The organism is Rhizobium sp. WSM409, assembly GCF_057653825.1.
Genome location: NZ_JBYGKP010000002.1, coordinates 680,198 through 736,089 on the forward strand (window position 1 = coordinate 680,198; position 55,892 = coordinate 736,089).

General features: G+C 61.2%; 52 protein-coding genes and 5 pseudogenes (2 of these 57 running past the window's edge). 21 read left to right on the forward strand and 36 right to left on the reverse strand.

Translation table 11 applies throughout. The annotated features are described in order from the left end of the window. The 7 genes from AC25BC_RS26770 to argE all read right to left on the reverse strand — a co-directional run. Positions 1-1,935, reverse strand: the 5' portion of a protein-coding gene (locus tag AC25BC_RS26770) for an SARP family transcriptional regulator (protein ID WP_128439681.1). The gene continues 24 nt to the left of window position 1, outside the view; the window shows 1,935 of its 1,959 coding nt (coding positions 1-1,935); its start codon is at positions 1,933-1,935; the stop codon falls past the left edge of the window. 227 nt (positions 1,936-2,162) lie between these two features. Continuing rightward, positions 2,163-3,620, reverse strand: a complete 1,458-nt coding sequence (locus AC25BC_RS26775; protein ID WP_128439682.1) for an NAD-dependent succinate-semialdehyde dehydrogenase — start codon at positions 3,618-3,620, stop codon at positions 2,163-2,165. A gap of 15 nt (positions 3,621-3,635) precedes the next feature. Beyond that, on the reverse strand, positions 3,636-4,679 hold the full coding sequence (locus tag AC25BC_RS26780) for a tartrate dehydrogenase (RefSeq protein ID WP_128439683.1): 1,044 nt from the start codon (positions 4,677-4,679) through the stop codon (positions 3,636-3,638). A 9-nt stretch (positions 4,680-4,688) separates the two neighbouring features. Continuing rightward, a complete protein-coding gene (locus AC25BC_RS26785) occupies positions 4,689-6,152 on the reverse strand; it encodes an aldehyde dehydrogenase family protein (RefSeq protein ID WP_128439684.1) in 1,464 nt (487 codons plus the stop codon). Positions 6,153-6,281: 129 nt separating this feature from the next. After that, positions 6,282-6,635 carry a cupin domain-containing protein gene (locus tag AC25BC_RS26790; protein ID WP_003562889.1) on the reverse strand — a complete coding sequence of 118 codons (354 nt, stop codon included), beginning with the start codon at positions 6,633-6,635 and terminating at the stop codon, positions 6,282-6,284. Positions 6,636-6,660: 25 nt separating this feature from the next. Further along, positions 6,661-7,584 carry a 2-hydroxyacid dehydrogenase gene (locus AC25BC_RS26795; RefSeq protein WP_128439685.1) on the reverse strand — a complete coding sequence of 308 codons (924 nt, stop codon included), beginning with the start codon at positions 7,582-7,584 and terminating at the stop codon, positions 6,661-6,663. Between the two features lie 26 nt (positions 7,585-7,610). Further along, a complete protein-coding gene (gene argE / locus AC25BC_RS26800) occupies positions 7,611-8,732 on the reverse strand; it encodes an acetylornithine deacetylase (protein WP_128439686.1) in 1,122 nt (373 codons plus the stop codon). 330 nt (positions 8,733-9,062) lie between these two features. On the opposite strand from argE, the gene AC25BC_RS26805 reads away from it, so the two are divergent. After that, the gene (locus AC25BC_RS26805) at positions 9,063-9,965 is read left to right on the forward strand and encodes a GNAT family N-acetyltransferase (protein ID WP_128439687.1); all 903 of its coding nucleotides are present in this window, start codon (positions 9,063-9,065) and stop codon (positions 9,963-9,965) included. A gap of 45 nt (positions 9,966-10,010) precedes the next feature. Here AC25BC_RS26805 and AC25BC_RS26810 read toward each other — a convergent pair whose 3' ends face one another. From AC25BC_RS26810 to AC25BC_RS26820, 3 genes are all read right to left on the reverse strand, one after another. Then, positions 10,011-10,217 carry a hypothetical protein gene (locus AC25BC_RS26810; RefSeq protein WP_003562885.1) on the reverse strand — a complete coding sequence of 69 codons (207 nt, stop codon included), beginning with the start codon at positions 10,215-10,217 and terminating at the stop codon, positions 10,011-10,013. Between the two features lie 21 nt (positions 10,218-10,238). After that, entirely contained in the window at positions 10,239-10,943 is a 705-nt protein-coding gene (locus AC25BC_RS26815; RefSeq protein WP_128439688.1) for a 5-formyltetrahydrofolate cyclo-ligase, read from the reverse strand. A gap of 511 nt (positions 10,944-11,454) precedes the next feature. Beyond that, positions 11,455-11,766 carry a hypothetical protein gene (locus AC25BC_RS26820; RefSeq protein WP_017996382.1) on the reverse strand — a complete coding sequence of 104 codons (312 nt, stop codon included), beginning with the start codon at positions 11,764-11,766 and terminating at the stop codon, positions 11,455-11,457. Between the two features lie 259 nt (positions 11,767-12,025). On the opposite strand from AC25BC_RS26820, the gene AC25BC_RS26825 reads away from it, so the two are divergent. Genes AC25BC_RS26825 through AC25BC_RS26835 form a run of 3 tightly spaced genes read left to right on the forward strand, consistent with a single transcriptional unit; the run spans position 12,026 to position 14,432 of the window. Continuing rightward, positions 12,026-12,931: a LysR family transcriptional regulator gene (locus AC25BC_RS26825; RefSeq protein ID WP_003562882.1), complete on the forward strand. Its 906-nt coding sequence runs from the start codon at positions 12,026-12,028 to the stop codon at positions 12,929-12,931. A gap of 56 nt (positions 12,932-12,987) precedes the next feature. Continuing rightward, positions 12,988-14,118, forward strand: coding sequence for an HPP family protein (locus AC25BC_RS26830; RefSeq protein ID WP_041935730.1), 1,131 nt, complete (start codon positions 12,988-12,990; stop codon positions 14,116-14,118). A 35-nt stretch (positions 14,119-14,153) separates the two neighbouring features. Continuing rightward, entirely contained in the window at positions 14,154-14,432 is a 279-nt protein-coding gene (locus tag AC25BC_RS26835) for a DUF6522 family protein (RefSeq protein ID WP_017996380.1), read from the forward strand. 52 nt (positions 14,433-14,484) lie between these two features. Here the strand turns inward: AC25BC_RS26835 and AC25BC_RS26840 are convergent, their stop codons facing one another. The 4 genes from AC25BC_RS26840 to AC25BC_RS26855 all read right to left on the reverse strand — a co-directional run bounded on the left by AC25BC_RS26840 (position 14,485) and on the right by AC25BC_RS26855 (position 17,300). After that, on the reverse strand, positions 14,485-14,721 hold the full coding sequence (locus tag AC25BC_RS26840; protein WP_003562879.1) for a hypothetical protein: 237 nt from the start codon (positions 14,719-14,721) through the stop codon (positions 14,485-14,487). A 54-nt stretch (positions 14,722-14,775) separates the two neighbouring features. Next, positions 14,776-16,404, reverse strand: coding sequence for a chaperonin GroEL (gene groL, locus AC25BC_RS26845; protein ID WP_128439689.1), 1,629 nt, complete (start codon positions 16,402-16,404; stop codon positions 14,776-14,778). A 149-nt stretch (positions 16,405-16,553) separates the two neighbouring features. After that, a complete protein-coding gene (locus tag AC25BC_RS26850; RefSeq protein ID WP_003562876.1) occupies positions 16,554-16,868 on the reverse strand; it encodes a co-chaperone GroES in 315 nt (104 codons plus the stop codon). Between the two features lie 231 nt (positions 16,869-17,099). Continuing rightward, positions 17,100-17,300: a hypothetical protein gene (locus AC25BC_RS26855; RefSeq protein ID WP_128406107.1), complete on the reverse strand. Its 201-nt coding sequence runs from the start codon at positions 17,298-17,300 to the stop codon at positions 17,100-17,102. A gap of 28 nt (positions 17,301-17,328) precedes the next feature. On the opposite strand from AC25BC_RS26855, the gene AC25BC_RS26860 reads away from it, so the two are divergent. The 4 genes from AC25BC_RS26860 to AC25BC_RS26875 all read left to right on the forward strand — a co-directional run bounded on the left by AC25BC_RS26860 (position 17,329) and on the right by AC25BC_RS26875 (position 18,888). Continuing rightward, complete coding sequence (locus AC25BC_RS26860) at positions 17,329-17,619, forward strand: hypothetical protein (protein ID WP_003562874.1); 291 nt, start codon at positions 17,329-17,331, stop codon at positions 17,617-17,619. 109 nt (positions 17,620-17,728) lie between these two features. Further along, a complete protein-coding gene (locus tag AC25BC_RS26865) occupies positions 17,729-18,085 on the forward strand; it encodes a hypothetical protein (RefSeq protein WP_003562872.1) in 357 nt (118 codons plus the stop codon). 54 nt (positions 18,086-18,139) lie between these two features. Then, positions 18,140-18,466 carry a DUF2934 domain-containing protein gene (locus AC25BC_RS26870; RefSeq protein WP_026157601.1) on the forward strand — a complete coding sequence of 109 codons (327 nt, stop codon included), beginning with the start codon at positions 18,140-18,142 and terminating at the stop codon, positions 18,464-18,466. A gap of 5 nt (positions 18,467-18,471) precedes the next feature. Next, entirely contained in the window at positions 18,472-18,888 is a 417-nt protein-coding gene (locus tag AC25BC_RS26875; RefSeq protein ID WP_003562869.1) for an HD domain-containing protein, read from the forward strand. 99 nt (positions 18,889-18,987) lie between these two features. Here AC25BC_RS26875 and AC25BC_RS26880 read toward each other — a convergent pair whose 3' ends face one another. Next, positions 18,988-19,257, reverse strand: coding sequence for a hypothetical protein (locus AC25BC_RS26880; protein WP_003562868.1), 270 nt, complete (start codon positions 19,255-19,257; stop codon positions 18,988-18,990). A gap of 44 nt (positions 19,258-19,301) precedes the next feature. Beyond that, a complete protein-coding gene (locus tag AC25BC_RS26885) occupies positions 19,302-19,565 on the reverse strand; it encodes a hypothetical protein (RefSeq protein WP_003562866.1) in 264 nt (87 codons plus the stop codon). A gap of 216 nt (positions 19,566-19,781) precedes the next feature. Here AC25BC_RS26885 and AC25BC_RS26890 point away from each other — a divergent pair. Beyond that, positions 19,782-20,287 (forward strand): annotated as a pseudogene (locus AC25BC_RS26890) (HIT family protein). A 47-nt stretch (positions 20,288-20,334) separates the two neighbouring features. Here AC25BC_RS26890 and AC25BC_RS26895 read toward each other — a convergent pair. The 7 genes from AC25BC_RS26895 to AC25BC_RS26925 all read right to left on the reverse strand — a co-directional run bounded on the left by AC25BC_RS26895 (position 20,335) and on the right by AC25BC_RS26925 (position 28,444). Then, positions 20,335-22,185, reverse strand: coding sequence for a DUF2264 domain-containing protein (locus tag AC25BC_RS26895; protein WP_128439690.1), 1,851 nt, complete (start codon positions 22,183-22,185; stop codon positions 20,335-20,337). A gap of 76 nt (positions 22,186-22,261) precedes the next feature. Beyond that, positions 22,262-23,536: an ABC transporter substrate-binding protein gene (locus tag AC25BC_RS26900; RefSeq protein WP_128439691.1), complete on the reverse strand. Its 1,275-nt coding sequence runs from the start codon at positions 23,534-23,536 to the stop codon at positions 22,262-22,264. Positions 23,537-23,576: 40 nt separating this feature from the next. After that, entirely contained in the window at positions 23,577-24,302 is a 726-nt protein-coding gene (locus AC25BC_RS26905; protein ID WP_128439692.1) for a DUF624 domain-containing protein, read from the reverse strand. A 20-nt stretch (positions 24,303-24,322) separates the two neighbouring features. Next, positions 24,323-25,432 carry an ABC transporter ATP-binding protein gene (locus tag AC25BC_RS26910; protein ID WP_128439693.1) on the reverse strand — a complete coding sequence of 370 codons (1,110 nt, stop codon included), beginning with the start codon at positions 25,430-25,432 and terminating at the stop codon, positions 24,323-24,325. A 15-nt stretch (positions 25,433-25,447) separates the two neighbouring features. Further along, on the reverse strand, positions 25,448-26,620 hold the full coding sequence (locus tag AC25BC_RS26915; RefSeq protein WP_128439694.1) for a glycoside hydrolase family 88 protein: 1,173 nt from the start codon (positions 26,618-26,620) through the stop codon (positions 25,448-25,450). A 4-nt stretch (positions 26,621-26,624) separates the two neighbouring features. Next, positions 26,625-27,461: a carbohydrate ABC transporter permease gene (locus tag AC25BC_RS26920; protein WP_003562853.1), complete on the reverse strand. Its 837-nt coding sequence runs from the start codon at positions 27,459-27,461 to the stop codon at positions 26,625-26,627. After that, entirely contained in the window at positions 27,458-28,444 is a 987-nt protein-coding gene (locus AC25BC_RS26925) for a carbohydrate ABC transporter permease (RefSeq protein ID WP_041935731.1), read from the reverse strand. The genes AC25BC_RS26920 and AC25BC_RS26925 overlap by 4 nt, the downstream gene beginning before the upstream one ends. Before the next feature lie 133 nt (positions 28,445-28,577). On the opposite strand from AC25BC_RS26925, the gene AC25BC_RS26930 reads away from it, so the two are divergent. After that, positions 28,578-30,374 carry a heparinase II/III domain-containing protein gene (locus tag AC25BC_RS26930; RefSeq protein WP_003562850.1) on the forward strand — a complete coding sequence of 599 codons (1,797 nt, stop codon included), beginning with the start codon at positions 28,578-28,580 and terminating at the stop codon, positions 30,372-30,374. 126 nt (positions 30,375-30,500) lie between these two features. Continuing rightward, positions 30,501-31,286, forward strand: coding sequence for a carbohydrate-binding protein (locus AC25BC_RS26935; RefSeq protein WP_128439695.1), 786 nt, complete (start codon positions 30,501-30,503; stop codon positions 31,284-31,286). A 30-nt stretch (positions 31,287-31,316) separates the two neighbouring features. Here the strand turns inward: AC25BC_RS26935 and AC25BC_RS26940 are convergent, their stop codons facing one another. Further along, a complete protein-coding gene (locus tag AC25BC_RS26940; protein ID WP_128406096.1) occupies positions 31,317-32,327 on the reverse strand; it encodes a GlxA family transcriptional regulator in 1,011 nt (336 codons plus the stop codon). Beyond that, positions 32,324-32,902: an isochorismatase family protein gene (locus tag AC25BC_RS26945; protein ID WP_017996366.1), complete on the reverse strand. Its 579-nt coding sequence runs from the start codon at positions 32,900-32,902 to the stop codon at positions 32,324-32,326. Before AC25BC_RS26945 ends, AC25BC_RS26940 begins: the two co-directional genes overlap by 4 nt. A gap of 157 nt (positions 32,903-33,059) precedes the next feature. Here AC25BC_RS26945 and AC25BC_RS26950 point away from each other — a divergent pair, with 157 nt between their 5' ends. Together AC25BC_RS26950 and AC25BC_RS26955 are read left to right on the forward strand one after the other, a co-directional pair. Next, complete coding sequence (locus tag AC25BC_RS26950) at positions 33,060-33,728, forward strand: response regulator (protein ID WP_003562839.1); 669 nt, start codon at positions 33,060-33,062, stop codon at positions 33,726-33,728. Then, positions 33,718-35,121 carry a sensor histidine kinase gene (locus tag AC25BC_RS26955; protein WP_128439696.1) on the forward strand — a complete coding sequence of 468 codons (1,404 nt, stop codon included), beginning with the start codon at positions 33,718-33,720 and terminating at the stop codon, positions 35,119-35,121. Before AC25BC_RS26950 ends, AC25BC_RS26955 begins: the two co-directional genes overlap by 11 nt. A gap of 80 nt (positions 35,122-35,201) precedes the next feature. Here the strand turns inward: AC25BC_RS26955 and AC25BC_RS26960 are convergent, their stop codons facing one another. The 4 genes from AC25BC_RS26960 to AC25BC_RS26975 form a co-directional block, all read right to left on the reverse strand. Beyond that, the gene (locus tag AC25BC_RS26960; RefSeq protein WP_012755422.1) at positions 35,202-36,083 is read right to left on the reverse strand and encodes an ABC transporter permease; all 882 of its coding nucleotides are present in this window, start codon (positions 36,081-36,083) and stop codon (positions 35,202-35,204) included. Between the two features lie 11 nt (positions 36,084-36,094). Continuing rightward, positions 36,095-36,913, reverse strand: a complete 819-nt coding sequence (locus AC25BC_RS26965) for an ABC transporter ATP-binding protein (RefSeq protein WP_012755423.1) — start codon at positions 36,911-36,913, stop codon at positions 36,095-36,097. Between the two features lie 96 nt (positions 36,914-37,009). Then, positions 37,010-38,023, reverse strand: coding sequence for an ABC transporter substrate-binding protein (locus tag AC25BC_RS26970; protein ID WP_017996361.1), 1,014 nt, complete (start codon positions 38,021-38,023; stop codon positions 37,010-37,012). A 337-nt stretch (positions 38,024-38,360) separates the two neighbouring features. Next, the gene (locus AC25BC_RS26975) at positions 38,361-39,089 is read right to left on the reverse strand and encodes a FadR/GntR family transcriptional regulator (protein ID WP_206642401.1); all 729 of its coding nucleotides are present in this window, start codon (positions 39,087-39,089) and stop codon (positions 38,361-38,363) included. A gap of 303 nt (positions 39,090-39,392) precedes the next feature. Here AC25BC_RS26975 and AC25BC_RS26980 point away from each other — a divergent pair, with 303 nt between their 5' ends. Both AC25BC_RS26980 and AC25BC_RS26985 read left to right on the forward strand, forming a co-directional pair. Further along, the gene (locus AC25BC_RS26980; RefSeq protein WP_012755426.1) at positions 39,393-39,653 is read left to right on the forward strand and encodes a CopG family ribbon-helix-helix protein; all 261 of its coding nucleotides are present in this window, start codon (positions 39,393-39,395) and stop codon (positions 39,651-39,653) included. Beyond that, positions 39,653-39,928 (forward strand): type II toxin-antitoxin system RelE/ParE family toxin, encoded by a 276-nt coding sequence (locus tag AC25BC_RS26985; RefSeq protein ID WP_012755427.1) that lies wholly within the window; start codon positions 39,653-39,655, stop codon positions 39,926-39,928. Before AC25BC_RS26980 ends, AC25BC_RS26985 begins: the two co-directional genes overlap by 1 nt. A gap of 6 nt (positions 39,929-39,934) precedes the next feature. Here the strand turns inward: AC25BC_RS26985 and AC25BC_RS26990 are convergent. Beyond that, positions 39,935-40,513 (reverse strand): annotated as a pseudogene (locus AC25BC_RS26990) (substrate-binding domain-containing protein); the annotation flags it as partial. A 110-nt stretch (positions 40,514-40,623) separates the two neighbouring features. Here AC25BC_RS26990 and AC25BC_RS26995 point away from each other — a divergent pair. Both AC25BC_RS26995 and AC25BC_RS27000 read left to right on the forward strand, forming a co-directional pair. Then, the gene (locus AC25BC_RS26995; protein WP_012755429.1) at positions 40,624-41,553 is read left to right on the forward strand and encodes a substrate-binding domain-containing protein; all 930 of its coding nucleotides are present in this window, start codon (positions 40,624-40,626) and stop codon (positions 41,551-41,553) included. Positions 41,554-41,569: 16 nt separating this feature from the next. Beyond that, complete coding sequence (locus AC25BC_RS27000; protein WP_128439745.1) at positions 41,570-43,714, forward strand: methyl-accepting chemotaxis protein; 2,145 nt, start codon at positions 41,570-41,572, stop codon at positions 43,712-43,714. A gap of 75 nt (positions 43,715-43,789) precedes the next feature. Here AC25BC_RS27000 and AC25BC_RS27005 read toward each other — a convergent pair whose 3' ends face one another. Then, on the reverse strand, positions 43,790-45,052 hold the full coding sequence (locus AC25BC_RS27005) for a DUF3422 domain-containing protein (RefSeq protein ID WP_012755431.1): 1,263 nt from the start codon (positions 45,050-45,052) through the stop codon (positions 43,790-43,792). Here AC25BC_RS27005 and AC25BC_RS27010 point away from each other — a divergent pair. Beyond that, positions 45,051-45,266, forward strand: a complete 216-nt coding sequence (locus AC25BC_RS27010; protein WP_128439698.1) for a hypothetical protein — start codon at positions 45,051-45,053, stop codon at positions 45,264-45,266. The two genes, AC25BC_RS27005 and AC25BC_RS27010, sit on opposite strands and share 2 nt — an antisense overlap. An 8-nt stretch (positions 45,267-45,274) precedes the next feature. Here AC25BC_RS27010 and AC25BC_RS27015 read toward each other — a convergent pair. From AC25BC_RS27015 to AC25BC_RS27025, 3 genes and pseudogenes are all read right to left on the reverse strand, one after another. Further along, positions 45,275-46,732 (reverse strand): annotated as a pseudogene (locus AC25BC_RS27015) (MFS transporter). A gap of 63 nt (positions 46,733-46,795) precedes the next feature. Next, positions 46,796-47,641, reverse strand: coding sequence for an alpha/beta fold hydrolase (locus tag AC25BC_RS27020; protein ID WP_017996353.1), 846 nt, complete (start codon positions 47,639-47,641; stop codon positions 46,796-46,798). 306 nt (positions 47,642-47,947) lie between these two features. Next, positions 47,948-48,805, reverse strand: a pseudogene (locus AC25BC_RS27025) (FAD-dependent monooxygenase); the annotation flags it as partial. Between the two features lie 114 nt (positions 48,806-48,919). Between AC25BC_RS27025 and AC25BC_RS27030 the strand changes: the two are divergent. Next, positions 48,920-49,843: a LysR family transcriptional regulator gene (locus tag AC25BC_RS27030; RefSeq protein WP_128439699.1), complete on the forward strand. Its 924-nt coding sequence runs from the start codon at positions 48,920-48,922 to the stop codon at positions 49,841-49,843. 4 nt (positions 49,844-49,847) lie between these two features. Here the strand turns inward: AC25BC_RS27030 and AC25BC_RS27035 are convergent. Continuing rightward, positions 49,848-51,208, reverse strand: a pseudogene (locus tag AC25BC_RS27035) (MFS transporter). Between the two features lie 254 nt (positions 51,209-51,462). Continuing rightward, entirely contained in the window at positions 51,463-52,746 is a 1,284-nt protein-coding gene (locus AC25BC_RS27040) for an ABC transporter substrate-binding protein (RefSeq protein ID WP_012755437.1), read from the reverse strand. 191 nt (positions 52,747-52,937) lie between these two features. Between AC25BC_RS27040 and AC25BC_RS27045 the strand changes: the two genes are divergently transcribed. Together AC25BC_RS27045 and bglB are read left to right on the forward strand one after the other, a co-directional pair. After that, positions 52,938-55,460: a hypothetical protein gene (locus tag AC25BC_RS27045; RefSeq protein WP_128439700.1), complete on the forward strand. Its 2,523-nt coding sequence runs from the start codon at positions 52,938-52,940 to the stop codon at positions 55,458-55,460. A 17-nt stretch (positions 55,461-55,477) separates the two neighbouring features. Next, positions 55,478-55,892 carry the start of a beta-galactosidase BglB gene (gene bglB / locus AC25BC_RS27050; RefSeq protein ID WP_012755439.1) on the forward strand. The gene runs 680 nt beyond the window's last position, so only the first 415 of its 1,095 coding nucleotides appear in the window; the start codon lies at positions 55,478-55,480; its stop codon lies off the right edge, out of view.

Sequence of the window (55,892 nt, forward strand, 5' to 3'; positions counted from 1 at the left end):
GAGCAGCCCGTCGATCAGGATCTGCCCGCCGCCTGTGTCAAGCAGCGGATAGCCGCTGCCGCGGAAGGCGTCGATGGAGAAACCGCCCTCGACTGCCTCAAGACGCTGCAGGTAATGCCGCGCGCCACCGAGATCGTTGGAATGGGCATGACTGGAGGCAAGATAGCGCAGCAGGCTGTTGAAGTTCGGCCGTGCCCGCAGGGCTTCTTCGCCTGCAGATATGGCTGCGGCATGATCGCCTGCAAGCGCTGCCGCAATGCATTTGGTCGTATCGAAGTAATATTTATGCGGGCTGTAGACGCCGAGCTCTTGTACCCAACGCGCCATCGCCACCGCCTTGTCGGGCTGGCCTGCATAGCAGTGCAGCATCGCGTAGAGGTCCCAACCGAGCGGCAGGGCCGGATTCAGGCGGATCGATTTTTCGAACAGGTTGGCCGCATAGTCGTATTCGCCGAACAGGAACGAATGGACGTGGCCGACGAGCGCGAGCGACACGGAATTCTGCGGATCGAGTTCCAGCGCCTTGCGTGCATAGGCCTGGGCTTCCTCGATCAGATGGGCATCCAGCGCGTTGAAACGCTGGCCGACCTGGAAAGTCCGAATGAATGACAGCCAGGCAAAAGTCGATGATCGCGGCTGATACTGGATCTGTTCTTCCAGGCGCCGTTCCGCGTTGTCGAGGTCGTCGCGCGACAGCCGAAAGATCGCATTGACGGCGTCGATCAGGAGACCGTCTTGCGACAATCTGCTGTCGGTTGCCTGGATCTCCTCGAAATAGGCCAGTTGATCGACTGCCTGGCTGATCAGCGCAGCGGCGATGCCGAACTCGCCGCGCTCGAACTGCGTGCGGTTGATTGCCTGACTTCCCAGCCAATGAATGCGGTTGTTGATCAGGTGCTTCATCACCAGTTCGATCAGCACCATGTCACCATCAAACGTCAGGCGAAGCTGAAGGCATAGGGGAAGGCTGATTTGCTGTTCACTCTCTTCAATATGCGGCGAGGTGAACGAGAGGTCGGTGACGCCAAAGCCCAGCCCATCGATGATGGCTTTTGCAATGAGGTTTTGGAACCGTGTCGCAGCAATTTGCCCGCCCTCGCCGGCACCCACCACGATGGGGGACAGAAGAGCCATCATCCATCGCCAGTCACCGCCAACCCGCCGCCCAGAGGGACCCCTGCTGGCGATATCCACGGGTGGTTTGCCTGTTCTCGACGTATCCGGGGCGCCAGTTAACGGCAGCAGGGCGGAATGTTTGGCGATATCGCGGCTCGGCTGCTGTCGCGGCTCGAAGACGTCGTGGACTTGTCCTTCATCGAGACGGCGATACCAGTTTTGCCTTTCCAGCGCCAACCAGTCCTCGAATTCAGGATCGCGGATGTCGATACCTTCGAGCAATTCGTCGGTGACTTGATCCGCAGACCGCTCCGTCCGAACCACCAGGTCGGTATCGAGCGCCAGTCGGTCCATATCCAGCCAAACGGTATTCTTATCCGCAATCAAGAGATCACGTGCCGGCCCCAGACTCTTATGAATGTCCAAAAGCGCCTGGCGTAGACTGGCTGCCGCCTGGTCGTCGGAGCGATCGCTCCATAACTTGTCCCTAAGCCAGATTCTCGAGCGCGAGCCCCGGGTGGACAATGCAAGCATTGCCAAAAGAGCCTGTGCCTTTTTGGATTTCGGAGCAACCGACCGCCCCCCGGCGTCCACAAGGGCAAAGGGCCCGAGCAGGAACATCCGAAACGGATATTGCTCCTTGTTCATGCGATCCACCGGCCCCGCCCCCGCTGCCTCCGATACGCTCGTTTGGCGGCCGGAAAACCTGGCATCCAGGGGCCAGTCTGCCACAACTTCGGCTCCTGGCAAGCAACCGGGAAGGGAAACCGGGATTGCGAAATGTAAATCTATGCTATGGCGATGATCGAACTGAAGCATAACCGGTTGAAATCCCTCTGCGTAACTTCGCAAACCGGCCGTAGCATCCTGCCGTCAAAGCAGCGTCAAAGAAATGTTGTTTGGGCACCGTAATTTTGCGGGCATCCGCCAAAGGCTGCGGAGTACTTAGAACGATGTGTCGGTGTTGCTCCAGCGGGAGCATCGACCGTGGCTCCCGATCATCCAGCGCCGGGATGATGTCCCGGCGCTCTTTTGTTTTCCTGTAGTTAGGCGAGACCGCCGATGTGGAAGCTCTTCATTTCGAGATATTCCTCGATGCCGCACTGCGCGCCCTCGCGGCCAAGACCGGATTGTTTGACGCCGCCGAAGGGAGCCACCTCGGTCGAGATCGCCCCTGTGTTCAGGCCGACCATCCCGAATTCGAGGGCTTCGGCGACACGCCAGGAGCGTTTCAGGCTCCCGGTGTAGAAATAGGCCGCAAGCCCGAAGGGCGTGGCGTTGGCAATGCGGATCGCCTCTTCCTCGTGGTCGAAACGGAAAAGCGGGGCAACGGGTCCGAAGGTCTCTTCGCTGGCAAGCTGCATCTCGGTCGTCGCACCGCCGAGTACCATCGGCACCGCATATTGGTCGCCTTCAGGCACGGAATCTGCGGTGGCGAGGATGCTTGCTCCCTTTTCCACCGCATCGTCGACATGACGCTTGATCTTGTCGATCGCCGCCTTGTTGATCATCGGCCCGATATCCGTGCCTGCATCCGTGCCGGCCCCGACCTTCATGGCCGATACGCGCGCGGAAAGTTTGGCGGCAAAGGCCTCATAGACGCCGGACTGGACGAGAAGCCGGTTGGCGCAGACGCAGGTCTGCCCGCCATTGCGGAATTTCGAGGCAACTGCGCCTTCCACGGCCAGATCAAGATCGGCATCGTCGAAGACGATGAAGGGCGCGTTGCCGCCGAGTTCGAGGCTGAGCCGCTTGATGTTGTCGGCCGCGCCGCGCATCAGCAGCGAGCCGACGCGGGTTGAGCCGGTGAAAGAGATCTTGCGAACGGTCTGGTTCGCCATCAGTTCGTCGCCGATGCCGGCCGGCATGCCGGTGACGATATTGATCACGCCCTTGGGGATGCCGGCGCGCTCCGCCAATACGCCGAGCGCCAGCGCCGAATAAGGGGTGAGGTCCGATGGCTTGACGACGACGGTGCAGCCTGCTGCGAGCGCCGGCCCGACCTTGCGGGTGATCATCGCATTCGGAAAATTCCACGGCGTGATTATCGCCGATACGCCGACGGGCTCCTTCAGAACGACGATCCGTCGGTCCGTCGTTGGCGAGGGAATGGTCGTCCCGCCGATACGGCGCGCCTCCTCGGAAAACCATTTGATGAACGAGGCGCCGTAGCGGATTTCGCCACGCGCTTCCGTGAGGGGCTTGCCCTGCTCACGGGTGAGGATCAGCGCCAGATCCTCGATATTGTCGAGCATCAGATCATGCCAGGCTTCCAGCAATGCGCCGCGCTCGGCATTGGTCTTTGCTCGCCATGGACCAAAAGCCCTCTCCGCCGCGGCGATTGCCGCCCTCGTATCGGCTCCATCCATGTCGGGCACCGTGCCCAGCACATGTTGCGTCGCCGGATCGATCACCTCGATCGTGCGCCCAGCTTCAGCCCCGCGCCATTCTCCGTCGATCAGCCCCAGCTCACGAAGCAGGTTGCTATCCCTTAATCCGTTCATTCTGTTCTCCATTGATCAGCCGAGTGCCGAAAGCACCGATGCCGTGATCGCGTCGGTCTTGTCCTTGCCGGGAATTGCGCCGATGCCGCGTGCCGTCGTCGCCTCGATAGCGGCCATCACCTTTGCTGCGGCAGCCGCTTCTCCCAAGTGCTCCAGCATCATCGCGCCCGACCAGATGGCGGCGATTGGATTGGCGATGCCGAGTTCGGCGATATCGGGTGCGGAGCCGTGGACGGGTTCGAACATCGACGGCGCCGAGCGATCGGGATTGATGTTGGCGGAGGCGGCAAAGCCAAGCCCGCCCTGGATGGCGGCGCCGAGGTCGGTCAGGATATCGCCGAACAGGTTGGAGGCGACCACGACGTCGAGACTATCAGGCGCCATGACCATACGCGCAGCCATGGCGTCGATATGGTAGCTGGTCACCTCGATATCGGGATATTCCGCTGAAAGCTTCTGGGTGATTTCGTCCCAGAAGACCATCGAATATTTCTGGGCGTTGGACTTCGTCACCGAGGCAAGCTTGCCGCGTCGCGTCCGCGCCTGCTCGAAGCCGAAACGCAGGATGCGCTCGACCCCCGTGCGGGTGAAGATCGAGGTCTCGACCGCCACTTCATTGTCGGTGCCCTGGTGGACGCGGCCACCGGCGCCGGAATATTCGCCTTCGGTATTTTCACGAATGCAGAGGATGTCGAAACCATCGGACCGCAACGGCCCCTGCACACCCGGCAGCAGCCGGTGCGGGCGGATATTGGCATACTGCACGAAAGCCTTGCGGATCGGCAGCAGAAGCCCATGCAACGACACCGAATCCGGCACTTTACGAGGCCAGCCGACGGCGCCGAGCAGGATGGCATCGAAGGACCGGAGCGTCTCGATGCCATCGGCGGGCATCATGCTGCCGTTCTCCAGATAGTAGTCGCAGGACCAGGGATAGCTGGTTGCATCAAGAGAAAATCCGTTCAGGCGAGCTGTTTTTTCAAGCACGGCCCAGGCTGCTGCCGTCACGTCGCGGCCGATGCCGTCTCCGGGCAGAAGGGCGATCTTGTAGGTTTTCATCGCAGGTCCTCACAGGCTGATGAGCACACTCTTGCTCTTGCGGTTGGCGAGATAGGCATCGCGGCCGAGATCCTTGCCGATGCCGGACTGCTTATAGCCGCCGGTCGGCAGGATATGGTCGCGTGAACGGCCGTAGCGATTGACCCAGATGGTGCCAGCCTGAAGGCGGCGGGTCACGCGGATGGCACGCGAGAGATCGCGGGTGAAGAGGCCGGCGGCAAGCCCATAGGCCGGATGGTCGGCGAGCCTCAGCGCCTCCTCCTCGTCCTCGAAGGTCTGAATGGTCAGCACCGGTCCAAAAATTTCCTCAAGAACCGCCGGCGATGTTGCGGTCACGCCCGAAATCAGGGTCGGTGCGTAGAAATAACCTTCGCGGTCGAGCCGGCGGCCACCGGTGAGGCATTCGGCGCCGTCGTCGATAGCGGCACGGATGATGCCGTCCATGCGGGCGATCTGTCGTTCGGAGATGACTGGCGAATAATCGGTCGCCTCGTCCCAGGTGGGGCCGGGGCGGATGGCCGCCAGCCTCTCGATAAGCGCAGCTGCCAGCGCGTCCGCCACCTTCGCCTCGACGATGAGGCGGGATCCGCAAACGCAGGCCTGACCGGCGTTGGAGAGAATGCTGCCGGCGATTGCGCCCGCCGCAAGCTCGAGATCGGCATCGGCGAAAACCAGCTGCGGGCTCTTGCCGCCGAGTTCGAGCGTCATCGGCTTGACACCGGTGCGGGCGATATTGGTCATGATCGCCGAGCCGGCCGCGGTCGAACCGGTGAAACTGACCTTGGAGATGCCTGGATGTCCGGTGATCGCATTTCCGGTGGTCGGGCCGTCGCCGAGCACGATGTTGACGAGACCGGCCGGCAGGCCGGCCCGCACCGAAAGTTCGGCGAGATAGAGCGTCGAAAACGGCGTCATTTCCGATGGTTTCAGCACCACCGCATTGCCCGCCGCCAGCGCCGGGCCGAGCTTCCAGCCGGCCATGGACAAGGGAAAATTCCAGGGTGTGATGGCGCCGACGACGCCATAGGGTTCCGTCATGATCATGCCGACGTTCGCATCGTCGGTCGGGACGAGGTCGCCGCCTTCCTTGTCGGCGAATTCAGCAAAGAAACGGATCTGTTCGGCGGTGACGGCGATATCGCCGGCGACGAGATGGCCGACTGGCCGTGTCGAGGAAAGCGCTTCGAGCCTGGCGAGGGTCTCCGCCTCGGCTTCGATCAAGTCCGCCCAGCGCTGCAGCGCCACGGTGCGCTCGCGTGGCCGTATGCCACCCCAATTGCTCGTCTTCAATGCGGTCCTGGCGGTCTCGACAGCCTGATCGACAAGGGCCTCGTCGGCCAGCGGGCAGCCGGCATAGGCCTTGCCGTCGGATGGACGATGCATGTCGATGACGGCTTCGGCCGGAACCAGCCGGCCGCCGATGAAATGTCCGACGGGCAGGGAAATCGTGTTCGGATCGAAGCTGAGTGTCATCGCATGTCCTCGGGGTGGGCTGAGACAAGCCTAACTGGCGAAGGCGAGCAGCATGCGTCGACCGGGGATGCCGCAGCGGCGAAAAATTGCGTTTTCGTCGCTGCGGCAGTCAAATCTACGGCGTCGGCATCACGACACGGTGACGTAGATCTTGCGCACCGTCTCGATCGTCTTCCAGACGCCAACAAAGCCCGGCTTCATGACGAAGCTGTCGCCGGCCTTGTAGACCACCGGTTCACCGCCTTCCGGAGTGAGTTCGACCAGGCCGGAAAGGATATGGCAGAACTCGAAGGTCTCGCCCTTGATCGAGCGCGTCTCGCCGGGTGTCGCTTCCCAGACGCCGCTATGAACGGTCTCGCCGCGGGCAGCGTCCTGCGCCCAGGTCTTGAAGGCAGGACTGCCCGAGATCAGCCGTTCGGGGAGGGGGCCGGATTCGCGCGGCGCGAAGGATGGGTCGGTGTCGATCGTCTTGAGGAGGAACATGATTTTGCTTTCCCAGGTTGAGAACTCAGTAGCCGCGGTTGCGATCGACCAGGCCGATCGGATCGAGGCCCGCTTGGTGCCGTTTGATGTTGCCGATGACGGCCACTGCCGCGGTTTCAGGCTGGGTGACGCTCGCAATGTGCGGCGTCAGCAGGATCTTCGGATGGTTCCAGAAGGCGTCATCCGCGGGAAGCGGTTCCGGATCGGTGACGTCGACGACGGCGCCGGAGAGATGCCCAGCATCGAGCGCGTCAATGAGCGCCTGATGGTCGAGCTGAGGGCCGCGGCCGACATGGACGAGTGCGGCGCCGGCCGGCAGTCCGGCGAAGAGTTCGGCATTCAGGAAGCCCCGCGTCTCATCCGTCAGCGGCAGCAGGCAGACGAGAATGTCGGTGGTTGCAAGCAGAATATCGAGGCCGTCGCGGCCGCTCAGGCATCGGATGCCGTCGATCTCGCGGGGGCTGCGGCTCCATCCCGAAAGCGGAAAGCCGAAGGGCTGCAACCGTTCGAGCACGGCGCTGCCAAGCATGCCGAGGCCAAGCACGCCGATGCGGCGTTCCGAGGCCTGCCTGGAAGCGATCGTCTGCCAGGTCCGGCGCCGCTGCTGGTCGAGATAGGCCGGCAAGTCGCGATGGAGCGCAAGCACCGCCAGCGTCACATATTCCTGCATCATCCTGACGATGCCGTCTTCGACCATGCGCACCACCTTCACCGACGCCGGCACCGCATCGATATGGAACTGGTCGATGCCGGCGCCGATCGAAAACAGGATTTCGAGATTGCGATAGCGGGCGAGATCCTCCGGTACGGTCCAGGTGATGAGGAAGTGTACGGCGTCGGGTTTGACCGACTTGGGATCCATGGAGAAGGCAATGTCGGGCAGTTCGCGCGCGAAGGCTTCGGCGAATATCGCGCCGCGCTTCGCATCGGAATTGAAGAGGAAGGTCATGGCGTCGGCTCCTTGATCCGATGTCATCAGGCGCAGCGGCGGCCAAGCGCCTCGACCATCGCCTGGCAGGCGAGCAGTTCGCCGGTGAGGATGAATTCGTCCGGCTTGTGGGCGCGGCCGATGTCGCCCGGTCCGCAGATGATCGCATCGATGCCGGCGCGCTGGAAAAGTCCGGCCTCGGTGCCGTAGCTGACGGCGGCGAGCGGCTCGATGCCGGTCAGTTCGCTAAGCAGGACCGCAAGCGGCGCATCGGCGGCAAGCGAAAGCGCCGGATAGGCGCTGAGTTCGCGCCAGTCTATCTGGAAGCCAAGCTGCGATAGTCCCTCGGCCGATGCCCGCAGTGGCGCCAGCAACGTGATCGGATCGACGCCGGAAATAGCCCGCGCTTCGAACTCGGCCTCGCAGCTGTCGGGAATGATGTTGACCGCCTGGCCGCCCTTCAGCGTGCCGACCTGAAGCGAGGAGTAGGGCGGTTCGAAGACAGGCTCATACGGGCCGCGCGTGAGCCGTTCGGCTTCGGCGCGAGCGCAAGCCAGAATATCGGTGATGGCATGGATTGCGTTCAGTCCCTGGTCCGGACGCGAGGAATGGCCGGACCGGCCCCTGACCGTCAGTCGGGCGGCGGCCTTGCCCTTGTGGGCGCGGATTGCCCGCATGCCGCTCGGCTCGCCGATGATCGCGCCAAGCGGGGTTGCACAGAGCTCCGGCAGGCGCGCGATCATGTGCGGCACGCCGCGGCAGCCGGCCTCCTCGTCATAGGAAAAGGCAAGGTGGACGGGCTGGCGAAGCGGTGAGGCCACCAGCGCCGGAACGGCCGCGAGAACGGCGGCCAGGAAGCCTTTCATGTCGGTAGCGCCGCGACCGTAGAGGATGTCTGCTTCAGCCCGCAATCGGAACGGATCGCTGGTCCAGCCGCCTCCAGCGGGGGGAACCACGTCCATATGGCCGGAGAGAATATAGCCCGGCGTTTCCTTCGGGCCGATCGTGGCGAAGAGGTTCGACCGGTCGCCCTCCGGGCCGGGAAGCTCGGTGACGACGGCGCCGTGGCTTTGCAGGTAGTGCCGGATCCACGCCACGATCTCGCCGTTCGGCGTGCCGACGACGGAGGGGAAGCCAACGAGCCTTTCGAGAATTTCAATGGCCTGCATCGGCGACCTCACAAACATGCTGCTTGCCGAGACGGCGGCCATGCCGCCGGCGGAAACGACAATTCGGCGCAGCGAGATATTAGAGGTGTTTGCAACTGGACTGAGGGGGGTGACATTTCCGGGCTCTCACAGTGAACAGCGACTCCGGCCGCTGGATCTGTCAATGAGTCTAGAGGGAGACGCAGGCGTTACTTGCCGAAAGCGCATCGGGATTTGGTCGATTGTTGTGTTTGCGCAGGCTTCACCAGTGAATTGTATCGAACGATCTGTTCTAGTCTGGGCGGAGAAGTTTCCGGGCGCAGACTTGGCCAATGCGGCAGGAGGGCGGGAGTGAGTGAACTGATATCCGAATCCAGGTTCGTCGATAGTTTCGAGACGCATATCGCCGGGATCGACAGCGTTGCTCTCGACCAGTTGCACGCACTTTCGATGACCGTCGCCTGGCCGCATCGCGGCGAGGATTGGCAGTTCCTGCGGGAGTTCGGCCAGGGCATCGTGGCGATCGATGAAATCGGCCGTATCCTGGGCTCTGCCATGTGGTTTCCCTATGACGCGCAATTTGCCACGGTCGGTATGGTCATCACCTCGCCGCGTCTTCAAACCAATGGCGCCGGGCAATGGCTGATGGGACACGCGCTTACTCAGGTCGCCGGGCGGAACCTCGGGCTGAATGCGACGCGCGCAGCGCGCCGCCTTTATCGGTCCTTGAACTTTGTTCGGGAGGCGCTGGTCTTTCAATGCCAAGGCGAAGCGATGTCGCCGCCGGATGTAGAGCTGCCGTCCGGTGCCGCAATACGGGCAGTGGAGGCTGGCGATCTGGAAGCGATCGCCGAATTGGATTGTGTGGCTTTCGGCACGGATCGCAAACTGCTGCTGGCCCGGCTCATGGCGAATTCCAAGGGCATCGTGTTGACCCGCGCGGGCCGGATCGAGGCTTTCTCGCTTTGCCGGCGGTTCGGGCGTGGCCATGTCATCGGTCCTGTTGTGGGGCGCAGTGACGCCGACGCGATCGCCGTCGTCCGCCCGCATGCGGCCGAACGCGCAGGTGCGTTCCTGCGCCTCGATACACGCGAGCAGGGCGGAGCCTTTTCCGATTTCCTCTCCCGCTGCGGTCTTCCTGTCTACGATATCGTGACGACCATGTCGCTCGGTGGCGCTTGGCTTCCGGTTGCCGGACGCGCAATTGCGCCCGAGCCGAAGACCTATGCACTCGTCAGCCAGGCACTCGGTTGACGCAAACCCGCACGGGCGCCCGACGCAAACCGGCCTTCGCGTGGATTAGGCGCCGGGACAGACGGGGAGGCAGGTCAGAGCCTGCTGGCGTTCGAGTTCGGGCCGGAACGAGCGGTATTGCCAGAAACCCTCCGGGCTTTCCCGCCGATACACTGTCTCGAGCCAGAACACCGAGTCATCGATCGGCAAGACAGGATGCCACGCATACCACTGCGACCAGATCTTTCGTGCCGGTTTCCCGTCCATGATCATCGCTCATCTCCTCATCATCGGCTAATCCTGGAACATCCGCGCGGCAACGGAGCCGTTGCCTTTGCGAAAGCGGATTTCGACGTCGGTTACGATCGCATCCATCGGGATGTCATGGTCCTGAGGACGGATGGTCTCGATCTCCTGGAAGTCGAAACCAACGCCGATCGCGAAAGGCCGGGGATGGAGAGCGGCCAGCGTTCGATCGAAATAACCGCCTCCGAAACCGAGCCGGTAACATTGCGCATCGAATCCGACGACCGGGGCGATGACGATATCGGGCCGGCGCTCTTCGCCTTGAAGCGGAACCGGGATGTTCAGGATGCCCCGTGTCAGTTCTTCGCCGACGCACCACGAGCGGAAGCTGAGGGGCTTCCTTTTTTCCGTCACCACCGGCAACAGGCAAGTGGCGCCGCAAGCTGCCGCAGACTGCATCCAGCCGCGGAGGTCCGGCTCGCCCAGAAACGGCCAGTAGAGGCTTACACTGCGGCCGGCGATCTTCGGCAGCAGCCGATCCAGATGATGACGGATAAGAGATGTTCGTTGCTCGCGCTCATTCGCGCCGAGCAGCGTCCGGCAGTCTATCAGGCGACGGCGTTGTTCCTTCCGCCACTCCCGGACGACTTCGGGCTCCGGTTCGAGCCCCATGTAAGCCGGATCAACCTCATGCATGAAGCAGGCCGGTGAGGAAAAGCCATCGGCATTGTTTTTCATGGCATCGTCACTCATGGAGCGTTTCTTTTCTGTTCGTCGCCCCTCAATCCGTGTTCAACGTTAGAGAATAACAGTGCGGTACTATTCTTCAATAGAGATTGTTTTTCGCGTGGCCTGAAATCTCTCTCGCCAGAGGGAGGGCTTCAGCCGCCGTGGCGGAAATCCAGGAATATTGCTCTCTCTGCGCCAAGCCGTGACGCTCTCACTCAGGTTATCTTGATAATATGTCGTAATACGATATTATCAAGATCGCCCGATTGTCGAGGAGCGAGCTTTATGGAAAACCGACTTCATCCCGCAACGCGCTGCCCCACGCCCTTCCCTCGTGATGAGCTTTCGAAAAACTGCGGCAAAGAGTTCACGCCTTGCTCGAGAATGCGGAAGCAAGTCGTTGGGAGCTTTTGCGCACGGAATGGCTGTACGATGTGGTGCTGCTGACGAATGACTTTCGTCTCTGGATGCAGCGTCTCGATAAGGGCTTCGGTACCGCCAACAGGACTGCATTATCCCGTGAAAGCGGGATGCCTCAGGTGATCGCACGTAGCCCGAGATAGGCCGCCAAACTGACGGCGGAGAGGGCGATTGTCAGCCTGGGTCTCGCATCGTCGAACATCGCCGCCAGCGCAAGGCCGAGCATCAGGATGACGGATTTTGCCCAAAGCTCCTGATCGGAGACGGTGAAAGCGATTGCTGCCAGAAAGACGGCGTTGGCGACGATGGTCACGGGGGCGGATTTCTGGGCGAGATCGCCGCCTGGGAAATACGGCATTAAAAAACGGCGCATGCTCAAGCCTGAAGCGACGCTCAGAAGAAGACAGGTCAAGACAAGTTGCAACATAGGACGTCGCCGATCGATCCGCAGATAGCCCTATGCATGCAAACCTTATGCCAGCCTCAAACCCTCAAAACGTCGTCCGATAGAGGCAATGTCGCGGCTTGCATGGCTATTTCCTCGGCGTCGCGACCCTTTTTTCGGCAATCGCTCGTCTGCTTGGGCTCATGTTTCTCGTCCAATGCCGAAACCGGCTTGAGCTGGAGCAATGATTTTTATATAGAGAATTATCTGTCGTCTTAATTCCGGAAACGAGATCTTTTCATTGGACCTTTCATCGATCGAGATATTCCTCGCCGTTGTCAGCGACCGCAGCGTGACGAAGGCTGCCAAGGCCGTAGGGCGGGTGCCATCGAATGTGACGACGCGCATCCAGCAACTGGAGGAGGACCTCGGCGTTTCCCTCTTCAGCCGTGATGGCAAGAAGATGACGTTGACGCGGGAGGGGGAGACGTTTTTCGCCTATGCCAACCGGCTTATGGCGCTTGCGCTCGAAGCGCGCCAGGCCGTGCGGCCTCTCGCCCCATCGGGGACGTTGCGGGTCGGCACTATGGAGAGCACGGCGGCAAGCAGGCTGCCGGCGGCGCTGATGCAATTCAATCAGATGTGGCCCGATGTGTCGCTTCAGCTGACGATGGGGGCGTCCCGCGATCTGACCCGCGATGTTCTCTCTGATGCGCTGGATTGTGCGCTGATTGCCCGCCTGCCGAAGACGATGCGCGAGGAAGACTCGAGCTTCGATGCCGAACTCAAGGCGCTCGAAATGGAGCTGACCTTCGTCGAAGACCTGTTGATCGTGTTGCCATCCGGGCATCCCTCCATCAAATCCGCCGCCGACCTGCGTGTCGGGTCGCTCGCCGCTTTGGAGCCTGGCTGCACCTATCGCAGGATCGCTGAAAACTGGGCGCGTAAATCGAGCGCGCTGCCGACGAGCGAACTCGGTTCCTACCACGCGATCCTGGCGAGCGTTGCGACCGGGAACACGGCGGGTGTCATGCCCCGATCGGTCCTTGACCTCATGCACTGGCCGACACCGGTCCAGACCCATCAGCTCGGTGCTGTCGAGACGCTGCTCGTCTATCGCAAGAATGATCGCCCCAGCGCGTTCAACGCGTTCCACGAAGTTCTCAGCGCGACAAAGGGCAGAGATGTCAGGCTGACAACAAACTAGTTCGCACGCCCCTCTCCTTCGCCGCCAGATAATCCTCGCTTAAAATTGGTCTTGTCATGCAGTATCCCGTTTCCCCGAAGGTGGGATCGAGCCGCCTCCGCCGCTTCCGTTTGTTCTCACCCATATTGGCGGGAGCGACTCTACGAGAGCGATTGATTGCATGTCTCGGCGCTTTGCTGGCCATTGGTTTCACCGGCGTCATCAGCGGCTATCTGTTCGGGCAGGGGCCGCATCTTCCCTTGATCGTCGCGCCGATGGGGGCGTCCGCAGTGCTTCTTTTCGCGGTGCCTGCAAGCCCGCTGGCGCAGCCATGGTCGATCATCGGCGGCAATACGATTTCCGCTCTGATGGGGATCATTGCCGCCTATTTCATTCGTGATCCGATCATCGCGACCGGTGTCGGCGTTTCGCTTGCCATCGGCGCGATGTCCTTCACGCGGTGCCTTCATCCGCCAGGAGGAGCCGCCGCACTGACCGCCGTGCTCGGCGGCCCTGTCGTTGCCGGTTGGGGATTTCTCTTTCCCTTCGTGCCCGTCGCCTTGAACTCCTGCATTCTCGTCGGCCTTGGCCTGCTGTTCCACAAGCTTTCCAAGCGGAATTATCCGCACGTCGTTCCGAAACCCGTGGAGAACACCCATCAGACGATCGACCTGCCATCGGCGGTGCGGGTGGGTTTTCGCGAGGAGGATGTCGACGCGGCCCTCGAAGCGCTTGACGAAACCTTCGATATCGACCGGGCAGACCTCGGCCGGCTGCTGCAGCAGGTTGAGTTGCAAGCGGCGATCCGCTCAACCGACAAGATCAGCTGTGCCGATATCATGTCGCGTGACGTGATCGCCATTGGCGAAGCTTCGGAACCGGATGCCGCACGGCATCTGCTCTTGAAGCATAATATCCGCACGCTGCCGGTTAAGGACCCCGAAGGCCGCCTCGTCGGCGCTGTCGGCTTGCGGGAATTGTCGATGAGCACCGAGACCATCGCGCATGCGATCTCGAGGCCGGCGGTGGCCAGACCTTCCGATGCCGCTCTGTCGCTATTGCCCGTTCTGACGGACGGCCGCACGCATGCCGTCATCATCGTCGACGACGATTTTCGCATCCTCGGCCTGATATCGCAAACGGATCTGCTGAGCGCAGTAGCGCGGCTGCTGCCAAAGGAAGACAATGCAATTCCGGCGGTGGCCTGAGCGGTCGGCGTGGGACGAAGCTGGAGAAAAAGTCGGTGCTGATCGAGCGCGATTCAAATGGTGATTTCATCCTGGAATCATCCGAACTGGCGCAGCGGTTTGGGCTGTCGCTCGCCGATCTTCGCCGCCACATTCGCCATGGCTCCGTCGTTAGCTCCGTGGAAATCGGCACGGCTGAACACGAGGGGACGAAACGGGTGTCGCTTCGCCTCGGCAACAGGCTTTGGCGAGCCATTTTGAACGATGAAAATGAAGTGCAGCAGGAGCAGATGACCGTTCTTCGGGGTAAATCCTCCGGAGGGCATCCGCGCTAACACCATCACATCTCTGTTCCGCGCGGCTTACTACGCGCAGGCGCGGCATTTCCTACCGTTCGCTCGTTTCGAAGAGGCCGCGGGCCGCCTCGACCATCGACTGCAGGTGATCGGGGTCACGCACGCCCTGCCGGTAAAGCTCGATGATTATGCTCGCCGTTCGTTCGGCTTCGTCGCTGTCCTTTTCCACCTGGTACTCGGATCGGATCTTGTCGAAGACCCGCTGGCAGATTTCGAGATCGCGGGAGTCCAGCGGTGCCTGCGATCGGGTTTTGATCGTTTGAACCATCTCTATTCCCTCAGATAAGGCCCGCCCAGCGAGGCCGGCGGGCCTGCAAGCGCCTTAGAAGTCCATACCGGGGCCGGCGGGCATTGGCGGTGGCGCGTCCTTCTTGGGTTTCTCGGCGATCATAGCTTCCGTCGTGACGAGAAGACCGGCGATGGAGGCCGCATCCTGCAGCGCGGTGCGAACCACCTTGGCCGGATCGATGACGCCCTGCGCATAGAGGTCGCCATATTCGCCCGTTTGAGCGTTCCAGCCGTAGGAGAACTCGCTTTTCTCGCGCAGCTTACCGACGATGACCGTGCCTTCCGCTCCGGCGTTTTCGGCGATCTGGCGAGCCGGTGCCTCGACCGCGCGGCGAACGATGTCGACGCCGACGCGCTGGTCGCCATTGGCGGTTTTGACATTGTCGAGCGCCTTGACGGCGCGCAGCAGCGCCACGCCGCCACCAGGCAGAATGCCTTCCTGAACGGCAGCGCGGGTTGCATGAAGCGCGTCGTCGACGCGGTCCTTCTTTTCCTTCACTTCGACTTCCGTCGAGCCGCCGACACGGATGACGGCAACGCCGCCGGCGAGCTTGGCAAGACGTTCCTGCAGCTTCTCGCGGTCATAGTCCGACGTGGTTTCTTCGATCTGGGCCTTGATCTGGGCAACGCGGCCTTCGATGTCGGACTTGGCGCCTGACCCATCGACGATCGTGGTGTTTTCCTTTTCAATCGAAACCTTCTTGGCCCGGCCGAGCATATCGAGCGTGACGGATTCGAGCTTGATGCCGAGATCTTCGGAGATGACGGTGCCGGCGGTCAGGATGGCGATGTCTTCGAGCATGGCCTTGCGGCGGTCACCGAAGCCAGGAGCCTTGACGGCGGCGATCTTCAGGCCGCCGCGCAGCTTGTTGACGACGAGCGTTGCCAGGGCTTCGCCTTCGACGTCTTCAGCGATGATGAGCAGCGGCTTGCTGGATTGGACGACAGCTTCGAGAACCGGCAGCATCGACTGCAGGTTCGAGAGCTTCTTCTCATGGATGAGGATATAAGGGTCTTCAAACTCGACCCGCATCTTGTCGGCATTGGTGACGAAGTAGGGGCTGAGATAGCCGCGGTCGAACTGCATGCCTTCGACGACTTCGAGTTCGGTTTCGGCGGTCTTGGCTTCTTCAACGGTGATGACGCCATCATTGCCGACCCTTTCCATGGCTTCCGCCAAAAAGCGGCCGATTTCGGCATCGCCATTGGCGGAGATCGTGCCGACCTGGGCGATTTCGGAATTGTTGGAGATCTTTCGGGCATTGGCCTTCAGTTCCGCAACGATGGCGCCGACCGCAAGATCGATGCCGCGTTTCAGGTCCATCGGGTTCATGCCTGAGGTAACCGCCTTGGCGCCCTCCTTGACGATCGCCTGGGCCAGTACCGTTGCCGTCGTGGTGCCGTCGCCGGCGATGTCGCTGGTCTTCGAGGCGACTTCGCGGACCATCTGGGCGCCCATGTTCTCGAACTTGTCTTCGAGTTCGATTTCCTTGGCAACCGAAACGCCGTCCTTGGTGATGCGCGGGGCGCCGAAAGATCGTTCGATCACGACGTTGCGGCCTTTCGGGCCGAGGGTCGCCTTCACGGCGTTGGCCAGGATGTCGACGCCACGCAGCATCTTCTCGCGGGCTTCGGTGCTGAATTTGATTTCTTTAGCAGCCATGTCCTCACTCCTTCATAGGCGGCCAGAGTAATTCCAGGAAAAGTACGACGCGTATTCCTTTCGGATTGCGTCAGAAATTAAAGGTTGGAGCGGTTCTGCGTTTCCATGAAAAGCTGAAGCGCTCCGGCCTTGACTGATGTCCGCAGATCTCAGGCGGCCTGCTTCTTTTCACCTTGCGGTTCGATGATGCCCATCACGTCGCTTTCCTTCATGATCAGCAGGTCTTCGCCATTGATCTTGATCTCGGTGCCCGACCATTTGCCGAACAGGATGCGATCGCCGGGCTTGACGTCGAGCGCCTGGATCTGGCCGGCGTCGTTGCGCGCGCCAGGGCCAACGGCGATGACCTCGCCTTCCTGCGGTTTTTCCTTGGCGGTGTCGGGAATGATGATGCCGCCCTTGGTCTTTTCCTCTGAATCGACCCGGTGGACGAGAATGCGGTCATGAAGCGGTCGGAACGACATGTCTTTCCTCCATCGACAAACAGTGATGACGTTGTTCCCTTGGAGAATGATGCCGAAAAGTGTGCGCGGTTTTCGGACGACATCAAGCTCTAACTCTAGATTAGAACAGGATTCAGATTTTAGGCCGAGCAGGCCTAAAGTCATCCTGTTCTAACCGGACCGACTGACCAATCCGGGCGGGTGCTCGCGCGCGCGCCTTGTGAGAATGATTTGGTTCGATGATTCTACAATTCAAGAGGTGATGGAAGAAAAATTGGCACTCTCTGCCGGTGAGTGCCAACGCTCGGCAGGGAACAGAAAATCGGCTCCCGCGTTCGAATAATGAAGGCGACGGCGTGGTGCCGGAGGCGAGTTCGAGCAGGATTGAGGCTTGAATCCGGATTTCGGCATTCCCAAATCTTTGGTGATCGAGGCTTTCTTAAGCTCGGTCATCGTCCCACGTCTTTTTGGAGTGAGTGACATGGAAGAGAAGACCAATATCATCAAAGACCTCAGTATCGAGGAACGCGAGGAAATCCTCGTCGATATCGCTCGTACGCTGGAGGACACGGCGCGCGAGGCCTTTGTCGAAGGAAATACGCATTTTGCGGCACTCTCCAACAACATGGCTGAAGCGATCCGCGTCAATGCCGATGAACTCGCCCGTGACGATCCTGAGAATGCCGAGTTGGTATTGCAGCAGGCAGCGGCGATGATCTCGCAATTCGAAGCCGTGCACCCCTATCGGATGGTGAGCATGGCTGTCCATTGACTGCCGGCGGCGTGGCCCCGCCTGGATCGCCCGCTCAAATCAATCACCACTTACGCGGAACTCTCACTGCCTGCGAAGGTTATTGGATCACAATATCGAAAGGTGATCCATGACGACTTTCAAATCCAGCGTGCCGCCTGAGAGCGGCACAGACGACGCGCGGTCCGCCGATACAGAACGGGCCGAGACCGATCGCAAAAGGGCATTGGAAACTGCCCGGCGCAACGCGAGGACGGCATTAGATCGCAATAGCGGCACGGAAACCCCAAGCCTGAAGCTTGCAAGGGAATATCTCAGCCTCGGCGGCCACCGCCGCTCCAAGATCGACGACAATATCACCGATGTCCGCCAATGGGATGAGGACCCGCCGGAGGCCGAACGGTTCTGGAAGGAACGGGTGGAGACGCTTCCAAAGGATCAACGCAAACAGGTGGAGGATTTTCTTCCAACCATCAACACGCCCTGAAAGGCGGCCGGGCCGCTCTTCGGAGGGCTCATCCTAATGCGCTTGGAGGAGATCATGGCCATAGACAAGCACGAGCAGATACGCCAGCGCGCCTACGAAATCTGGGAGGCCGAGGGCCACCCCGATGGCGCTGACGAGCGCCATTGGCTGCAAGCCTGCGACGAACTGGCCGGCGAGGATGAGCATGAGACGCTGCAGGACCTGCTCGATGAAGACGACAGGGACGATGCGGCGCTGCTTCAAGGCGCCGGTGAGAGCGGCGACTTCGATCGGCCACGAGCGAGGCCGGTCCAAACAGCCGTGGCTCCGGTCCCTGACGTCGAGATGACGACGGGCGAAAAGCCTTTCCGGCGGAAAGTGAAGAAGACCGAAGGGCCGTGATCGCCATGCAGCATCTCGACCATGCCATCCAGATCGCTCTTACGGCCCATAAAGGCCAGGCGGACAAGACCGGCCGGCCATTCTTCGAGCACTGCCAGCGGGTAGCGCTTCTGGTTTCCGGCGACGAGACACGAACGGTCGCCTACATTCATGATGTGGTCGAGAAGGGCAGCGGGTGGACGCTCGACAGGCTGAGAGAAGAAGGCTTTCCGCCGGCGATCATCTCCGCGGTGAATGCTTTGACACGGCGGCCAGATGAGCCGGATGACGACTTCGTCAGACGTGCGGCATCAAACCCGCTGGCCCTGTCCGTCAAACAGGCCGATCTTGAAGACAATCTCCGGCAGGCCGAACAGAGCGGCAAGAAAACGGAAAAATACCAGCGCGGCCTGGATCTCTTGCGCGACATCAGGAGCGGATAATAGGAACTCGGACAAATTTGCAGTCGCTAGCCATTGCCATCAAGGTCGGCAATCGGCCGAGCGCGCACTACCCGCCTGCATGTCATGCACTGAGAGCGGTCACGCCTTGTTGGTAAACCACACCGTCGGCGCGCCGAGCACGCCTCCCGTGCGCATCGCCGTCTTCAATTCGTCCAGCTTGCTGAATGCTTGCGCCGCTTCAAGCGTGGCGAACTCGTGGGTGACGGTAATATCGTTCGGGTTGTCGATTGCTCGATAAACGGCCTGCGCCGTCACCCCATTGGCCTTCTGCACCGGCGAAAAGGTATCATATATCTTGCGCCAAGCGGCGTAGTCGGAGACCTCGTGCCGCACGAATAATGTCGTCATGTCATCCTCCCGCGTTGCATTTCCAAGACTCGTTAAGACGTGTGTTACGATTGAACGAGGAACATCATGGTTTCGGGCAAGACGCCATCACTCGCCATCGCATCGGCCGCTGCCTTGGTCTGCATGAAGGCCATCAACTTTTCCATGTCTGCAACGTCCATGACCAAGCCGACGCGGTTGGAGTTTTGAGGGTCCGTAAACGTGCGAATGTTCGTGACGCCGTTGGGTTCCAATACTTGTTTGCGGATTGGTGAAGCGAGCCAGTGTTTCGTGTCGTTAACGTCGTGACAGATCATTATGGTAGGCATTGCGTCCTCCTCCCAAGATTTCGGAAACTGAAAGCTGAGTATGCTGCTGCGCTTTGCCGGATTTCATTACAGCAATGTTGTGAAGAGTGGGTTTTTCTTATTCATTAGTTGAAGATGTAAATATAACTATTGAGTAATCCGAAAATATTATGTTCTTCAGCCGGTTTGCCGCGCCAAAATTCCGGAAGTTTGCGACCGCCATTGGAGAGGTTCAGAATCATCGAACGCCAACCATTTGATCTCGAGGCCTATGTGCACGACATCGGAACAACACCATGCTTTATCTGCAGCTTGGTCAGGAACGACCCGGCCTTCTATCATCATCGCGTTTTTGAAGACCACGAGACGATCATTTTCCTGAGCAAATATCCCACTCTACCGGGCTATTGCCTCGTCTGTCCGAAGGAGCACCGTGAGGATCTGGCGCGGGACATGTCGACGGATGAATATCTTCGACTTCAGGAGAAGGTGCATGTCTTGTCGCGCGCCCTCAAAAGTGTGTTCGACGCCGAGCGAATTTATGTGCTTTCGCTCGGCAGCCAACAAGCCAACAGCACCTGCATTTTCATGTCGTTCCCTTGCCCTCAGGTGTGCCTCTTGAAAAGCAGCAATACCATGCACTGATGGCGGAGCACGGGGTTCTGCAGATCCCTGACGATCAAATGGCCCAGCTGGCGCAGCGCATTGGTGAAGCATACCGGTTCGAGTTCACCGCACGATAATCAACCGTCTGGCCCGCGGTCGAAACCCGGAAGCCGGTGCCTCCAAGCTACATCCCGAGGGCGAATGCCGGCACCTGTACGCCTTTCTCGCGGAAGAGCCGCTCTACCTCGTCGAGGCGGGGACGGGCTGGCGGATTATCGAGCGCTTTTGCCCAGTTCTCACGGCTGGGCAGGGCCATCGCGGCGGTCACCAGCACGATGGTGCCTGCGCCGATGTTGCCGCGCAGCTGCGGCAGTAGGGTCTTGGCGTGGATGAGATTGGTGTTCGGGATCGGGCTCATCGCATGGCCGGCCCTTGGATTGGGCGATAGGTCGACGATGGCGCTGACGTCGGTCTGCCCGTACCAGACCGCCCGGAAATCGCCTACATCGGAGCGGTCGGCATTGAAATCCGCGCGCTCGATCGCAAAACCGCCCTCGATGGTGCTGAGTGTGCGTGGCGTGGCGATGCGGTGAATGCGGATGTGCCACGGATTTTCAGGAAGCAGCCAGGTTTCGATAGTGACATCGCTCCAGGGGCGCCAGCGCGAATAGAGCAGGTCGCCTGCGATCAACGCCTCTTCGAGGGTTTCGCGCATGCGGAAATGGACGCCGTCGTCGGAGAGGCCGAGCATGCCGTCGAAGCTTGCGGCGGAGAAATTCCGATCGTCGGCTTCGACGTTGAAGGCGTAGCGGGTGGAATAGACGAATTTCGAATATTTCTCGTTTGCGCCGAGCATCTTGTCGTGCTGCTGCCCTGAGGAGAGCACGACCACGTTTCCCGGCGTGTGCATGGCGACCATTCCCGCCGGCTTCAACGCAACCGGCTCCGGAAATTCCGGCTGCGGCGCCTCCTCGGCCGCCCAGAAGGGATGATCCCCCGGAAGGGCGAGCGGCAGGAAGAATTTCAGCGCCCAATAGGGCGAGCCGGGAGAGTTGTAGCTCTCGCTCATGAAGAGGTTCGGATAGCCATAGCCGACCGAAAGAACGCCGTCGCGATCGGCAATCGGCATCGCCGCCCACCAGCGGATATGGCGCATGTAATAGCCCTTGATCTCGGCCCAGGGCAGGGCTTCGACACCGGCAAAGGCAAGCGCGCCCCAGAAACCTCCCGCCGCGAAGCGGTAGGTCTGGCTGCGGCCGAAGGCAAGGGCTGCCCCATCCGGGCCGAACCAGTGGCGGATATCGCTGGCGAAGATCTCGGCGCGATCGCGGAAACGATCCTTGCGCGCCTCGTCGCCCTTGGCCAGGACGGCATAGATCATTCCGTAGAAATGCATGGCAAAGGGAATGTAATGATCGACCCGCCGAACCGGCCCGTCGCGATACCAGCCTTCTCCGAGGTCGAAGGCCTCCAGTTCGTCGAGATAGGCGAGGGTTTTCCGGTGATCGAACGCCACGCCCACGCGTTCCAACCCGAGATCGATGAGCACACGGAAGAATTTCCAGTTATTGTCGATGAATTCCAACTCGCGCGCTCGAAGAAGATAGGCAGCGACCGTCTTCTTCTCGCTGTCGTTGAGCGGTTCCCAGATGTGCTCGGGCACGAGCGCCAGGGCGAAGCCGACCGCGGCGAGCTCGACCAACCGCTGATTGCGATCGGCAAGATCGCCCCAATATTCGGGATGAGCAGGATTGGTGCCGTTTGCCAGCCCGCGGCGATAGAGATCCCAATGCGGGAACGCGCCGCCGCCGGCAACGAGCGGAACGATCCCCCAGAGCGGCCGCGCAAATCCCTCCAGATCCGCCGCCGCCCGATCGAAGATCGCGCCGGCTGCGCCGAGGCGCACACGGGCGCCGCCTTCGGAAAAATACGGCAGCAGCGGCTCGAAGAGATCGGTGACGGCCTTGGCGAGGTCGTCGCGTGTCTTCAGGGGATTGCCGAAAAGCGGATTGGCCCGGGCGGGATCATATATCATTGTCAGGCTCGAAATTCATGAAAACAGGATCGGCCGCGGGCAGATATTGCCTGCGGCCGTCGACATTTCTGGACGCCTACTTGATCGCCTTCACGCCTTCGGTCATTTCCTTCAGCCCGTCATCGACGGAGGTGCTGTCAGTCATGATCGCGTCATGCACCCGGTTGAGCACGACCTCGATCTTGGCGGCGTTCGGGTTGACCGCCATCTCCAGATAGGTTTTCGACGGCTTCAGCGCCTCCTTGCTGGCCGCATCCTCAGGAAATCCGGGTGTTGCCGCGATCTTGGCGCTGACATCATCCGTCTTGAGCGCAGGGAAGGTGCCCGTCGACGCGATAACCGCTGCGCCCTCAGGACCGGTGACAAACTTGATGAAATCGAGCGCGGCATCCTTGTGGTCGGAATTGGCGTTGACCGCCAGGCCGGAAATCTGCGCAGCGGTCGTGCCGGTTGCCACACCGTCGGGATGCGGGAACTTGACGATGCCCCAGTTCCTGCTCTTCGATTCACCCGATTTCACCTTGGTGATCTGGGTGCCGACGAACCAGGTTCCCATCGGCAGCATGCCGATCGTGCCATTGAAGAAGAGCGCCGAATAATGTGTGTTCGACGTCTTCAGGAAGGCATAGGAGGGAATCGCGCCATCCTTCTGCAGGGTCAGCGCCCTCTCGTACCAGGGCTTCAGGAAGCCATAGTCGCCGTCGACAAGCGTGTGTTTTCCGTCGAGGATGGCAGGCAATTGAACGGTTGACCGCCAGGTATGCAGAAGCGCGCCATAGGTCTTGTTGGTGCCCATGCCGCCCGAAAGCTTCTCGGCGGTCTCGTCGAACTGCGCCCAGGTCATGTCATTGGTGGGGTAGGGGACGCCTGCTTTGTCGAATATATCCTTGTTGTAATAGACGACCCAGAAGTCGGAGCGGAACGGCAGGGAGTAGATCTTGCCATCGATGGTCAGTTCCTCGATCAGGCCGCCAAAGGGAGCCGAGTCGATCTTCTGATCCTTAACGAAGCCGCTGAGATCGGCGATGTTACCGGCGCGCACCAGATTGGTGTAGCCCGGCACATCCTTGACGGTGACGATGTCGATGTCCTTGGAGCCGCCGGTCAACTGCGTTGAGATCATCTGCTGATAGTCTTGCGAGCCGAGATCCATCGGCTCGAACTTCACGTTGGGGTGCTTGGCCTGATAGGCCTCGATCAGCGGTTTGTAATAGGCGGTCTTGTCCCAGTCCCACAAAGCCCATTTCAGCGTCACGGCGTCCTGGGCAAACGCTGCCCCGGCCGTCATCGCCGCCAAGGTGAATCCTGCCACGGCAAGTTTCACCGTCCCCCCGAATTTATCCAAATACATTCCCGTTCTCCTTCCCTGGATCATCTCTGGATCAGTTATTTTATGAAGCGTCTCGTCTATGCGGTTCGCTGTGCGGCTGTGTTGCGTTTGGCAGGTCTAGAACCGTCACCGCCGCCCGATGGACGCCGAATGCGACGGCGAACATTCCGAGTGAAAAATTGAAGGTTGCCGGCATGAACACCGAAACCGGATAGAAGAGGACATGCGCCAGCCAGAGGCCGGCGGCAAAGGCGAGTGCGGCGAGCGCCGGGAGCGGACGGACAATGGAGGCGAGGGCGGCGAGGCGCAGCAGCCTCAGAGCCGGCAGATCGCGCATCACCATCAAAACGAAGAGATGGCAGGCGAGGACCGCAACGAAGGCGGTGGCGACGAGCGCGATCGTCAGCGGTGCGCTCAGCAACAGATTGTCGCGTGCGCCGGCGCCATAGGTGGCGATCGCATAGAGGCAGACTGCGAGAGCGCCCGCCAGCGCCAGGCCCCAGGCGGTGGCGCGCCAGAAGTAGCGCAGAAAGGCTTCCGTGAAGTCGCGCAGCAGATAGGTGTTGCTATCTTCCACGAGGGCCACCGACACCCGGGCCATGGCGGCGAGCGCTGCCGGCAGCGTCACGACGAAGAGGCCAGCCAGGATGAAGAGGATGTTCAGCTTGACCAACTCCCACCATTCACGGACGAGGATCTCGGCGAACAGGGCAAGGCCGGTCCTCTTCGGCGCATCCTTCGGAATGCCCGGTCCCTCCCTCGTCCACATGTCCCGCAACCACTGCATAGCCGTCTCCCGCAGGCGTCTCAGTATAGAATCGAGCGTTCCGTTTCATTGTCGAACAACTGCGCATTGGTCATATCGGCGACCAGCGTCGCCTCTTCGCCGATATCAGGCCGGTAACGCGGCGAGACGCGGGCGATCAGATTGCGACCGCCTGCTACCATGTTCAGGTGCACTTCCGATCCCATCGGTTCGGCAAGTTCGACGATCGCCTTGAGAGGCGCCAGGTTCTCGGGCGCGATGTCGGCCGGCGGCAGCTCGTGGAAATTCTCCGGACGGATGCCAAGCACCAGTTCGCGACCCTCGTAGGGGGCGATCCTGCTTTTGTCGAAATGGGCAGGCAGCGGCAGTTCCGGGCCGTCGAAGACGGCGACGTAGCCGTCGCCCCGGCGCAGAATGGTCGAGGGCAGCATGTTCATCTGCGGTGCGCCGATGAAGCCGGCAACGAACATGTTGACGGGGCGGTCATAGAGGTTCTGCGGCGTATCCACCTGCTGGATGTGCCCGTCCTTCATGACGACGATCCGATCCGCCATGGTCATGGCCTCGACCTGGTCATGGGTGACGTAGATGAAGGTGGCGTTGAGGCGCTTGTGCAGCTTGGTGATTTCGGAGCGCATGGTGCCGCGCAGCTTGGCGTCGAGATTGGAAAGCGGCTCGTCGAGAAGGAAGACCGCCGGATTGCGCACCATGGCGCGGCCGAGCGCGACGCGCTGGCGCTGCCCGCCCGAAAGCGCCTTCGGCTTGCGGTTGAGGAGATGAGAGATGTCGAGGATCCTGGCGGCGTCCTGCACCTGCGCGTCGATGAAGTCGCGCGACACCTTCCTGAGCTGCAGGCCGAAAGCCATGTTCTTGTAGACGGTCATATGCGGATAGAGCGCATAGTTCTGGAACACCATGGCGATATCCCGATCTTTGGACGGGACGTCGTTCATGACGTCGCCGCCGATCTTGAGCTCTCCTCCCGATATTTCCTCGAGGCCGGCGATCATCCGCAGCGTCGTCGATTTGCCGCAGCCCGACGGGCCGACCAGAATGATGAATTCCTTGTCTGCGATCTCGAGGTCGATGTCGTGGACGACGGTGAGCGCACCGTAGCTCTTGTTCAGCTCTTTAAGCGAAATGCTGGCCATCGGGTTCTCCTGAATTCACCAATAGGAAGACCAGTTGCGCGAAAGGCGCGTCAAAGCTTCCATGTAATAATAATCTCCCCAGGAGACGCATTCATCGACGCCCTCGCCGCGGCAGGTGTTGAACGGCGATTTCTTCGAATAGGTGGCGTGCAGCACCAGGCCGTTGGAGACGGTGGGATCCTTGACCGCATAATGATCCGCAAGGCTCTTCATCATGCGGCGCGCCAGCGTGCGATAGCGTGAGGCCGGTTCCGGTTCGACGAGATCGGCCATCTCCAGAAGGCCGCAGGCGGCGATCGAGGCCGACGAGCTGTCGCGCGGCTCGCCATCGCCATCCGAAAAGACGAGATCCCAATAGGGCACCATGTCGGCCGGCAGCCGGTTGAGATAGAAGGCAAGCAACCTGTCGAAGGTTTGGCGATATTCCTCGATCCGCTCATAGCGATAGGAGAGCGCCATGCCAGCGATTGCCCAGGCCTGTCCGCGCGCCCAGGCGCTATCGTCTTTGTAACCCTGTTTGGTGGCGCCGCGCACCGGCGCCCCGGTGACCGGGTCCAGATAGAAGGTGTGATAGGTGGAATTATCCGGCCGAACCGAGTTGGCAAGCGTTGTGCGGGCGTGAATGAGCGCGATCTCGCGGTATTTCGGATTGCCGGTCTCGCGGCTTGCCCAGTAGAGAAGCGGCAGGTTCAAGAGGCAGTCGATGATGTAGCGGTATTCCTCCGCCTTGCCCTTGCGGCCCCAGGCCTGGATGAACTGACCGACGGGCTGGAAGCGCTCGATCAGCTGGTCGGCGGCCAGGATGGCGGCCCTGCGGCCATCCTCGTCTCCGACGAGCTTCCAGGCGGCGATGCAAGAGGGCGAATAGAGAAAGCCCATGTCGTGATGATCGGTCTCGATGCGGTTCACGATCCGATGCAGGAATGACTGGACTTGGACCTGCGCGGCATCGCGGAAAACCGCCTCGCCGCTGTGCTCGAAAGCGAGCCACAGCTCGCCGGGCCAGAAGCCCGCTGTCCATTGGTCGTTCGCCACCGCGGGATAGAAATTTCCGACGCTCGAATGGTTCTGCGAGGCATGGGTGAATTGGGGGAGGTTGCGCCTGATCTGCTCGACGGCAAGATCGAGCGCGGCTTTGACCTCCGGATCGGTGATCGGCTGTGGGGCGACGGACGAGACGGCGTTCATGGATTTAACCCTTCAGTCCCGTCGAGGCTATGCCCTCGACGAAGAAACGCTGGAGAGAGAGGAATACGACGAGAACCGGAATGAGGGCGACAACGGAGGCAGCCATGATGAGCCCGTATTCGGCCGAATATTGCGAGATGAACATACGCAGGCCGATCTGGACGGTCTTCAGCTCGGTCTTGGTCAGGTAGATCATCGGCCCGAGAAAATCGTTCCAGGTGGTGACGAAAGTGAAGATCGTCAGCGTCGAGAGTGCGGGCTTCGACAGCGGCAGCATGATACGCGCCCAGATCTGGTACTCGTTCATGCCGTCGATGCGAGCCGCCTCGCAGAGCTCGGTCGGGATCGACATGTAGAACTGCCGCATCAGGAAGACACCGAAGGCGGTGAAGGCCTGCAGACAGATCAGCGCCAGATGGGTGTTGTTGAGGCCGAATTCACGCATCAGCAGGAATTGCGGCACCATATAGACCTGCCAGGGCATGGCGATGGTGGCGATGTAACCGAGAAACAGGGTGTTCTTGTAGGGGAAATTCAGCTTGGCAAACGCGTAGGCCGCAAAGCTGGAGGTCAAAAGCTGCAGCAGCGTGACGATGATCGTCAGCTTCGACGTGTTGTAGATGAAGAGCGCGAGCGGGATCTTCGTCCAGATATCGACGTAGTTATGCCATTGCGGCTCGGACGGTATCCACTCGATCGGGAAGGCGAACACGTCGCGGCTGAGCTTCAGCGATGCCGAAAGCATCCAGGCAAACGGCATCAGCATGATGAGCGTGACTGCGATGACGATGGCGTAGATCGCGACCGATCTGACGGTCACCTTGCGTCCTGCGATCCTCATTCACCATCCTCCCTCTGGCGCCGGAACTGGAAGACGGTGACCGCGAGCACGAGGAAGAACAGAACGAGCGCAACCATGCTGGAATAGCCGAGATCCCAGGAAATGAAGGCCTCGTTGTATATGTGGTAGACGAGGACGAGCGTCGAGGTGCCAGGCCCGCCCTGGGTGATCATGTAGATCTGGTCGAACACCTTGAAGGACTGGATCGTCAGCATCACTGTGACGAAGAAGGTCGTCGGCCCGAGCTGCGGCACAGTGACATGGATGAACTTCTGCCAGGAATTGGCGCCATCGAGATCGGCGGCCTCATAGAGCTCCGAATTAATACCCTGCAGGCCGGCCAGATAGATGACCATGTAATAGCCCATGTTCTTCCAGATGCCGAAGAGGATCACCGTCACCATCGCCCAGTGGCGATCGGCAGCCCATCCCGGCATGTTCTTGGGATCGAGGCCGAGCGTGTAGAGGATCATGTTCACCGGTCCCATCTCGGGATTGAAGATCATGTTCCAGACGACCGCGACGGCCACCAGCGAGGCGACATAGGGGAAGAACATCGCCGTACGGAAGAAATCGCGCCCCGCGATCTTTTGATTGAGGAGAACGGCGAGGCCGAGCGCGCAGATGAGCGTCGCCGGCACGGAAGCGACCGTATAGATCACCGTGTTCCAGAACGCCGCGATAAAGGCCTTGTCCTCGAAGAGCCGCCAGAAATTATCCAGCCCGGCGAATGTGATCGCATTCGAGCCGTCCCAATGCATGAAGGCGAGCACGAAGGCGAACAGGATCGGGCCGAGCGTGAAGACGGCAAAGCCGAGGAAATTCGGCGCAATGAAGGAATAGGCGACGAGCGCGCTGCGGATCCTGCGCTGCCGCTTGGACAAGACCGCGACTTTTCGGCTTGGGATTGCCGGAGCGCCATCCGTCGCGATGACCGAATTCGATAGGGACACCGATGCCTCCTCTTCCTCCCGCAACCACATAGCACATATCGGGTATTGGTCAAACAAGTTCTGGATAGATCATACGAATGTTATAGAAAGCGCGAAATACATATGATAGGTGAGCATGCAGAGACCAAACGACCATCGATGCTTTTCCGGTACGGGGAGGGACATGTTCAGCGAGATTTCAGGGGAGCTGCCGGATGTGCTGGGCGATTTTACGCCCGGGGCGGTCGGCTCCGATCGCCTCAGATGGAGCACTGTGCCGCAAGCGCTACGGGAACTGGTCATTGGCGAGGCCGAAGAGACGGTTGCGCGCGCCTGGCCGCTGATTGCGGCCTCGGATTACCGGGAGTTCACCGAAACCGGCAACCGCGCGCGCTTCGAGGAGCTTTATTTCACACGCCGCCGGATGCTCAACAATCTGGTGCTCGGCGAACTCGTCGAAGGCGGCGCGCGCTTCCTGCGGAAGATCGTCGACGGCATCTTCCTGATCGTGGAGGAGAGCGGCTGGCAGCTGCCGGCGCATAACGCCTATGAACGAAGCGGCGCGCGCCTGCCGCTTCCCGACAATTCGCAGCCTGTCGTCGATCTCTTCGCCGCCGAAACAGCCGCCCTGCTTGCCACCGTCGTCGCATTGTTTCGCGACGAGCTCGACGCCATCAGCCCCGAGATTACGGCACGCGTCGAGCGCGAGATCGAGATCCGCATCCTCTCGCCCTATCTCGGCCGGCATTTCTGGTGGATGGGCCGCGGCGAAGAGCGGATGAACAACTGGACGGCATGGATAAGCCAGAACGTCCTGTTGACGGTTTTCTCCCTGAAAACAGATCAGCCCACGCGTCACGCCGTCGTCAAAAACGCGCTCGGCAGCCTCGACGCCTTCCTGAAGGACTATGCCGAGGACGGCGCCTGCGAGGAGGGCGTGCTCTATTACCGCCACGCCGCGCTCTGCCTGCATGGTGCGTTGACCATCCTGGACGCCGTGGCGGCCGGCCTGTTCGCCGGGGTCTGGCAGCAGCCGAAGATCCGCAACATGGCCGAATATATTGCCCATATGCATGTGGCCGGCCGCTACTATTTCAATTTCGCGGATTCCTCCGCGGTGGTCGAACCCTGCAGCGCGCGGGAATACCTGTTCGGACAGGCGGTCGGCTCTAAGATGCTGGCTGAGTTCGCCGCAGCCGACAGAGCCGCTTCCAACAATTCGCATATGCCCGGGGAATGGAACCTCTGGTATCGCGTGCAGGAACTGCTGGCCGGCCCGACGCTTCCCGCTGCCGCCCCGCCGCATCCTGCATCCCGGCGCGATATCTTCTATCCCGGCATCGGCCTGTTCATCGCCCGCGACGAGCAGTTTTCGCTTGCCGTCAAGGGCGGTAACAATGGCGAGGGCCACAATCACAACGATGTCGGGAGCGTGACGCTCTACAAGAGGGGACGTCCGTTCCTGATCGATGTCGGCGTCGAGACCTATACCGCAAAAACCTTTTCGGCGCGGCGCTACGAGATATGGACGATGCAGTCGGCGTTCCACAATCTGCCGACATTTGCAGGCGTCATGCAGTCGGCCGGCGAAGCTTTTGGCGCGCGCGATGTCGAGGTCGGGTTTGACGAAGGGAGCGCGCGCATAGCGCTCGATATTTCAGACGCCTATCCCCCCGAAGCGCAGTTGCACAGCTATCGGCGCGTCGTTTCCCTGCTGCGCGGCCGCCATGTCGAGATCGTCGACACCTATGACGGCGGCAAGCCGGCGGTCCTGTCGCTGATGACATGCCTGGCGCCGACCGTCGGCCCGGACAGGATCGATCTCGCCGATCTCGGCAGCATTTTCGTCGAGGGCGCCGGCGAGATCGAAATCGACGAGATCGTCGTGGAGGACGCCCGGCTGAGGTCGGCCTGGCCCGAGAAAATCTACCGGTTGCGCCTGCCGTTTGCCGGCAGGCTGCTGAGATTGCGGATCGTCTAGAACAGGATGATTTCAGGCCGGGTCGGCTTAAAAATCTGAATCCTGTTCTAAAATTAAAGAGTTAGAGCATGATGTCGTCCGAAAATCGCTCACGCTTTTCGGCATCATGCTCTGGGGAGGGCGAGCATGGAATTGACGCTGAAGATCGTGGATGCCGGTGGGGCGGTGTTGGCGAGTTCCATCGGCCGGGACGAGACGTTCCTGGTCTATCGCCAGAGCTATCGCGAAGGCGATCGCGTGGTCGTGGAGGTCTCCGGGCCCGGGCATGTCTTCCTCTCCCTTGATGGCGCGATCCAACCCGGCCTGGTCTATATGAAGGAATGCGTCTATTCACTCGCCGTGCCCTTCGGCGACAAACGCAAGCCCTATTCGCCGAATGCCTTCAGGGGCGATATCCACCGGCTTTCAGCGCGAAGCACGCGTCCTGACGAGATTGTCCATCGGCGCAATCTCGCCCTGAACCCCTGGGACGATCACGCCAATCGGGCTCTGTTTCCGCATGCGCGCGCCAATGTCGAGACCCGCGGCGAAGCGGTCTTTGCCGCGCGCAACGCGATCGATGGCGAAAAGGCCAACGATGATCACGGCTTCTGGCCCTATACGAGCTGGGGCATCAATCGCGATCCGCAAGCAGCACTGACGGTGGAATTCGGTAGGCCGGTCAGGATCGACGAGATCGTTTTCTATCTCCGAGCCGACTTTCCGCATGATTCCTGGTGGGAAAAGGCCAGCGTCACCTTCTCGAACGGCAAGACCTCCTGTTTTCCGCTGGCAAAATCGGGTGTTGCGCAGGGCTTTACCATAGAACCCTGCATCGTCGAATGGGTGGAACTGCACGGTCTGATCAAGGCCGAAGACGCCTCGCCCTATCCGGCGCTGACCCAGATCGAAATCTGGGGAGTCGAGGTGTAGGGCATCGGCCCGTCCGTCCTTCCTCTTGCGCTATGAGCCTGTAGGTAGCCTCGACCGTGCCGCACTCGGTGGGCCGTCATTCAGACGGTTCCAGGCGCGGCGGAGTTGCCGCGCCGAGCCGAAGCCGGCGCGCATCGCGACAGCCTCCATGTCCAGCCGTGAACCGGCGAGCATCTCGCGGGCAAGAGCCACGCGCATACGGTTGACGAAATCCGTCACGCTCATGCCCGTCTGCTCGTTGAACAGCCGTGAAAGGTTGCGCGGGCTGGCGCCGCTGAGGCGGGCGAGCGACACCACCGACCAATCCTCAGACGGGTTGGCGGCCACGGCATCCTGTGCACGGTGAATGACCGGGTGGATATGGTTGCGACCTTCGAGCCAGGGTGAAAGCTGCGGATCCGATCCGCCGCGCCTGAGATAGACGACAAGATATCGTGCCACCGCAAGCGCACACGCGTGCCCGGCCGCTTCGGCAACGATATGCAGCATGAGGTCTATGCCGGCGGTGATGCCGGCGCTGGTGAGGCGATCTCCATCCTCGACATAGAGCCGGTTGTCCCGGACGCGCGCGGTGGGAGCGAGCCTCGCCAGATCCTCTATGCAGCCATGATGGGTGGTGCAATCGCGGCCATCGAGCATGCCTGCCTCGGCAGCGAGCAATGCGCCCGAGCAGATCGAGACCAGACGAATTCCCGGGCGAATGGCGTGCCTCAGCCATGCGACGATGGCAGCCTGGTCGGCGCGCTCCTGTTCGTTCCCTGGCGCGCTGTTTTTCATCGGGGCATCGGCGCTGCCGGCAATGATGACAAGCGCGGTATCGGGCAAGCTCTCCGGCAATGCGGCGACTCCCGTAACGGCAAGGCCGATCGAACTGCCGACCGTCGCCGATGGGCCGATATAGGCGACGGTAAAGCGCGCTGTGCACTGTTCGAGGTTCGCCTTGCGCAGCACTTCGATGGGGCCGGCGACGTCGAGCAGCAGCACGCGCGGCGGCACGACGACGAAGACCGGAATATCGAAGGGCTGCGCGGCGTCCGTCATGCGGCGAGTGACTTTCCACGCCCCGCCAGGGCCTGGTCGACGGTCGCGATCCGAGCAAACCGGCCCGACAGGACCAATTCGGTCCGGTCCCGGATTTCCTTCGCGCTCCAAGTGCGTCCTGTGGCGTCGGTCATCGGGAAGGTCAGCGTCGCTTCGCCGACATAGTCGACTTGATAGCCGAGATCGGAGGCATGACGGGTCGTGGTCTCGCAGCACTGTTCGGTGCGGATGCCGGAGACGAGGATACGACGGACGCCGTTCTCGGTCAGCCACACGTCGAGACCGGAACCGACCAGGGCGCTATGGCGCCTCTTCCTGAACGTCGCCTTGGGGGCGATCCTGAGCGGGGCGAGTGTGCTGACGAACCCAGATGCTTCCGAAAACGGCCCGTTTTCATCGACATGGAAGATTTGGATGATGGGTATCCCATCGGCTTCCGCGCCGTCGATCAGAGCCTGCTGACGATCGATATAGGCGGAGGCGAGGTTTTCATCCCAGTAATCGCGGTGTCTGAAAGACTCCTGGGCGTCGATAACGAGAAGGACAGTATCATGGCCGGACATTTTTTGCTCCATCCAGGTTGATCATGAAGTCATATTCGGCGATTTGAAGGCAGAGGAAAATGCGCGCGCCGGACAAATAACGGACAATTCGCGCCATGGATGCCAGGCCTCGGCGGAGGAAATCGGGTCACGCTTCCGCCAGACCGTCCGCACATGCTAAGGAGGTCGGATGAGACTGCTTGTGGTGGAGGACAACAAGGATCTGGCGGCCTGGCTGGGCAAAGCCCTGCGACAGGCGCAATATGCTATCGACATTGCCCATGACGGCGAGGACGCCGAGCATTTGCTCAAGGTGGCTGAGTATTCGGCGATGATCCTCGATCTTGCTCTGCCCAAACTTGACGGGTTAACGCTTTTAAAGCGATTGCGGCAGTCCGGGAGCAAGCTGCCGGTCATTATCTTGACCGCGAATGCCAGCCTGGACGGCCGTGTGGCGGGGCTCGACAGCGGCGCCGACGACTATCTCGCCAAGCCCTTCGAAATCGCCGAGCTCGAAGCGAGGATCCGTGCGGTGGTCCGCCGCGGCCAGGATCGGGCTTCGTCGGAAATCACCGTCGGCAACCTGCTTTTTTCCGGTGGGACGCGGCAGTTTTTCGTCGCAGGCGAGCCGCTGCAATTGACGCCGCGCGAATATGCCGTTCTCGAGCAGCTCGTCATGAAGCATGGCATCACGGTTTCGAAAGCCGCGCTTTCTGAAAGCGTCTTCGGTTTCGACGACGAGGCGGATGCGAGCGCCATCGAAATCTACGTCCACAGGCTGCGAAAGAAACTGGAGAGCAGTTCGGTTCAGATTGCGACGTTGCGCGGGCTCGGTTATCTCCTCCGACATGTCCAGTAGCCTAGTTACAAAGGTCGGCGCGGCGATCGCGCGGCTCAGCCACAGCTTGAGGGTACAATTGCTCTGCTGGGTGCTGATGACCCTGTTCGGCGCGATCGCTTTCAATCTTTACGACAGCTTCTGGACGGCGGATGCGACGGCAAAGCTGGTGACGGATCGAACACTTCTGGCCTCGGCCCGCGTCATTGCCGAGGCCGTCCGCGTCGACGAGGGCGGCAATGTCCAGGTGGACGTGCCGCCTTCCGCGCTGGAGATGTTTGATACAGGCTTCGGCGACCGGGTATCTTACCAGGTGATCACCGCGTGGGGCAGTCTGGTCAGCGGCTTTCCCGACTTGCCGTTGCCGGCCGTCCAGCGGGCAGGCGCCGATCGCGCGTTCCATGGTGCCGATGTGCGTGTCATGATGCTCGACCATCCTGTCGTCGGCCTGCCCGATGACGGCACGATCTCCGTGACCGTCGCCGTTACGCATAACAGCCAGTATGCGATGCGACGGCAATTGTGGCTTTCGGACTTTTCGAAGCAGTTCGTGCTCGTCTTCGTCGCGAGCCTGGTGACCATCCTCGGGCTTCAACGGGGTCTGGCGCCCGCTCTGAGACTGCGGGACGCCGTGCGCCAGCGCGGCCGCCATCGTCTTGATCCGCTGCCGCCGGAAATGGTGCAGAGCGAACTGCAGCCGCTCGTCCATGCCCTGAACGACCATATGGAGCGCGTCCAGAACCAGATGGCCGCGCAGCGACGGTTCGTATCGAATGCCGCGCATCAGCTCCGAACGCCGCTCGCGCTGATTTCGACGCAGGCGAGCGTGGCGGCCCGGGAAGCTGATCCGGCTCGCCGTGACGAGGCGCTTGTCGCCCTTCGCACCAGCACGAAGCAGATTTCGCGTCTCGCCAGCCAGCTTCTTACCTTGTCGCGGGCCGAGCCCGGAAGCCGGCGCCCGCGCAGCGATGCGACAGACCTCAGCAAGGCTGCCCGCGAGATCCTGGAAGCGCATGCCGAAGAGGCGCTCAGGCGCAACATCGACGTCGGTCTGGAAGCGGTCCGCCCGGTCATTGTCGACGGCGACGCGACGATGTTGCGCGAGATGTTGGTCAACCTCATAGACAACGCGATCCGCTATACCCGCCCGAATGGACGGGTGACCGTCGCCGTCGGGCAGGCGGACGGCAATGCCGTCGTGACCGTCGAGGACAACGGGCCGGGTATTCCGAGCGGGGAGCGCGAGCAGGTTTTCGAACGGTTCTACCGGATCATGGGGACCGAAGCTGAGGGGAGCGGTCTGGGGTTGTCGATCGTTCGGGAGGTTGTCGAAGGTGCAGGAGGTTCAGTCTCGCTCGATGATGCGGAAGGCGGCGGCGGGCTCATCGTGACGGTACGGCTTCCGCTCGCTTAAACTCGAGCGCGTCTAATGAAGAAGGCCGGGCATGGCACCCGGCCTTCTTCTCTATCTGCCTTGGGAGGAGGCCGATTTGATCACTGGGTATCGAGGTGCTGTTGCGGACGCCATTTCGCCAGACGGTTCTCGATCAATGTCATGATGTATTCGGCAAAAAGCGTGACGACCATGACCAGGAGGATTGCCGCGAACATGCCGGCGGCATCGAACGTACCCTTGGCGATCGAGATGAGCTGACCAATCCCGAAGCGGGCGCCGACGAATTCGCCGACGATTGCGCCGATGATCGCGAAACCGAAGGACACATGCAGACTGGCGAAGATCCAGCTCATCGCCGAGGGAATGATCACCGTGCGGGTGACCTGCCAGTCCGAGGCGCCGAGGATGCGGGCATTGGCGATCATATTACGGTCGGCCTCGCGCACGCCTTGGAACGCGTTTGCGAATACCACGAAGAATACCATGATGAAGGCGAGAGCAACCTTGGAGGGCAGGCCGAGACCCATGATCATGATGAAGATGGGGGCGAGAACGACGCGCGGTATCGAGTTGATCGCCTTGATATAAACGGAGAAAATGTCCGACAGGAAGCGGTTGCGGCCAAGACCGATGCCGACGACGACGCCGGTGATCGAACCCGCGAAGAATCCGATCAAGGCCTCCTCCATCGTCACCCATAGATTATACCAGAGCGAACCTTCCGTGGTGCCTTCGGTTGCCCATTCGTAGAGGCGCTGAACGACGCCGCTCGGGCTCGAATAGAAGAACGGATCGATCCACTGCATGTTGGAAGACAGTTCCCACATGCCGATCACGAAGACCAGGATGGCGATCTGCCAGAAGCGCACCAGCGTCTTGCGCTGGCGCATCGCCTTCAGCGCCGACGCCTCGATTTCCGTGTCCGACGTGCCGGGCCGAAACATGGTGGCCGAACCGGCCTCAAGAGTGGTGTGTGCCATGATATCCTCCCTCAGGCCGCTTCGCTCGCGCGGCGGTAGCTGGTCTCGACCTCTTCGCGGAGGTCCTCCCAGATCGTCTTGCAGTAGTCGATGAAGGCCTGCTCGTAGCGGATTTCCGACACGACGCGCGGACGGGGGAGATCGATCGTGTAGACCGACTTGACCGTCGCGGGGCCGGCGGTCAGGACATAGACCTTGTCGGCAAGGGCGACAGCTTCTTCGAGGTCGTGGGTGACGAACACCACCGAGGCCTTGCGCTCGGCCCACAGTTTCAAGAGCTCTTCGTGCATGACGGTGCGGGTCTGCACGTCGAGAGCCGAAAACGGCTCGTCCATCAGCAGGATTTCCGGCTCGTTGATGAAGGTCTGTGCCAGCGAGACGCGTTTGCGCATGCCGCCTGACAGCTGGTGGGGATAATGATGGAGAAACTTCGAAAGGCCGACACGGGCGAGCCAGTCGCGTGCGCTCTTTTCTGCCTCGGCGCGCGACTTGCCTCGAAACAGCGGACCGGCCATGACGTTGTCGATGACGTTCTTCCAGGGAAAGAGCGCGTCGGTCTGGAATGCGAAGCCGACACGCGGGTCAATGCCGGTGATCGGGCCGCCCATCAGCCGGACTTCACCGGCGCTGGGGCGGGCGAGACCCGTCACAAGATTGAGCGTCGTCGATTTACCACATCCGGTGGGGCCGACGACGGCGACGAACTCTCCGCGGGCGACCGTCATGTTGAAATCGCGCAAGGCCGTCAGGGACTTGCCGGTCGGCGAGACGAAGCGGCGGCTGACGTTGATCAGCTCGATCGCCGGGATCTCGTTCTTGTCATGTTGCATGATGATACCTGAGGCGTGCTTTGGGCGCGTGCACGCAATGCCCATGGATCGATCGGGAGGGTCGCTTCCGGTTGGGACCGGAAGCGACGCGACGCCTTACTTGACGTTCTTGACGAATTCCGTCGTGTAGGTCTTGGCAAGGTCGATCTGCTTGCCCTTGACGTTCTTGGAGAACTCAGAGAGCACGGCAAGCACGGTTTTCGGACCGTCTTCCGGCATGACGCCATCCGGTGTGAACATGCCCTTGCCCTCGTCGAGAGCCTTGATGTAGCCGTCCTTGTCGCCGACGTAGAAGTCCTTCGGCATCTTGTCCGCGATCTCGGCGGCTGAATGCGTGTTGATGTAGCGCAGCGTCTTGACGAAGGCGTTGGCGAGCTTCTGTGCCTCTTCCTTGTGCGCGTCGACCCAGGAGGTTTCCAGGTAGAGCGAGGCGGCCGGATAGGTGCCGCCGAGCGCCTGACGGGTCGCCTCGACCGTGCGCATATCGACGAGCACGCTCGCCTCGCCGGTCTTGATCATGCGCGAAATCGTCGGCTCGGTCGTCATGCCGGCCTGGATCTGATCCTGTTGCATGGCGGCGATGAAGGTGCCGCCGGCGCCGACTGGAATTGTCACGACATCACCGGGCTTGAGGCCGGCCTTCGAGGCCATGAAGAGGGTCAGGAAATTGGTGGACGAGCCGAGACCGGTGACGCCGAGGCTCTTGCCCTTGAAATCGGCCGGCGACTTGATGTCAGGATACTTGCTCGAGACCATCTCGACCTCGCCCGGCGCCTGGCTGAACTGGACGATGGATTCGACGAATTTGCCTTTGGCCTGCAGATCCACGCAATGGTCGTAGAAGCCGACGACACCCTGGACGGCGCCCGCCAGAAGCTGGTTTTCGGCATCGACGCCGGCAGCTTCGTTCAGCAGCTCCACGTCGAGACCCTCGTCCTTGAAGTATCCGAGCGATTCGGCAAGCTTGGCGGGCAGATAGATCTGCTTCTCATAACCGCCGACCATGATGGTGATCTTGTCGGCCGCATGTGCGGCGCTGGTCGTGAAAGATGCTGCGGCGAGAAGCGTCGAAAAAGCGACGGTGTGAAAAAGGCTGCGTGAAGAACGCATGGAAATCTCCTCCTGTGTTTGGCTGGCATCGTCGTCTCGCCACCTTGACCGTGTCTCCTCCACGATGCCGCTCCTTCCTATGACGTCGAAGCTTTCAACTAGCTTTCAGTCGCGGACGGGCAGGCAGCCCGTCCCATCCCGCCCATGCACCACCCGTCGCAGAGCGCGGGAGCAATGAGCGCGCCTGCATTTCTTAAGCCGGATGCGCTGTCCCTTCCATCGGCAGCGTTCAGCCTTTTCGGTAGCCGCTCCAACATGAAAATCGTGAGACGGCTTGTCCGCGGCCGTCATGGTCATCTGATGATCGGCTGGAACGTGTGAGCTCTTGGATCAGATGTCAGCTCGTAAAGCTTCGCAGATCTCTCAGCAGGTTGCGATACCTGGCCTGGCTGCCGACCAGATGCTCGCGCATGGCGTTGCGGGCGGCCTCATCGTCTCTGTCCGAGATGGCGACGACGATTGCCTCGTGCTCCCTGTGGATCAGCTTTCGATAGGCCGTCTGTTCGGCCGTCCTCGTTTCCGGAACGAGTCTCGACTGCGGGATGATCGCCGAACCCTGGGACTCCAGGAACTGCCTGAACAGCGGATTGTTCGTGGCTTCGGCGATTGCGGCATGGAGATCGAGATCCGCATCGCGAATGGATTGGTCGCTCTCGATGCATTGGAGGATTTTCCGATGACATTCGAATATCGCCTCCTCCTGCGCAGGCGAGCGGCGTAGGGCTGCGAGGCCTGCCGCCTCGATTTCGACAGGTGTTCTGATCTCAAGTACCTCAAGATCGGAGGCGACGCGGGCTTTGTCGACTTTCCGCGCGGAGAGCGCCGGATCAGCACCGAGTACGAAAATCCCAGCCCCCTGGCGCACCTCGACAAGCCCGTCGGAGCGAAGTGCGGCCACGGCCTCGCGCACGACCGTCCGGCTGACGCCATGTGTTTCGGTCAACTCATGTTCACTCGGAAGCTTGTCGCCGACGGAATACTGGCCGCTCAATATGGCTTGCCGGAGGCTTTCGCCGACCTGTGTGACCAGCGACCCGGAGCCTTTGCTGCGATCCTTCATCTGCATAGCCACGCCTGACCCCGCCTCGGCTCTGATCCGAATGCCGACCAAACTCACGGCACCCGAAATTTGCGATTCATCACACATGTATGACAAATTTGATGGTCTTTCAATGGACGAGCGGCGCCTGCGCTTTGTTCCTTGACTGTTTTTGCGATCCGACGAAAATTCGGCACTGCGCTTTCTCTCAAAACTCTCGATGCTGCGTTAGCTTACTGCCATGCCGCGACTTTACTTCGCCATGTACATGCGACTGGATATAATCAAAATTAATCGCTACGATTAGAAATGATTGACGAGGAGTTTTCGATGGAGACCAAGGTTCTGACTGCTCATGTTCCGCTACCGCTTGCGCAAAAGGTCGATCAACTCGCGTCGCGGCTCGAACGTTCGCGTGGCTGGATCGTCAAGCAGGCTCTCATGGCATGGATCGACCAGGAGGAGGAGCGCCGGCGTTTGACGCTCGAGGCGTTGGCCGACGTCGATGATGGTAACGTTATCGAGCACCAGTCTGTTCAAGCCTGGGCCGATAGCCTCGATAGCGACGAGCCGATCTCTTTGCCTCGGTGATGGAGATCAAGTGGACGAGCAAAGCGGTCTCGGACGTCTCCCGCTTGTACGACTTTCTCACTCCGGTCGACCGGCAAGCGGCGGTCCGAACCGTGCGGGCACTGACGGCAGCGCCTGCACGGCTGCTTGAGCAGCCGCGCCTCGGCGAGCGGCTCGAGGAGTTCGATCCTCGAGAGGTCCGCCGTATTCTCGTCGGCCGTTACGAGCTGCGCTATGAAATCCAGCAGTCGATGATCTATGTCTTGCGCCTTTGGCATACGCGTGAGGACAGGTAGAAGCACTCACAACCGCCTGGTCGACTCCCCGCGGACGAACCTCGGCGTCAGGATGAAGTCTTGCGGCGGTGCTGCGGCGCCCTCCGGGCTTGCTATTCTTGCCAGCAGACGCTGTGCCGCCAGCTCGCCGAGCTTCTGCGCATCCTGCACCACCATGGTGATGCGAGGCGTGATGACATTGCTCCAGGGCACGTCGTCGACCATCGCCAGCGACACGTCGTCAGGGCAGCGGAAACCCATCTCCTGCATCACCTGCAGCGCTGCGAGGCCCGTCATGTTGTTGGCGCCGATGATGGCGGTCGGTCGGTCGCGGCGGATCAAGAGGCGCATCGCCTGCGCATGGCCGCCGGTTCTGGTGTAGCCGCCTTCGACGACCAGCGAAGGATCGATGTCCACACCGGCGCCGGCCATCGTGTTCATGAAACCATTCAGACGCTCGTCGGCAGTGTGCAGGCCGCTCGGCCCGGAGATGAAGCCGATCCGTCTGTGGCCGAGCTGCAGCAGATGTCCCGTCAGGATAGTGGTGGTCAGCGGGTTGTCGGAACCGACAAAATCACGCTCGGCGCCTTCCACCTTCTGGTCGAATTGCCACCGCAATCATATCCTGGCGCTTAACCTTTTTCTTCCGGCCGAAAAGTAAAATTTAACCAAAATTTGAAATAACCCTTTCAGATCCGAATTGTGCAGGGGAATTCATGAAAACGGCCACGCTTGCATCCATCGCCTTGGCGATATCGATCTCTGCTGCCCATGCCCAGACGATCGGGGTTTCGATGTCCGGTCTCGACAAATTCAGGACGGCGCTTCTAAACGGCGTTGTCTCGCATGGGCAGACGATATCCGGCCTCAAACTCGTCACCGAGAATGCCAATGGCGACAAGGAGCTCCAGAAGCAGCAGGTGCAGAAGCTCATTGCCGACAAGGTCGACGCGATCATCCTTGCCGTCTCCGATGGCGACCTCGGGCCGCAAATGACCAAGATGGCGGCAGATGCCGGCATTCCGCTGGTGTACATCAACAACGTTCCTTCCAACCTGCTGGACCTGCCTGACAATCAGGTGGTGGTCGCCTCCAACGAGAAGGAATCCGGAACGCTGGAGACCAAGCAGGTCTGCGCGCTCCTTAAAGGCAAAGGCCGCGTCGTCGTGCTGATGGGCGAACCATTCCACGCGGCCGCGCGTGCCCGCACCCAGGATATATCAGACGTCATTGCCACCCCGGATTGCAGGGGCCTTCAGATCGTCGAGCGGCAGGCGGCCTATTGGTCGAGCGATTATGCCGACCAGCAGATGCAGGAATGGCTGTCGGCCGGCGTCAAGTTCGACGCGGTCATCGCCAACAATGACGAGATGGCGCTCGGCGCGATCCGAGCCATGAAGAAGGCCGGCATACCGATGAAAAATGTCGTCGTCGCCGGCGTCGACGCGACCGACGACGCGCTCGCAGCGATGGTCGCCGGCGATCTCGACGTGACCATTCTCCAGAGCGCCGTCGGGCAGGGCGCTGCCGCTGTCGACGCTGCCGTCAAGCTGATCCGCAAAGAGAAGGTGCCGCGCGAAAACAACGTTCCCTTCGAACTCGTCACACCTGAGAACATTGCCACCTATCTGCCGAAGAGCCAGTGAGCATAAGAGGATTATGATGTTGCATTTCTGGAATAAATTCGGCATTCGCGCACAGATCACCTCCGGCTTCGTGCCGCTGATCCTGTTGATGAGCCTGCTCACGGTCAGCGCGATCTCCGGCATGAACGGGCTCGCCTCGATCTTCTCTTCCTATCGCGCCACGGCCGGCCAAAGTCTCGCCATCTCGGACTACAGCGACCAGCTGAACGAGATTCAGATGTCGGCGGAAGCCTTCCGCTCCACGCCGACGCAGGATGTCGTCGATCGCTTCCGCGCCGGCGTGAAAGCGTTCGACGCCGACGACCCGCGTTTTGCCGGCAACAAGGACCTGCAGTCCGGCCTTGCGGCGATCCGCCAGGACATCGCCACCTATGGCAAGGCTTTCGAACAGATCGTCGCGCTGCAGGCCAGGCGTGATGCCTTGATCTCCAAGGTCACCGAATTCGGCCCCTGGACCAGTATTGCGCTCTACGATGTCGTGCGCAGCGCCTGGCGCCAGAACGATGTGGCCCTGCTGCAGATGACCGCGGCGACACTGGAGGCCTTGAACCGTAGCCTTTATTTCTCCGAACGCTTCGTGCACTCCGATGATTTTGCAGCCTATGACACGGCGCAGGCAGCACTGGCCGAAGCGGTCGCGCTCAACGAAGCGGCTGCGAAAGCCGCAAAGAACGAGCTGCAGAAGAAGCGCCTGATGGGCGCCGGCCAGCTGATGCAGAATTACACCGCCCGTCTCGGCGACATGAAGGACGTGCTGCAGGCCTCGGGCAACATCCGCCAGACGCAGCTCAGCGTGCTCGCGCCGAAAATCTCAGGCGGCTTCAAGGATCTGCAGGCGACGGTAACGGGCGCGCAGAAGACCCTTGATGGTTCGGTGGACGCAACGGTTGCCTCCGCGACCAGCACGACGCTTGTTATCAGCGGGCTGCTGATCGTCATCGGCCTCGTCCTTTCCTATTTCGTCGGCCGGTTGATTTCCTCGGCGGTGCGCAACATGGCGCAGTCCATGGAGCAGCTTGCCCGCGGCGAGGAAGGGATCGTGATAACGGGCGTCGAACATCGCCACGAGCTGGGGGCCATGGCGCGTTCGCTGAAGGTTTTCCAGGAAACGGGGCGCGCCAAGCTGATTGCGGAAGCCAATGCCGACCGCGCCCGCCTGGCGGCCGAAGAAGAGCGGCTCCGCCAGGAGGCCGAGCGGCTCAGCGACGCGCAGGTGATGGAGCATGCCTTCCGCCAGATCTCTGTCGGGCTGGACGCACTCTCGAAGGGCGACCTCACGGTCCGCGTCGGCGAAGTCGACCATCGCTATGTCAGGATCCGGGATCATTTCAACAATTCGGTCGCAAGCCTCGAAGAGGCGGTTGACGCCGTCATTCGCGCGGTCGGCACCATCCGCTCCGGTCTTGCGGAAATCTCCACCGCCTCCAACGATCTCGCCCGCCGCACCGAGCAGCAGGCAGCCTCGCTGGAGGAGACCGTCGCGGCGCTGGGTGAAGTGACCCGCGGCGTCAATGGAACGGCGGAGGGCGCAAGCCGCGCCCAGGGTGTTGTGGCAACCGCCCGCACCAATGCTGAAAAGGGCGGAGAGATCGTTGCTCGCGCCATCGATGCGATGACGGAAATTCAAAATTCGTCGTCCAAGATCGGCAACATCATCAGTGTCATCGACGAGATCGCCTTCCAGACCAACCTGCTGGCGCTGAATGCCGGCGTGGAAGCGGCGCGCGCCGGCGAGGCAGGCAAGGGCTTTGCCGTCGTCGCCCAGGAAGTCCGCGAGCTCGCCCAGCGCTCCGCCAACGCGGCAAGGGAGATCAAACAGCTGATCTCTACATCCTCGGCGCAGGTCAAGACCGGCGTCCAGCTGGTGGGCGAATCCGGCCTTTCGCTCGAACAGATCGTCGAGCAGGTCACCGCCATGAATGCGACCGTGGCCGAGATCGCCGTTGCCGCCCGCGAACAGGCGACAAGCCTGCGCGAGGTCTCGGCTGCCGGCGACCAGATGGACAAGGTGACGCAGCAGAACGCCGCGATGGTCGAAGAGACCACGGCGGCCGCGCAGAGCCTGACACATGAAACCGAAAGCCTTGCCGAACTGCTGCGGCGGTTCAGGACGGGTAGCGGCCGGGCATCGGAACATCGCCACTACGCGATGGCATCCTGACGTCCTGCCGATGCAGGCAAGAAAACGCCGCCGCCGCGAAAGGGCGGCGGTGAGCGGTCATCGGCCAGCGTCGCCTCAATGGCTCTCTGATGCGGGACCGTGAGAGTGGCCGGCAATGCTCTTGCGAACATGGCGAACTGCCGTCCACACGGCGAAGAGCACGAGCGGGATGGCGCCGAGAACGGCGAGCTTTGCGATGTGCGGATCGACGCCCAGTTCGGAGATGCTTTCCAGGCAGATCTTTGCGAGGCCAACGGTGTAATAGGTGATGGCGATGACGGAGAAGCCTTCGACCGCCTGCTGGATATGCACCTGGATGCGCGCCCGCTCTTCCATTGATGTCAGGAGTGAGGCGTTCTGATCTTCGAGCTGAACCTGCACGGTGGTTCTGAGCAGGTCTCCGGCCAGGCTAACACGTTCGGCCAGTTCATCGAGGCGGCGTTCGGCGGCGTGAACCGCACGGACGGCCGGCTGAAAGCGCCGGTCGATGAAGGTGCCGATCCGCTGGCGCTGCTCGACGCGCTCCTCGCGCAGCTCCGACGATCTGCTTGCGACGATCTCGGCATAGGCTTTCGTCGCGCCGAAGCGGTGACGAGCGAGAGCGGAGAAATTGAGCACATCCGACGAGAGCTTGGTGACCTCGGAAAGCAGGGCCTTGTCGACTTTGACCGCACTCTGCATATGCGAGATCAGCAGGTCGAGGCGCCGGTCGAAGACGAAAAGCTTCGACACCGTCTCGCGTGCCATCGGCAACGCCAGCAACGCCATCATCCGGTACGTCTCGATCTCCAGGAAACGCCTGACCATGCGGCCGGTGCGATAGGCGTTGAGATTGCGGTTGAAGAACAGGAATTCGACGAAACCGCTATCGGTCAGCCGGAAGTTCGAATGCACTTCCGCGTCGCCGCCGCCGACTTGTGAAGCGACATAGTCGAGCTTCGGTTTTTCCGGACCTTGCCCGTCCTTTTCGTCCCGCACCAGCACGCGGACGGCTGCGATGATCTTCCCGTCGATCTGACGGCAGCAGGCCTGAAAGGCTTCCGGCGGATTGCTGCCGGGTTCGGCCGATGCGGGAACGACGAAAGTCAGGGTGAGGAACTCGGTATGCGCCTCCCACTTCAGCCGGCCGTCGCCGATGCGGCCGATGCCGTGGTTGCCCTCGCGGGTCGTGGAGACATCTTCCAGTCCCGGCAGGGAAGTTGGTATCTGAGGAGGGGCATTCTCGCCGACGATGGCGACGTGCCACACATCCGTGTCGCCATCGAAGTAAAGCGACGGCCGCGCGTGGAGCTCGTTGTGAAGTTCCCTTCGCAGCGGATGCTCGGAGCCCATCGGCATGGAAATGCACCTCTATACGGTAGACAGTCGCTGGGTCGCCGGATGGAACCGGGTTGCCGGCATGTGTGAGTTGACCATGGCGCCTGCGAGCCGGCGAAGGCTGACAACGCCTATAGCCTCTCCCGAACCGCGTGTCACCATAAAGGGCAACGATGTCGGCGGCGTGCGCGACATCGTTGCCCTATTGCTCGATTGTCACCCGCTGAACTGGTGATGCTGACCTTACGATGAGGTTTCTTCCAGTCGACGTCCCCCGGTCTCGATCATTCCGATCGCCGCGACTGCGCCGATGGCGGCGACGATCGCGAACATCATGAACACCGAATTGATGCCCTGCGTCCCCATCATATAACCGACCGTGGTCGGCCCGACGGCCGAGGCTATGCGCAGCCATGATGTCGCAAGACCGGTTCCGATGGCGCGCATCCGCGTCGGATAGATCTCCGGCGTGTACAGATACAAAACCGCATTGATCGACCCGACAACGCCATAGGCAAGCGTTGCCAGCACGATCAACGACCAGAGCTGGCCTGCGCCACCGGCAGCCAAGGCGGTCAACAGTGCCGCGCCGACCAGGAAGGATACAATGGCCCAAGTTCTTCGACCGATGCGGTCGATGCAGAAAGCGCAAACCAGAAGGATGGCGACCTGGGCGACATTGGTCATCGACGCCGCCCGGAGAGCGCTTCCGAGCTCGAGCTTCTAGACGGTGTGATAGAGTGTTGGCATCCAGTTGTTGAGGCTGTTGGCGACGAAGAACGAACTCGCCCAAAGGACCCAGGCGATCAACGTCCTGGCGCGGAAGCGTGGAGACAGCAGCTCGCTCCAGCGGCTTCTCGGCTGCCGGGCGACCTGTGCGGGGGCGGGCGCTGCAGCCGGCGCTTCAGGCGCCGGTTGCGGCTCCTGTTGATAGTCGAGGTTTGCCTTTCTTGCGCTCGCCTCAGCCTGAAGGATGATCGCTTCCGCTTCGTCCAGGCGTTGCTGGCCGATCAACCAGCGCGGCGATTCCGGCAGCCGATAAAGCAGATAGGCGATGACGAGACCGGGAATGCCGCCGATGAAGAACAGCGATGTCCATCCGAGGATCGGCACGAGCAAGGTCCCAACCTGGCCGGTGATCATCAGCCCGACCGGAAAGATCATCTCATACAGCATGAAATAGCGGCCGCGTCCCTTCGCCCGCAAAAGTTCGCTGATATAGGTGGCGGCGACCGGCATTTCTCCTCCGACGCCAATACCCTGGATCAGCCGGCACAGGAAAAGCATCTGAAAATTGCCGGTGAGCGCGCAGGCGAGGCCCATGACCGACATCAGCGCTGTGGCCGCTGCCGCCATGGGGACGCGGCCGAAACTTTCGGCAAGACGGCTGAAAAGCAGGGCGCCGAGCAATTGGCCGATGTAGCTGGCGGCGATCATCCAGCCGATCTGGGCCGGAGAAAGCTCCCATAGCTTGATCAGGATCGGAAGGACGAATGCCAGCGAAAGGGCATCGAAGGCATCGAGAAACGTGGCGCTCCCCATGACGATCCGCGCCCGGCGGTGCCAGGGTGTAAAGGGAATGGCTTCGAAACGGGCAGTCAGCGCTGCGGCGCGACCGCTGTCCGATGCCGGGCTCGGATCGCGGGCCTCAAGCCCATCTGCGGTCGCGGATGCGGCCAGCGTAATTGTGTTGTCGTGCATTCTATCCTCCCAGATTCAGCACCTTGATGATGGCCGGCGCCTTCGTAGCGCCGGCATTGGGCGTTAGCCGTTGGTCCGCTTGAACAGCGATCGGATCGCATCGGCGATCTGGTCGGGGCATTCGATCGGCGTCAGATGCCGCGCGGCGGGCAAGACGGTGAGGGATGCGCCCGGAATGGCCGCAGCGAGATCTCGGGCCGTCTCGACGGGTGTGGCGTAATCCTCCTCGCCGACGACCACCGAAACAGGAAACAGGAAACCTCCCAGATGCCGGCGCAGATCGGCATCGCCGAGCATGGCGCAGGTCGCGGCATAGGCATCGATATCGTTGGCGGTAAAGACCGACATGGCATGCTGAACCTGCGCCGGATGATCCATCCGGAATCGATCGCCGAACCAGCGCGTTGCCTGAAACTCGGCCATCGATGCCAGCCCTTCGCTGCGAGCCTTTGCCGCCCGGGCCCGCCATTCCGTGGGCGCGTTGGCACCATACCAGGCGGTGGTATCGATCAGCAGCATGGCGCGCACCAGCTCGGGGTGCCGCGCCGCGAAGGTCTGCGCCACGCAACCGCCCATGGAGCAGCCCGCGACGACGGCGTCACTCCACCCGAGTTCTCCCATCAGGTCGGCGATATCGTCGCCGAACCGCTCGACATCGTAGGGACCGGCAGGCTTGTCGCTCCTGCCATGGCCACGGCAGTCCATCGTGACGATATCCGCATCCTCCAGCCGCCCGACAACCCGATCCCAGACACTGGCGTCGAGCGCCAGTGAATGGATCAGAACGACGCGCGGCCCACCCGGCCGTCCACTGCGTCTATAAGCAAGGCCGATACCATCGGACGTTCTCGCATAGGCGACGCCGGAAGCCGTCTCGCGCGCATTTGCTGCACTGTTGGACATCGACATTCCCTTATCCGGCAAGCGCCATATCGTTTTCGCCCACGAGCGGCACGTTCCACGCATCGTAGCCATAGAGCCAGGACGTGTCTTCGTTGCCCCCCGACATCCAGGTATTGGCGCTCGAAATCGCCTGGATGCGTGAGGTGCGCGGCTTGCGGTTTGCCTCGTAGCGGCGGAACGCGCCTTCGATGTCGTCATTGTCGACGCCGGCAAGGCACCGCGCCAGCACTGCCGCGTCCTCGATCGAGGTCGCACTCCTTGCGCCATATAGGGCGTCATCGGGTGGCAGGCGTCGCCGAGAAGCACCACGCGTCCGTCGCTCCAGCGCGCCAGAGGTTCACGTTCGAGGATTGCCCACTTGTGACAGTCCGGGCATGCATTGAGAACCATCTGCACTTCCGGATGAAAGCCTTCATAGGCGGTGCGCAATTCCTTCACGTCGCCCTTGGCGGACCAGGATTCCGAGGTCAGCCAGTCGGCGGGCTCAGGCACGCTGGTGACGAAGTAGAGCGAGCTGCGGTCTGCGGCGGTGTAGTAGATGACGATGTGGCGATCGACACCCCACCACTTCGTTCTGGACGCCTGGATCTCGCCGCCATTCATCAGGCTCGCGTCGAAGACCGCGCGGTAGGCGATCCGGCCCTTGTGGATCGGTTTGTCAGGGCCGACGACGATGTCGCGAACCAGCGAATGCACGCCATCAGCGCCGATCACCGCATCGGCATCCGCCTTCGTGCCGTCGGCGAAAGAGAGCGTTACGCCGCCCTTCGTCTGATCCAGGCCGACGAGCTTCTTGCCGAGGTGAACGATCTCCGGCGGCAGCACGGAATAAAGCGCTTCATGCAGGTCGGCCCGGTGCATGCAGAGAAAGGGCGCGCCGTAAAGGCTTTCCGGCATCGGAAGCTCGCGCTTGATCTCACCGGTATCCCAGACGCGGTTGAGATGAGAATAGGGCTCGAACGCAAGTTTTTGAAGCCTGTCGAGAACGCCGATACCGCGCAGGACGCGCGACGAATTCGGCAGCATCTGGATGCCGGCGCCGATGCGGGCAAATTTCGGTGCCTGCTCGTAGACATTCACGTCGATACCGACCTGGCGAAGGGTCGCCGCGGCGGCGAGACCACCCATGCCGGCACCAACGATCGCGATTTTCGGTTTACTTCCAGCCATGCGATTTTCCTCCCTTGGCAATCAAGATGGCGCTAGTCGTAATGGGGCATCTATAGTATGTAAAATATTTATATAATTCATGTATGAAACCCTTTAAGTTTATGTTGGAAGCCGATGGAATTGAGACACCTCCGCTATTTCGTGGCCGTCGCAGAAGAGGGGAGCATCTCGCGAGCTGCCGCGCGTCTCAACATCCAGCAGCCGCCGCTTGGTCAGCAGATCCGCGATCTTGAATACGAGCTTGGCCTTTCCCTCTTTGATCGGCATCCGAAGAAGATCGTGCTCAACGCTGCCGGCGCGGTTTTTCTTGCCGACGCCCGCGACATTCTGAAGCGCGCCGGTCAGGCAGTCGAAAATGTCCGCCGCTACGACAAAGGCGAGGCCGGCCAGCTGTCCGTCGGCTTTACGAGTTCCGCGTCGCTGCATGTTCTGGCGCCGAAGCTGCTGCAGCAGTTCCGTCTTTCCTATCCGCTCGTGAAAATCGCCGTCGAAGAAAGCGAGACCTACGAACTCATTCTCGCCTTGCAGGAGGGCCGTATCGATGCAGCGTTGCTGCACATCGACGCAAATCGATTTCCGGATCTGGCGAGCACGGTGCTTTCCGAAGAGGACATGATCGTCGCCATCCCTCTTGGTCATCCCCTTGCGGATGAACGCCTCGGTCCGATCACGCTGAAAATGCTGGAGGGGCAGGACGTGGTCGTTTACCGGCGACCCGACGGCCCTGGCATATTCGAGCGTATCTTGCAGTCCCTCGATCGTGCAGGCGTGACGCCTGCGATCGTCGACGAAGTCTATCGCATCGTCGCAGCGATCAACCTCGTTGCCGGCGGTCGCGGCGTCACGATCGTTCCAACCTCCATGCAGGTCCTCCATCCGGAGGTCATTGCCTATCGCGCGCTCGCTCCCGGCCAACTTTCACCCTTGCCGCTCTGCATCGCTTACCGGCGTGATCTGAAACTCTCCATCGTGCGGAATTTCGTTGCGCTGACGAAGGACATCGCCGCCGTTCCGCCGCATATGCGTGATCGAGCCTGACCGTTCAGAGCAAGCGCCAGGCAGCGAGGCTTCCAAGCAGTTGCGTGCTGCCGCCGACCGACATCGCGACGATGAAGGCCGTTTCTGCTTCTCCCAAAAAGGCGAAGATCGCTCCCAGTAAGGCGACGCCTATCGTCGCCCCGACCATGCGGGCAACATTGATCAGGGCGCTCGCCGTGCCGGCGCGATCGGCCGCCACGGTTGAAACCGCGACCGCCGTCAGAGGCCCCGTCGCCATGCCCATCCCGACCCCGGTCAGCAACAATCCGACCTCTTCGGCAATGAACCAATCGGCCAGAAAGGATGAGCCGAGCAGGAGGTTGCCCAAACCCATCAGCGCCAGTCCCGCCGATATGGTGCGTTTCTTCCCCAGGCGCTCCGAGATCGAACCGGAGAAGGGTGAGATCGCGATGAAGCTGATGGCCATTGGCAGCAGAGACAGCCCGACCTCCACCGAGGCCAGGCGTCGAAGGCTGAGGGAGGCGAGTGGAAAGAGAAAGAGCGTGCCATACATGCCGAACGTCATTGCCGCCGTTCCGGCCATCGCACCGCGAAACTGCCTGCCCGAAAACATCGAGATCGGAACCAGAGCCGTCTGCTCCAGGCGCTTTTCGACGATGATGAAGAGCAGCAGAAGCAGGGCGCCCGCGATGGCCAGGAGGGCCGTCCACAAAGGCGGCAGGTGCAATGATTCGATCGCCGTGAGGGTAAGAACGGTGAGGGATGCTATCCCAGCAACTGACCCGGCATGTCGAAGGACCGGCCTTGCCGATCGGCGCTTTCCGGAACGAAAAACCGTGCCGCCGCCGCCGCGATCAGCGCGATGGGGATGACGACGAAGAAGACGGATCGCCAGCCGAAATCACGGATGAGGAAGCCGCCGAGGCTTGGGCCGATCGCAAGCGACATTCCATTGCAGCCGGCCCAGATCCCGAGCGCTCGGGCACGGACCTTCTCATCCCGGTAGATGACCCGGATCAGCGAAAGCGAAGCGGGCAGCAGGAGGGCGGAGCCGAAGCCGGTCAAGGCTCTCGCGGCGATGAGGATCGCGATGGTCGAGGCGAATGCGCAGCCAAGGCTCGCCAGCGCAAAGACAGCGCAGCCGATCACGAACATCAGACGTCGGCCGTAAAGATCGGCGAACAAGCCGCCGCTGATGAGAAGTGCTGCGTAAACGAGATTGTAGGCGTCGACGACCCATTGCAGCTCGGTGACGGAGGCTTTGAGATCGAGTCCGATTGGCTGAACCGCCAGATTAACGACCGATGTATCGACCTGCGCCACGATCACGCCGAGGCAGAGAATGGCGAGAGAGGCCGGCTTCAACTGTGCGTAAGCCCTGGAGTTTTGTTCGATTGAATTCATGACGCTGCCTTTCCATTACAGCGCCGCGCGTCATTTTAGACGCTCAAAGGACGCTGTAACATTTTGAATTGCCGCGATAATTTTATCGCTAAGCCAATTCCGGAAGGAATTATGCAGTAGGAAACGTAACGTCGTTCAGGCCATCGACAATTCGAAACGCATCGAAGTGTTCGAGAAAAAACGAAAAAGCCACGGCCCTGTTGCGAGGCCGTGGCTGCTGCGTGCGCGCATTTTGCGGGACAACGCGTGACCGGTTACTTGGCGGCGAGCGCCTGGTTGACCTTGTCGACGTCGGCATTCATCGCCTTGAAGGTCTCGTCGAGGGAAAGCTCGCCGACGATCAGCTGGCTCATCCTCTGGACGATGAGCTGATAGATGGCGGAGGATCCCTTGAGACGTTCCAGGTCCCGGGCTGCCTGCGGCACGCTATTGCGGCTTCCAAGAAAGACGGCCATCGCCTCCTTGGCATTCTTGCTCTCAAGCTTGTATTGCGGGTCCTTGATGTCGGCGCCCGTCAGGACGACGTAATTTTCAGCGATTTCACGCTGGACCTTTTCAGAGCCGAGGAACTCGATGAACGCGGCCACGGCCTCGGGAGACTTGGTGCGCTTGAAGCCAACGATCGCGGTGCCACCGGGCATCGCATAGCAGCCGGCATCGCCGCAGGGCGCGCTGATCGCCGTCCAGTCGAAGGCGTCGCCGATCTTCTTCTGGAACGGATTGACCATCCAGTTGCCGGCGAGATAGGTCACGACGTTGCCGTTGACGAACTCGTCACCCATGTTCTTGTACTGGGTTCCCCCGGCAGCACCCCACATTTCCTTCGGGAAGGAGCCGTCCTTCGTCCAACCGTAGAGATCCGTGACGTAGCGCTTGGCGGCATCGTCGGGGAAGAAGAACTTGCCGTCCTTGACGTAGTTCGAACCGTAGGAGAATGCCGCGCCGGAAAAGCGGTGGCCCGAGCGGTCCATCGTGAAGGGGATCTGAGCGCCGGTCGCCTTGGCGACGCGCGCCGAGGCTTCGACGATATCCTTCAGCGTGGCGGTGGGCTTGGGAAGCGGTTCGCCGGCCTGTTCGAACAGCGTCTTGTTGACGAAGGGCAGGTTGAAGGTCTGCGAGGCGATATAGCCGTTGATCGACTGCGGATCGTTGACGCCGGGGAAGCGAAGCGTGTTCAGGCTGTCGCCGTGCAGCTTGGCGAAGCCATCCGGGTCCTTCATGTAGGGACGCATGTCGAGGTAATAGGGCGCAAGCTGCCAGTCGGTGATCTTGGCGATGTCAGGGCCCTCGCCGACGGCAAGCTGCACCGGCAGCTGCTTGGCGACCGCATCATAGCCCGAAGAGACGAAGTTGACCTTGACGTCGGGATTCGCCGTCTCGAATTCCTTGCTGAGCGCTTCCATGCGCTCGACGTAAGCCTGGTCGTCGTCGGTGAACAGAAAGGTGATTGTCTTGGTTTGCGCCATGGCCGCGCCGGCCCATGCGAAAGAAACGGTTGCCAACGCCAGTGCGACGGCCCCTGAGAGATAGGTTTTCATTTTCATCCTCCCATGAAAACATTTTCATCAATCGCGGCCTCAGCCGTCGATAAATCAATTTCATATACTTGACATTCGTTGCGTCAAGCTATTTTCTGCGGCAATAGCGATGTTTTTGGGCATTTTTCAAGAATGGCGCGCACAAATAACCTAATGAAAATATTTTCATAGGATTGCGGAGGAGGCGGTCTGTGAAAACGGAATGCATCAAGCAGCCGGGCGAGATGGCGCCAGCATACAGTGTGGCCACGGGCCAGACGATCACGGCATGGGCCGTTTGCGGCCTGATCGCCAGCTATTTTCCCGGCGAGCCCGCGCCGGCCGAAGATCGCGTAAACTATCGTTTCATCAACGGTTTCGTCGATGTCGGAGATCTGCCCTGCCGCAAGGCCTTTTGGTCGACCATGGTCGGGCGGCCGCTATTGCCCGACACCGCCTGGCCGACCGAAAGCCTCAATCTTCCCGGCTCGAACCGTCGCGTCGAGTTCACCGGCTTCTGGCACGTACCGACGCATCTCAGGCGATGGCTGAAGGGCACGTTCAGAACGGAGACCGCGCGAACGCTCAATCTCAGACTGAAGACCTGCGGCGGCGTTCGCATATGGGTCAACGGACAGGAGGCGGTGCGCTTCGAACCCTTCAAGCGCAACACCGAGAGCGCAACCGACATAAGGCTGGCGCTGGACGCCGGCGACAACCAGATCCTCGTCCATACCGAAGACTTGGCCGAGCGTGACACGACGTGGTTCTTCGAGCTCGAGATGCTGGACGAGGAGCCGCTCTGCGTGCTGCTGCCCGTATCGCTGGATCAGGATGAGGTCCGCGAGCTGGAAGCCCTTGCTCGCGGCGTCCGTCCGGCTCGCGACGTCTTCGTCAATCAGCCGCTGGAGATCATCTTCGGCACAGCGCCCGAACGCGATCTGCCGGTAGAGATCAAGGTCGTCGGTCATGGTCACGAGCGGCCCGTTCTCGCGCATTCCCGATTGACGCTCAAGGCCCATCAGAGCAGCCTAACGGCCGACGATATCTGCGGCATTCCGGACGGTTATCACGGCGTCCACATGACGATCGGCTCCGGCACGGGCTCGGTCACGCGCGTCATCGATGCCGCTTTCATGAGCAGCATTTCGCCGTTGTCGGCCGAGGCGTCGCTCGCCGCCCGCAAGCGGCAGGCGCTGGAATACAGCGCCCGCTTCGGCGCGAACCGCGTCGGGCGCCTCATTGCGATGATGGAAACCGGTCACCACGACCAGGAAAGCTTCGACCGCATCATCGAGGCGACGCTCGCCTCCATCGATGCGCGGGAGGATTGCTCGGATTTCATCATGGTGCCGCTCTTGTGGCTGCTCGGCGCCTATGCCGACCGGATGCCCGATGCAGTGATCGCTCGCATCCGGCATTCCGCCCGCTCCTACCGTTACTGGGTCGACGAGCCGGGCAACGACGCGATGTGGTTCTGGAGCGAGAACCATGTGCTCTGCTTTCATACCAGCCAGCTGCTGGCCGGACTTCTTTTGCCCGACGAGGTGTTTTCGGCCTCGGGCCGCACGGGGCGGCAGCAGGCGGAACTTGCCGGCGAGCGGCTCGGCCGCTGGTTCGACAGCGTCGAAGCCCATGGGTTGGCGGAGTGGAACTCGGCGGCCTATTACCCGATCGATTTCATCGGCCTGCTGGCGCTGGAGCGCTGGGCTGAGGCGGCCGTTGCCCAGCGCGCCCGCGCCCAGATCGATCTCATCTTCCGCATGATCGCCCTTCACACGCTCGCAGGCGTTCCGGCCGGATCGCAGGGCCGTGCCTACGACAAGGAGTTGCGCGCCGGCCCGCTGACCGAGCTTGCGCCCTTCGCCCAGGTCGCCTTCGGAACCGGCTGGCTGAACAATGGTGTGGCGGCATTGACCATGTTCTGCGCCGGCAGCTATGAGCCGCCCGCCGATCTGGCCGAACTTGCGCCGCTCACCCGATCAAGAAGCGTCGAGGCGCGCTACAGCCAGGGCCTCGAGAGCGGAAAACTCGTGCTGTTCAAGAACGAGGCGGCGCAGCTTTCGACGGTCGTCGATCACAAGACCGGCCAGAAGGGGCACCAGCAGCATGTGCTCGACATCCGGCTGGCCGGCCATCCGATGGCGAGGCTGTGGGTCAACCATCCCGGCGAGGACGACCCCTGGGGCAATCAAAGGCCGTCCTATTGGGCCGGCAACGGCATCCTGCCGCGCGTTGCCCAGCATCGCGACGTTGCCCTCCTGATCGAGGACACAAGCGACGCACGCCACGCATGGACGCACGCCTATATCGGCCGCGACGGGCTGGACGATCTCATCATCGAAGACAAGTGGCTCATCGCGCGATCGGGCCGGGGATTTTCCGCCCTCTGGGCGTCGAACGGCCTGGAGCTGATCACCGACGGCCCGACCGCCGGCCGCGAGGCGCGCTCCTACGGGCAGCTTTGCGGCTGGGCTGGTATCGTCGGATGCGGCAACGACGATGCCTTCAAGGCGTTCGTCGAACGCCTGGGCCGGACGACGGTTTCCTTCGATCCCGGGCTTCGGCGTCTCTCTCTGACGCCGCCGGGCGGCCCGGCGATCGACCTCTCCTACGCCGATGGTCTTTCGATCGGCGGCGAGGCGAGGCCCTTCACCCACGATCAGCCGCAACCGATCCTCACCTACGACAGTGCTGCCTCCGGCGCCGGCACTGACGGGCCGTTCTACTCCTGAAAACATAGGTCTCCAGCATGAACACAACATCTGTCGATAACGCCGCCCTCCTGACGACGATTGATCGCGTGGCAACGGCTTTCAGCCGGCTCAGAGGCATCAAGGAAGGTCTCGTGACGGGAAATTCGGCCTCCGGAATCCAGTTCGACGAGTGGGACTGGGAAGTCGGCGTCGGTCTTTACGGCTTCCTGCGCCGCGCCATTTCCACCAATGATCAAAAAGCGCTGCAGGAACTCGTCGCCTGGTATGCCGGCCAGATTGAACGCGGCCTGCCGCCGCGCCAAATCAACAGCACGGCGCCGATGCTGCCGCTTGCGATCCTGGTCCAGCATGTCGACCGTCCCGACTTTCGCGCGCTCGTCGAGGACTGGGCCGAATGGCTCGTCAAGGAACTGCCGAAGACCGAGGACGGCGGCTTTCAGCACGTCGTCA

What these genes read in the sequence shown, in the direction of transcription:
- AC25BC_RS26960 (WP_012755422.1), bottom strand. Translation starts at nt 36,083, where the DNA reads ATGGCACACACCACTCTTGAGGCCGGTTCGGCCACCATGTTTCGGCCC.
- AC25BC_RS26895 (WP_128439690.1), bottom strand. Translation starts at nt 22,185, where the DNA reads ATGATATATGATCCCGCCCGGGCCAATCCGCTTTTCGGCAATCCCCTG.
- AC25BC_RS27030 (WP_128439699.1), top strand. Translation starts at nt 48,920, where the DNA reads ATGGAATTGAGACACCTCCGCTATTTCGTGGCCGTCGCAGAAGAGGGG.
- AC25BC_RS26995 (WP_012755429.1), top strand. Translation starts at nt 40,624, where the DNA reads ATGAAAACGGCCACGCTTGCATCCATCGCCTTGGCGATATCGATCTCT.
- AC25BC_RS26900 (WP_128439691.1), bottom strand. Translation starts at nt 23,536, where the DNA reads ATGTATTTGGATAAATTCGGGGGGACGGTGAAACTTGCCGTGGCAGGA.
- AC25BC_RS26885 (WP_003562866.1), bottom strand. Translation starts at nt 19,565, where the DNA reads ATGCCTACCATAATGATCTGTCACGACGTTAACGACACGAAACACTGG.
- AC25BC_RS26965 (WP_012755423.1), bottom strand. Translation starts at nt 36,913, where the DNA reads ATGCAACATGACAAGAACGAGATCCCGGCGATCGAGCTGATCAACGTC.
- AC25BC_RS26830 (WP_041935730.1), top strand. Translation starts at nt 12,988, where the DNA reads ATGCAGTATCCCGTTTCCCCGAAGGTGGGATCGAGCCGCCTCCGCCGC.
- AC25BC_RS27020 (WP_017996353.1), bottom strand. Translation starts at nt 47,641, where the DNA reads ATGTCGATGTCCAACAGTGCAGCAAATGCGCGCGAGACGGCTTCCGGC.
- AC25BC_RS26955 (WP_128439696.1), top strand. Translation starts at nt 33,718, where the DNA reads ATGTCCAGTAGCCTAGTTACAAAGGTCGGCGCGGCGATCGCGCGGCTC.
- AC25BC_RS26790 (WP_003562889.1), bottom strand. Translation starts at nt 6,635, where the DNA reads ATGTTCCTCCTCAAGACGATCGACACCGACCCATCCTTCGCGCCGCGC.
- argE (WP_128439686.1), bottom strand. Translation starts at nt 8,732, where the DNA reads ATGCAGGCCATTGAAATTCTCGAAAGGCTCGTTGGCTTCCCCTCCGTC.
- AC25BC_RS26870 (WP_026157601.1), top strand. Translation starts at nt 18,140, where the DNA reads ATGGCCATAGACAAGCACGAGCAGATACGCCAGCGCGCCTACGAAATC.
- AC25BC_RS26975 (WP_206642401.1), bottom strand. Translation starts at nt 39,089, where the DNA reads ATGCAGATGAAGGATCGCAGCAAAGGCTCCGGGTCGCTGGTCACACAG.
- AC25BC_RS26920 (WP_003562853.1), bottom strand. Translation starts at nt 27,461, where the DNA reads ATGAGGATCGCAGGACGCAAGGTGACCGTCAGATCGGTCGCGATCTAC.
- AC25BC_RS26970 (WP_017996361.1), bottom strand. Translation starts at nt 38,023, where the DNA reads ATGCGTTCTTCACGCAGCCTTTTTCACACCGTCGCTTTTTCGACGCTT.
- AC25BC_RS26820 (WP_017996382.1), bottom strand. Translation starts at nt 11,766, where the DNA reads ATGTTGCAACTTGTCTTGACCTGTCTTCTTCTGAGCGTCGCTTCAGGC.
- AC25BC_RS26880 (WP_003562868.1), bottom strand. Translation starts at nt 19,257, where the DNA reads ATGACGACATTATTCGTGCGGCACGAGGTCTCCGACTACGCCGCTTGG.
- AC25BC_RS26915 (WP_128439694.1), bottom strand. Translation starts at nt 26,620, where the DNA reads ATGAACGCCGTCTCGTCCGTCGCCCCACAGCCGATCACCGATCCGGAG.
- groL (WP_128439689.1), bottom strand. Translation starts at nt 16,404, where the DNA reads ATGGCTGCTAAAGAAATCAAATTCAGCACCGAAGCCCGCGAGAAGATG.
- AC25BC_RS27005 (WP_012755431.1), bottom strand. Translation starts at nt 45,052, where the DNA reads ATGCCGATGGGCTCCGAGCATCCGCTGCGAAGGGAACTTCACAACGAG.
- AC25BC_RS26945 (WP_017996366.1), bottom strand. Translation starts at nt 32,902, where the DNA reads ATGGAGCAAAAAATGTCCGGCCATGATACTGTCCTTCTCGTTATCGAC.
- AC25BC_RS26985 (WP_012755427.1), top strand. Translation starts at nt 39,653, where the DNA reads ATGGAGATCAAGTGGACGAGCAAAGCGGTCTCGGACGTCTCCCGCTTG.
- AC25BC_RS27000 (WP_128439745.1), top strand. Translation starts at nt 41,570, where the DNA reads ATGTTGCATTTCTGGAATAAATTCGGCATTCGCGCACAGATCACCTCC.
- AC25BC_RS26850 (WP_003562876.1), bottom strand. Translation starts at nt 16,868, where the DNA reads ATGTCGTTCCGACCGCTTCATGACCGCATTCTCGTCCACCGGGTCGAT.
- AC25BC_RS26865 (WP_003562872.1), top strand. Translation starts at nt 17,729, where the DNA reads ATGACGACTTTCAAATCCAGCGTGCCGCCTGAGAGCGGCACAGACGAC.
- AC25BC_RS26810 (WP_003562885.1), bottom strand. Translation starts at nt 10,217, where the DNA reads ATGATCATGGACGGGAAACCGGCACGAAAGATCTGGTCGCAGTGGTAT.
- AC25BC_RS26785 (WP_128439684.1), bottom strand. Translation starts at nt 6,152, where the DNA reads ATGACACTCAGCTTCGATCCGAACACGATTTCCCTGCCCGTCGGACAT.
- AC25BC_RS26935 (WP_128439695.1), top strand. Translation starts at nt 30,501, where the DNA reads ATGGAATTGACGCTGAAGATCGTGGATGCCGGTGGGGCGGTGTTGGCG.
- AC25BC_RS26855 (WP_128406107.1), bottom strand. Translation starts at nt 17,300, where the DNA reads ATGACCGAGCTTAAGAAAGCCTCGATCACCAAAGATTTGGGAATGCCG.
- AC25BC_RS26840 (WP_003562879.1), bottom strand. Translation starts at nt 14,721, where the DNA reads ATGGTTCAAACGATCAAAACCCGATCGCAGGCACCGCTGGACTCCCGC.
- AC25BC_RS26910 (WP_128439693.1), bottom strand. Translation starts at nt 25,432, where the DNA reads ATGGCCAGCATTTCGCTTAAAGAGCTGAACAAGAGCTACGGTGCGCTC.
- AC25BC_RS26925 (WP_041935731.1), bottom strand. Translation starts at nt 28,444, where the DNA reads ATGTGGTTGCGGGAGGAAGAGGAGGCATCGGTGTCCCTATCGAATTCG.
- AC25BC_RS26930 (WP_003562850.1), top strand. Translation starts at nt 28,578, where the DNA reads ATGTTCAGCGAGATTTCAGGGGAGCTGCCGGATGTGCTGGGCGATTTT.
- AC25BC_RS26795 (WP_128439685.1), bottom strand. Translation starts at nt 7,584, where the DNA reads ATGACCTTCCTCTTCAATTCCGATGCGAAGCGCGGCGCGATATTCGCC.
- AC25BC_RS26775 (WP_128439682.1), bottom strand. Translation starts at nt 3,620, where the DNA reads ATGAACGGATTAAGGGATAGCAACCTGCTTCGTGAGCTGGGGCTGATC.
- AC25BC_RS26980 (WP_012755426.1), top strand. Translation starts at nt 39,393, where the DNA reads ATGGAGACCAAGGTTCTGACTGCTCATGTTCCGCTACCGCTTGCGCAA.
- AC25BC_RS26950 (WP_003562839.1), top strand. Translation starts at nt 33,060, where the DNA reads ATGAGACTGCTTGTGGTGGAGGACAACAAGGATCTGGCGGCCTGGCTG.
- AC25BC_RS26815 (WP_128439688.1), bottom strand. Translation starts at nt 10,943, where the DNA reads ATGAGTGACGATGCCATGAAAAACAATGCCGATGGCTTTTCCTCACCG.
- AC25BC_RS26940 (WP_128406096.1), bottom strand. Translation starts at nt 32,327, where the DNA reads ATGACGGACGCCGCGCAGCCCTTCGATATTCCGGTCTTCGTCGTCGTG.
- AC25BC_RS27010 (WP_128439698.1), top strand. Translation starts at nt 45,051, where the DNA reads ATGGAAATGCACCTCTATACGGTAGACAGTCGCTGGGTCGCCGGATGG.
- AC25BC_RS26875 (WP_003562869.1), top strand. Translation starts at nt 18,472, where the DNA reads ATGCAGCATCTCGACCATGCCATCCAGATCGCTCTTACGGCCCATAAA.
- AC25BC_RS27040 (WP_012755437.1), bottom strand. Translation starts at nt 52,746, where the DNA reads ATGAAAACCTATCTCTCAGGGGCCGTCGCACTGGCGTTGGCAACCGTT.
- AC25BC_RS26780 (WP_128439683.1), bottom strand. Translation starts at nt 4,679, where the DNA reads ATGAAAACCTACAAGATCGCCCTTCTGCCCGGAGACGGCATCGGCCGC.
- AC25BC_RS26860 (WP_003562874.1), top strand. Translation starts at nt 17,329, where the DNA reads ATGGAAGAGAAGACCAATATCATCAAAGACCTCAGTATCGAGGAACGC.
- AC25BC_RS26905 (WP_128439692.1), bottom strand. Translation starts at nt 24,302, where the DNA reads ATGCAGTGGTTGCGGGACATGTGGACGAGGGAGGGACCGGGCATTCCG.